At 73.6% G+C, this 53,786-nt stretch carries 59 protein-coding genes, 1 tRNA gene and 3 pseudogenes (2 of these 63 running past the window's edge); 31 read left to right on the forward strand and 32 right to left on the reverse strand.

What is annotated here, in order from left to right; genetic code table 11:
* Window positions 1-648, reverse strand: the 5' portion of a protein-coding gene (gene cobC, locus TPA0908_RS11820) for an Rv2231c family pyridoxal phosphate-dependent protein CobC (RefSeq protein WP_281937380.1). 429 nt of this gene lie to the left of the window's left edge; 648 of the gene's 1,077 nt are visible here — the first part of the coding sequence; it begins with the start codon at window positions 646-648; the stop codon falls past the left edge of the window.
* Window positions 649-769: 121 nt separating this feature from the next.
* Between cobC and TPA0908_RS11825 the strand changes: the two genes are divergently transcribed.
* Window positions 770-2,902 (forward strand): transglycosylase domain-containing protein, encoded by a 2,133-nt coding sequence (locus tag TPA0908_RS11825; protein WP_281937389.1) that lies wholly within the window; start codon window positions 770-772, stop codon window positions 2,900-2,902.
* Between the two features lie 148 nt (window positions 2,903-3,050).
* Here TPA0908_RS11825 and TPA0908_RS11830 read toward each other — a convergent pair whose 3' ends face one another.
* The gene (locus tag TPA0908_RS11830; RefSeq protein WP_281937391.1) at window positions 3,051-3,620 is read right to left on the reverse strand and encodes a GNAT family N-acetyltransferase; all 570 of its coding nucleotides are present in this window, start codon (window positions 3,618-3,620) and stop codon (window positions 3,051-3,053) included.
* Entirely contained in the window at window positions 3,617-4,987 is a 1,371-nt protein-coding gene (locus tag TPA0908_RS11835) for a cobyrinate a,c-diamide synthase (RefSeq protein ID WP_281937392.1), read from the reverse strand. The genes TPA0908_RS11830 and TPA0908_RS11835 overlap by 4 nt, the downstream gene beginning before the upstream one ends.
* 138 nt (window positions 4,988-5,125) lie before the next feature.
* Between TPA0908_RS11835 and TPA0908_RS11840 the strand changes: the two genes are divergently transcribed.
* On the forward strand, window positions 5,126-5,956 hold the full coding sequence (locus TPA0908_RS11840) for an SURF1 family cytochrome oxidase biogenesis protein (protein WP_281937395.1): 831 nt from the start codon (window positions 5,126-5,128) through the stop codon (window positions 5,954-5,956).
* A 16-nt stretch (window positions 5,957-5,972) separates the two neighbouring features.
* Here TPA0908_RS11840 and TPA0908_RS11845 read toward each other — a convergent pair whose 3' ends face one another.
* The 4 genes from TPA0908_RS11845 to TPA0908_RS11860 form a co-directional block, all read right to left on the reverse strand.
* On the reverse strand, window positions 5,973-7,556 hold the full coding sequence (locus TPA0908_RS11845; protein ID WP_281937397.1) for an ATP-dependent DNA ligase: 1,584 nt from the start codon (window positions 7,554-7,556) through the stop codon (window positions 5,973-5,975).
* Window positions 7,557-7,798: 242 nt separating this feature from the next.
* Complete coding sequence (locus TPA0908_RS11850; RefSeq protein ID WP_174530387.1) at window positions 7,799-8,005, reverse strand: hypothetical protein; 207 nt, start codon at window positions 8,003-8,005, stop codon at window positions 7,799-7,801.
* 324 nt (window positions 8,006-8,329) lie between these two features.
* Window positions 8,330-9,691 carry a dipeptidase gene (locus TPA0908_RS11855; RefSeq protein WP_281937399.1) on the reverse strand — a complete coding sequence of 454 codons (1,362 nt, stop codon included), beginning with the start codon at window positions 9,689-9,691 and terminating at the stop codon, window positions 8,330-8,332.
* 21 nt (window positions 9,692-9,712) lie between these two features.
* Window positions 9,713-10,366: a uridine kinase family protein gene (locus TPA0908_RS11860; protein WP_281937401.1), complete on the reverse strand. Its 654-nt coding sequence runs from the start codon at window positions 10,364-10,366 to the stop codon at window positions 9,713-9,715.
* 110 nt (window positions 10,367-10,476) lie between these two features.
* Between TPA0908_RS11860 and TPA0908_RS11865 the strand changes: the two genes are divergently transcribed.
* Entirely contained in the window at window positions 10,477-10,878 is a 402-nt protein-coding gene (locus TPA0908_RS11865) for a rhodanese-like domain-containing protein (protein WP_281938558.1), read from the forward strand.
* On the opposite strand, the pseudogene TPA0908_RS11870 reads toward TPA0908_RS11865, so the two are convergent.
* The 3 genes and pseudogenes from TPA0908_RS11870 to ssb form a co-directional block, all read right to left on the reverse strand.
* Window positions 10,777-12,509: pseudogene (locus TPA0908_RS11870) on the reverse strand (cobyric acid synthase); the annotation flags it as partial. The gene TPA0908_RS11865 and the pseudogene TPA0908_RS11870 sit on opposite strands and share 102 nt — an antisense overlap.
* Window positions 12,506-13,576, reverse strand: coding sequence for a cobalamin biosynthesis protein (locus TPA0908_RS11875; RefSeq protein WP_374709202.1), 1,071 nt, complete (start codon window positions 13,574-13,576; stop codon window positions 12,506-12,508). The gene TPA0908_RS11875 and the pseudogene TPA0908_RS11870, both read right to left, overlap by 4 nt.
* Before the next feature lie 153 nt (window positions 13,577-13,729).
* Entirely contained in the window at window positions 13,730-14,596 is an 867-nt protein-coding gene (gene ssb / locus TPA0908_RS11880; protein WP_281937405.1) for a single-stranded DNA-binding protein, read from the reverse strand.
* 285 nt (window positions 14,597-14,881) lie between these two features.
* Here ssb and TPA0908_RS11885 point away from each other — a divergent pair, with 285 nt between their 5' ends.
* The gene (locus TPA0908_RS11885; RefSeq protein WP_107162685.1) at window positions 14,882-15,292 is read left to right on the forward strand and encodes an HPF/RaiA family ribosome-associated protein; all 411 of its coding nucleotides are present in this window, start codon (window positions 14,882-14,884) and stop codon (window positions 15,290-15,292) included.
* A gap of 178 nt (window positions 15,293-15,470) precedes the next feature.
* Window positions 15,471-16,496: an alpha/beta hydrolase gene (locus TPA0908_RS11890; RefSeq protein WP_281937409.1), complete on the forward strand. Its 1,026-nt coding sequence runs from the start codon at window positions 15,471-15,473 to the stop codon at window positions 16,494-16,496.
* A gap of 53 nt (window positions 16,497-16,549) precedes the next feature.
* On the opposite strand, the gene TPA0908_RS11895 is transcribed toward TPA0908_RS11890, so the two are convergent.
* On the reverse strand, window positions 16,550-17,284 hold the full coding sequence (locus TPA0908_RS11895) for a hypothetical protein (protein WP_281937411.1): 735 nt from the start codon (window positions 17,282-17,284) through the stop codon (window positions 16,550-16,552).
* 169 nt (window positions 17,285-17,453) lie between these two features.
* On the opposite strand from TPA0908_RS11895, the gene TPA0908_RS11900 reads away from it, so the two are divergent.
* The 4 genes from TPA0908_RS11900 to TPA0908_RS11915 all read left to right on the forward strand — a co-directional run bounded on the left by TPA0908_RS11900 (window position 17,454) and on the right by TPA0908_RS11915 (window position 20,451).
* Window positions 17,454-17,526 (forward strand) — tRNA-Arg (locus TPA0908_RS11900).
* Between the two features lie 80 nt (window positions 17,527-17,606).
* Window positions 17,607-18,194, forward strand: a complete 588-nt coding sequence (locus TPA0908_RS11905; protein ID WP_281937412.1) for a hypothetical protein — start codon at window positions 17,607-17,609, stop codon at window positions 18,192-18,194.
* Between the two features lie 196 nt (window positions 18,195-18,390).
* On the forward strand, window positions 18,391-19,119 hold the full coding sequence (locus TPA0908_RS11910) for a response regulator transcription factor (RefSeq protein WP_308447832.1): 729 nt from the start codon (window positions 18,391-18,393) through the stop codon (window positions 19,117-19,119).
* Window positions 19,120-19,530: 411 nt separating this feature from the next.
* The gene (locus tag TPA0908_RS11915; protein ID WP_281937416.1) at window positions 19,531-20,451 is read left to right on the forward strand and encodes an NHL repeat-containing protein; all 921 of its coding nucleotides are present in this window, start codon (window positions 19,531-19,533) and stop codon (window positions 20,449-20,451) included.
* Window positions 20,452-20,591: 140 nt separating this feature from the next.
* On the opposite strand, the gene TPA0908_RS11920 is transcribed toward TPA0908_RS11915, so the two are convergent.
* Entirely contained in the window at window positions 20,592-20,864 is a 273-nt protein-coding gene (locus TPA0908_RS11920) for a hypothetical protein (RefSeq protein ID WP_281937418.1), read from the reverse strand.
* Window positions 20,865-20,915: 51 nt separating this feature from the next.
* On the opposite strand from TPA0908_RS11920, the gene TPA0908_RS11925 reads away from it, so the two are divergent.
* Window positions 20,916-21,380, forward strand: coding sequence for a hypothetical protein (locus TPA0908_RS11925; RefSeq protein WP_281937420.1), 465 nt, complete (start codon window positions 20,916-20,918; stop codon window positions 21,378-21,380).
* A gap of 28 nt (window positions 21,381-21,408) precedes the next feature.
* Here TPA0908_RS11925 and TPA0908_RS11930 read toward each other — a convergent pair whose 3' ends face one another.
* Window positions 21,409-21,993, reverse strand: a complete 585-nt coding sequence (locus TPA0908_RS11930) for a hypothetical protein (RefSeq protein ID WP_281937422.1) — start codon at window positions 21,991-21,993, stop codon at window positions 21,409-21,411.
* A gap of 78 nt (window positions 21,994-22,071) precedes the next feature.
* Window positions 22,072-22,479 carry a TIGR03618 family F420-dependent PPOX class oxidoreductase gene (locus tag TPA0908_RS11935; protein WP_281937424.1) on the reverse strand — a complete coding sequence of 136 codons (408 nt, stop codon included), beginning with the start codon at window positions 22,477-22,479 and terminating at the stop codon, window positions 22,072-22,074.
* A gap of 67 nt (window positions 22,480-22,546) precedes the next feature.
* On the opposite strand from TPA0908_RS11935, the gene TPA0908_RS11940 reads away from it, so the two are divergent.
* The 5 genes from TPA0908_RS11940 (at window position 22,547) to TPA0908_RS11960 (ending at window position 27,426) form a co-directional block, all read left to right on the forward strand.
* Window positions 22,547-23,380 carry an alpha/beta fold hydrolase gene (locus TPA0908_RS11940; protein WP_281937426.1) on the forward strand — a complete coding sequence of 278 codons (834 nt, stop codon included), beginning with the start codon at window positions 22,547-22,549 and terminating at the stop codon, window positions 23,378-23,380.
* A gap of 154 nt (window positions 23,381-23,534) precedes the next feature.
* Window positions 23,535-24,713, forward strand: a complete 1,179-nt coding sequence (locus TPA0908_RS11945) for a sensor histidine kinase (protein WP_281937428.1) — start codon at window positions 23,535-23,537, stop codon at window positions 24,711-24,713.
* The gene (locus TPA0908_RS11950; RefSeq protein ID WP_281937430.1) at window positions 24,703-25,923 is read left to right on the forward strand and encodes a hypothetical protein; all 1,221 of its coding nucleotides are present in this window, start codon (window positions 24,703-24,705) and stop codon (window positions 25,921-25,923) included. The genes TPA0908_RS11945 and TPA0908_RS11950 overlap by 11 nt, the downstream gene beginning before the upstream one ends.
* Entirely contained in the window at window positions 25,893-26,609 is a 717-nt protein-coding gene (locus TPA0908_RS11955; protein WP_107157094.1) for a response regulator transcription factor, read from the forward strand. The genes TPA0908_RS11950 and TPA0908_RS11955 overlap by 31 nt, the downstream gene beginning before the upstream one ends.
* 73 nt (window positions 26,610-26,682) lie before the next feature.
* On the forward strand, window positions 26,683-27,426 hold the full coding sequence (locus TPA0908_RS11960; protein ID WP_281937434.1) for a hypothetical protein: 744 nt from the start codon (window positions 26,683-26,685) through the stop codon (window positions 27,424-27,426).
* Between the two features lie 545 nt (window positions 27,427-27,971).
* On the opposite strand, the gene TPA0908_RS11965 is transcribed toward TPA0908_RS11960, so the two are convergent.
* Window positions 27,972-28,724: a lysophospholipid acyltransferase family protein gene (locus TPA0908_RS11965; protein WP_281937436.1), complete on the reverse strand. Its 753-nt coding sequence runs from the start codon at window positions 28,722-28,724 to the stop codon at window positions 27,972-27,974.
* A gap of 44 nt (window positions 28,725-28,768) precedes the next feature.
* On the opposite strand from TPA0908_RS11965, the gene TPA0908_RS11970 reads away from it, so the two are divergent.
* Together TPA0908_RS11970 and TPA0908_RS11975 are read left to right on the forward strand one after the other, a co-directional pair.
* Entirely contained in the window at window positions 28,769-29,368 is a 600-nt protein-coding gene (locus TPA0908_RS11970) for an alpha/beta hydrolase (RefSeq protein WP_281938560.1), read from the forward strand.
* Between the two features lie 10 nt (window positions 29,369-29,378).
* Window positions 29,379-29,771, forward strand: coding sequence for a VOC family protein (locus TPA0908_RS11975; RefSeq protein WP_281937437.1), 393 nt, complete (start codon window positions 29,379-29,381; stop codon window positions 29,769-29,771).
* Between the two features lie 25 nt (window positions 29,772-29,796).
* Here TPA0908_RS11975 and TPA0908_RS11980 read toward each other — a convergent pair whose 3' ends face one another.
* From TPA0908_RS11980 to TPA0908_RS12010, 7 genes are all read right to left on the reverse strand, one after another.
* Complete coding sequence (locus TPA0908_RS11980; RefSeq protein WP_281937439.1) at window positions 29,797-31,857, reverse strand: amylo-alpha-1,6-glucosidase; 2,061 nt, start codon at window positions 31,855-31,857, stop codon at window positions 29,797-29,799.
* Window positions 31,857-32,228: an SCP2 sterol-binding domain-containing protein gene (locus tag TPA0908_RS11985; RefSeq protein ID WP_281937441.1), complete on the reverse strand. Its 372-nt coding sequence runs from the start codon at window positions 32,226-32,228 to the stop codon at window positions 31,857-31,859. The genes TPA0908_RS11980 and TPA0908_RS11985 overlap by 1 nt, the downstream gene beginning before the upstream one ends.
* A 156-nt stretch (window positions 32,229-32,384) precedes the next feature.
* Window positions 32,385-32,801, reverse strand: coding sequence for a CBS domain-containing protein (locus tag TPA0908_RS11990; protein WP_281937443.1), 417 nt, complete (start codon window positions 32,799-32,801; stop codon window positions 32,385-32,387).
* Window positions 32,802-32,867: 66 nt separating this feature from the next.
* A complete protein-coding gene (locus TPA0908_RS11995) occupies window positions 32,868-33,551 on the reverse strand; it encodes a TMEM175 family protein (protein WP_281937444.1) in 684 nt (227 codons plus the stop codon).
* A gap of 108 nt (window positions 33,552-33,659) precedes the next feature.
* The gene (locus TPA0908_RS12000) at window positions 33,660-34,682 is read right to left on the reverse strand and encodes an aspartate-semialdehyde dehydrogenase (protein ID WP_281937445.1); all 1,023 of its coding nucleotides are present in this window, start codon (window positions 34,680-34,682) and stop codon (window positions 33,660-33,662) included.
* 96 nt (window positions 34,683-34,778) lie between these two features.
* Window positions 34,779-36,122 carry a M16 family metallopeptidase gene (locus TPA0908_RS12005; RefSeq protein ID WP_281937447.1) on the reverse strand — a complete coding sequence of 448 codons (1,344 nt, stop codon included), beginning with the start codon at window positions 36,120-36,122 and terminating at the stop codon, window positions 34,779-34,781.
* Window positions 36,119-37,411, reverse strand: coding sequence for a M16 family metallopeptidase (locus TPA0908_RS12010; RefSeq protein WP_281937449.1), 1,293 nt, complete (start codon window positions 37,409-37,411; stop codon window positions 36,119-36,121). Before TPA0908_RS12010 ends, TPA0908_RS12005 begins: the two co-directional genes overlap by 4 nt.
* Window positions 37,412-37,491: 80 nt before the next feature.
* On the opposite strand from TPA0908_RS12010, the gene TPA0908_RS12015 reads away from it, so the two are divergent.
* The gene (locus TPA0908_RS12015; RefSeq protein WP_281937452.1) at window positions 37,492-38,202 is read left to right on the forward strand and encodes a phosphodiesterase; all 711 of its coding nucleotides are present in this window, start codon (window positions 37,492-37,494) and stop codon (window positions 38,200-38,202) included.
* Here the strand turns inward: TPA0908_RS12015 and TPA0908_RS12020 are convergent.
* Window positions 38,177-38,392 (reverse strand): hypothetical protein, encoded by a 216-nt coding sequence (locus TPA0908_RS12020; RefSeq protein WP_281937453.1) that lies wholly within the window; start codon window positions 38,390-38,392, stop codon window positions 38,177-38,179. The two genes, TPA0908_RS12015 and TPA0908_RS12020, sit on opposite strands and share 26 nt — an antisense overlap.
* A 252-nt stretch (window positions 38,393-38,644) precedes the next feature.
* Here TPA0908_RS12020 and TPA0908_RS12025 point away from each other — a divergent pair, with 252 nt between their 5' ends.
* Genes TPA0908_RS12025 through TPA0908_RS12035 form a run of 3 tightly spaced genes read left to right on the forward strand, consistent with a single transcriptional unit; the run spans window position 38,645 to window position 40,245 of the window.
* Window positions 38,645-39,742 carry a 3-deoxy-7-phosphoheptulonate synthase gene (locus tag TPA0908_RS12025; RefSeq protein WP_281938562.1) on the forward strand — a complete coding sequence of 366 codons (1,098 nt, stop codon included), beginning with the start codon at window positions 38,645-38,647 and terminating at the stop codon, window positions 39,740-39,742.
* A 40-nt stretch (window positions 39,743-39,782) separates the two neighbouring features.
* Window positions 39,783-40,016 carry a hypothetical protein gene (locus TPA0908_RS12030; protein ID WP_374709203.1) on the forward strand — a complete coding sequence of 78 codons (234 nt, stop codon included), beginning with the start codon at window positions 39,783-39,785 and terminating at the stop codon, window positions 40,014-40,016.
* Window positions 40,017-40,041: 25 nt separating this feature from the next.
* Window positions 40,042-40,245, forward strand: coding sequence for a hypothetical protein (locus tag TPA0908_RS12035; RefSeq protein WP_107157081.1), 204 nt, complete (start codon window positions 40,042-40,044; stop codon window positions 40,243-40,245).
* A 55-nt stretch (window positions 40,246-40,300) separates the two neighbouring features.
* Here the strand turns inward: TPA0908_RS12035 and TPA0908_RS12040 are convergent, their stop codons facing one another.
* The 3 genes from TPA0908_RS12040 to TPA0908_RS12050 are packed head-to-tail and all read right to left on the reverse strand — an operon-like array spanning window position 40,301 to window position 41,489.
* Window positions 40,301-40,861, reverse strand: coding sequence for a DUF1360 domain-containing protein (locus TPA0908_RS12040; protein WP_281937455.1), 561 nt, complete (start codon window positions 40,859-40,861; stop codon window positions 40,301-40,303).
* Window positions 40,862-40,872: 11 nt separating this feature from the next.
* A complete protein-coding gene (locus TPA0908_RS12045; RefSeq protein WP_281937457.1) occupies window positions 40,873-41,190 on the reverse strand; it encodes an SRPBCC family protein in 318 nt (105 codons plus the stop codon).
* Complete coding sequence (locus TPA0908_RS12050; protein WP_281937459.1) at window positions 41,190-41,489, reverse strand: DUF6158 family protein; 300 nt, start codon at window positions 41,487-41,489, stop codon at window positions 41,190-41,192. Before TPA0908_RS12050 ends, TPA0908_RS12045 begins: the two co-directional genes overlap by 1 nt.
* A gap of 122 nt (window positions 41,490-41,611) precedes the next feature.
* Between TPA0908_RS12050 and TPA0908_RS12055 the strand changes: the two genes are divergently transcribed.
* Both TPA0908_RS12055 and TPA0908_RS12060 read left to right on the forward strand, forming a co-directional pair.
* Window positions 41,612-42,031 carry a hypothetical protein gene (locus tag TPA0908_RS12055; protein WP_281937461.1) on the forward strand — a complete coding sequence of 140 codons (420 nt, stop codon included), beginning with the start codon at window positions 41,612-41,614 and terminating at the stop codon, window positions 42,029-42,031.
* A gap of 25 nt (window positions 42,032-42,056) precedes the next feature.
* The gene (locus TPA0908_RS12060; RefSeq protein ID WP_281937463.1) at window positions 42,057-42,386 is read left to right on the forward strand and encodes a DUF3817 domain-containing protein; all 330 of its coding nucleotides are present in this window, start codon (window positions 42,057-42,059) and stop codon (window positions 42,384-42,386) included.
* A gap of 7 nt (window positions 42,387-42,393) precedes the next feature.
* Here TPA0908_RS12060 and TPA0908_RS12065 read toward each other — a convergent pair whose 3' ends face one another.
* Window positions 42,394-42,903 carry a DUF6232 family protein gene (locus TPA0908_RS12065; protein WP_281937464.1) on the reverse strand — a complete coding sequence of 170 codons (510 nt, stop codon included), beginning with the start codon at window positions 42,901-42,903 and terminating at the stop codon, window positions 42,394-42,396.
* A 285-nt stretch (window positions 42,904-43,188) separates the two neighbouring features.
* On the opposite strand from TPA0908_RS12065, the gene TPA0908_RS12070 reads away from it, so the two are divergent.
* Window positions 43,189-44,154 (forward strand): C40 family peptidase, encoded by a 966-nt coding sequence (locus tag TPA0908_RS12070; RefSeq protein ID WP_281937466.1) that lies wholly within the window; start codon window positions 43,189-43,191, stop codon window positions 44,152-44,154.
* A 69-nt stretch (window positions 44,155-44,223) separates the two neighbouring features.
* On the opposite strand, the gene TPA0908_RS12075 is transcribed toward TPA0908_RS12070, so the two are convergent.
* From TPA0908_RS12075 to TPA0908_RS12085, 3 genes are all read right to left on the reverse strand, one after another.
* Window positions 44,224-45,213 (reverse strand): sigma-70 family RNA polymerase sigma factor, encoded by a 990-nt coding sequence (locus TPA0908_RS12075; protein WP_281938564.1) that lies wholly within the window; start codon window positions 45,211-45,213, stop codon window positions 44,224-44,226.
* A 452-nt stretch (window positions 45,214-45,665) separates the two neighbouring features.
* A complete protein-coding gene (locus tag TPA0908_RS12080) occupies window positions 45,666-46,613 on the reverse strand; it encodes an N-acetylmuramic acid 6-phosphate etherase (protein ID WP_281937467.1) in 948 nt (315 codons plus the stop codon).
* Entirely contained in the window at window positions 46,610-47,524 is a 915-nt protein-coding gene (locus TPA0908_RS12085; protein ID WP_107157071.1) for a MurR/RpiR family transcriptional regulator, read from the reverse strand. The genes TPA0908_RS12080 and TPA0908_RS12085 overlap by 4 nt, the downstream gene beginning before the upstream one ends.
* A 259-nt stretch (window positions 47,525-47,783) precedes the next feature.
* Between TPA0908_RS12085 and TPA0908_RS12090 the strand changes: the two genes are divergently transcribed.
* On the forward strand, window positions 47,784-48,473 hold the full coding sequence (locus tag TPA0908_RS12090; RefSeq protein WP_281937470.1) for an SDR family NAD(P)-dependent oxidoreductase: 690 nt from the start codon (window positions 47,784-47,786) through the stop codon (window positions 48,471-48,473).
* Here the strand turns inward: TPA0908_RS12090 and TPA0908_RS12095 are convergent.
* A complete protein-coding gene (locus TPA0908_RS12095) occupies window positions 48,458-49,186 on the reverse strand; it encodes a dTMP kinase (RefSeq protein WP_281937472.1) in 729 nt (242 codons plus the stop codon). The two genes, TPA0908_RS12090 and TPA0908_RS12095, sit on opposite strands and share 16 nt — an antisense overlap.
* A gap of 136 nt (window positions 49,187-49,322) precedes the next feature.
* On the opposite strand from TPA0908_RS12095, the pseudogene TPA0908_RS12100 reads away from it, so the two are divergent.
* The 5 genes and pseudogenes from TPA0908_RS12100 to TPA0908_RS12120 form a co-directional block, all read left to right on the forward strand.
* A pseudogene (locus TPA0908_RS12100) lies at window positions 49,323-49,907 on the forward strand (nucleotidyltransferase); the annotation flags it as partial.
* Window positions 49,908-49,963: 56 nt separating this feature from the next.
* Complete coding sequence (locus TPA0908_RS12105) at window positions 49,964-50,173, forward strand: hypothetical protein (protein WP_281938565.1); 210 nt, start codon at window positions 49,964-49,966, stop codon at window positions 50,171-50,173.
* Window positions 50,174-50,183: 10 nt separating this feature from the next.
* Window positions 50,184-50,961: pseudogene (locus TPA0908_RS12110) on the forward strand (metallophosphoesterase family protein).
* On the forward strand, window positions 50,952-51,098 hold the full coding sequence (locus TPA0908_RS12115) for a GPGG-motif small membrane protein (protein ID WP_013288160.1): 147 nt from the start codon (window positions 50,952-50,954) through the stop codon (window positions 51,096-51,098). Before TPA0908_RS12110 ends, TPA0908_RS12115 begins: the two are co-directional and overlap by 10 nt.
* 146 nt (window positions 51,099-51,244) lie before the next feature.
* Window positions 51,245-51,742, forward strand: a complete 498-nt coding sequence (locus TPA0908_RS12120; RefSeq protein ID WP_281937479.1) for a TspO/MBR family protein — start codon at window positions 51,245-51,247, stop codon at window positions 51,740-51,742.
* Between the two features lie 42 nt (window positions 51,743-51,784).
* On the opposite strand, the gene TPA0908_RS12125 is transcribed toward TPA0908_RS12120, so the two are convergent.
* Window positions 51,785-52,561 (reverse strand): peptidoglycan DD-metalloendopeptidase family protein, encoded by a 777-nt coding sequence (locus TPA0908_RS12125; protein WP_281937481.1) that lies wholly within the window; start codon window positions 52,559-52,561, stop codon window positions 51,785-51,787.
* A gap of 237 nt (window positions 52,562-52,798) precedes the next feature.
* On the opposite strand from TPA0908_RS12125, the gene TPA0908_RS12130 reads away from it, so the two are divergent.
* Window positions 52,799-53,786: the 5' portion of an ABC transporter substrate-binding protein gene (locus TPA0908_RS12130; RefSeq protein ID WP_281937483.1), read on the forward strand. It continues 353 nt past the right edge of the window; 988 of the gene's 1,341 nt are visible here — the first part of the coding sequence; the start codon lies at window positions 52,799-52,801; its stop codon lies beyond the right edge, outside the window.

Raw genomic sequence — 53,786 nt, forward strand, 5'->3', positions numbered from 1 at the left:
CCAGGTCTTGGTGAGGCTGCGGACCACCACGAGGCCGGGCAGGTCGCGGCGGGCGGCGAGGGATTCCGGCTCGCCGTCGACGCCGGGCGAGACGGTGGTGTCGGCGAACGCCTCGTCGACCACCAGCACCCGGCCGGGGCGGGCCAGCGCGGCGATCGTGTCCGCCGGGTGCAGCACCGAGGTCGGGTTGGTGGGGTTGCCGACCATGACCAGGTCGGCGTCGGCCGGCACCCGGGCCGGGTCGAGCCGGAAGCCGTCGGCCGGGTCGAGCAGCACCCGGTCCACCCGGTGACCGGCGGCGCGCAGCGCGGCCTCCGGCTCGGTGAACTGCGGGTGCACCACCACCGGGTGGCGGGTGTCGCGCAGCGCGCGGGCGATCAGCACGAAGCCTTCGGCGGCGCCGGCGGTGAGGAGTACCTCGTCCGGGGGTCGCCCGTGCCGGTGACCGACGGCGGCGCGGGCGGGGGCCGGGTCCGGGTACGCGGCCAGCTCGCCCAGCGCGGCGGTGACCGGGTCGGCCAGCCAGTCGGGCATCGGGGCGCGGCGCACGTTGACCGCCAGGTCCACCAGGCCGGGCGTGGCCTCGGCGTCCCCGTGGTGTGCCAGGTCGGGTTCGACGGGCGCGGCGGCGGGCGGAGGTGCGGGCATGACCGCGATCCTGCCGGGAAGCCGCGTCCCGGGACAGCGCATCCCGGCGTGGGTCGCGTCACGGCTCGCCCGTTTATGAATTCTTCTCATTTCCGAATCGGAAATGTCATAGCTTGACCCCGTGAGCAACCGACCCCTTGCGTCCGCCGGTCGTGCCGTGCCCCTTCTCCGTGCCGGGCTGATCGCCGGCATCGTCGTCGCCGCCGCGTTGTACCCGATGGCCGCCGTCACCGGCATCGGCGCGAAGGCCACCGCGCACGCCGTGGAGCAGAAGACGAACATCCTCAAGACCGCGCTGCCGGCCGAGACCTCGTACCTCTACGCGCCCGACGGCAAGACCGTGCTGACCATGTTCTACGAGGAGTACCGGCAGTACACCAAGATCGAGAACATGTCGCCGAACATCCAGCAGGCGATCGTCGCCGCCGAGGACAACCGCTTCTACCAGCACCACGGCGTCGACCCGAAGGGCGTGGCGCGCGCCTTCGTCTCCAACGCCCGCTCCGGCGGCGTCTCCCAGGGCGCCTCGACGCTCACCATGCAATACGTCCGGATGGCGCTGCGGGACAGCGCGAGCACGCCGAAGGAGGTCCAGGAGGCCACCCAGCAGACCAGCCTGCGCAAGGTCAAGGAGATGCGCATGGCGCTCGACATCGAGAAGCACCTGAGCAAGGAGCAGATCCTCGAGCGCTACCTCAACTCGGCCTACTTCGGCCACCGGGCGTACGGCATCTACGCCGCCTCGCAGATCTTCTTCTCCAAGACGCCGGCCACGCTCACCCCGGTCGAGGCGGCCACGCTCGCGGGGCTGGTGAAGTCCCCCTCCGAGTACGACCCGATCACCTCCGACCAGAAGGACGCCACCGGCCGACGCAACTACGTGCTGGACAACATGGCCCGCCTCGGCTACCTGTCACCGGACGCCGCCGCCACGGCCAAGGCCCAGCCGATCAAGCTGAAGCTGACCGACCCGCCGAACGACTGCGCCGCGATCGACGGTGCGCACCGCGCCTGGGGCTTCTACTGCGACTACCTGAAGAACTGGTGGAGCGCCCAGCCCGCGTTCGGCGAGAACCGCCTCGAACGGATGGACAAGCTGCGTCGGGGCGGCTACCGGATCGTGCTCGCGCTCGACCCGAAGACGCAGGCGGCGGCCGAGAAGAACGTCGGCGCCAAGGACAACACCGGCAGCCCGTTCGCCAACGGCATCGTGGTCGCCGAGCCCGGCACCGGGCGGATCAAGGCGATGGCGGTGAACCGGAACTACTCGCTCGACCTGGCCGAGAACCCGAACAGCTCGAACCCGGAGGCCGGCCCGAAGGTCAAGGCGAACTACCCGAACACGGTGGCGCCGCTGCTCGGCGGCGGGACGCTCCCCGGCTACCAGGCCGGCTCCACGTTCAAGATGTTCCCGATGCTCGCCGCGCTCAACGCCGGGATGCCGCTGTCCACCGCGTACGACTCGCCCTACCGGTACCAGTCGGCGATCTACGACGGCTGGGCGCCGTCCAACGCCAGCGGCGCGATGACCGGCCGGCAGACCATGTGGTCCGGCTTCGGCAAGTCGGTGAACACCTACTTCGTGCAGTTGGAGGAGAAGGTCGGCGCGGACGCCGGGGTGCGCCTGGCCGAACAGCTCGGGCTGCGCTGGCGTACCGACGTGGACAAGGAGCAGGCGTCACCGGTCAAGGCGAGGAAGTGGGGCGCGTTCACGCTCGGCGTCTCCGACGCCACCCCGCTGGAGATGGCGAACGCGTACGCGGCCGTCGCCGCCGACGGACGCTACTGCGAGGCGATCCCGGTCAACGCGATCATGAATCGGGACGGCACGCCGGCCACCTGGTCCACGCCGGGCGGGGTGCGGCGGGAGGTGGCCAAGCCCCGGTGCCGCCAGGTGGTCAACGCGGACGCGGCCCGGGCCGCCACCGACGCGGCCCGCTGCCCGACCGGCGACACCCCGGCCAAGGGGAGCTGCGGCGGCTGGTCGACGGCGGACAGCGTACGGAAGACGGTCGGTCGGCCGGTCGCCGGCAAGACGGGCACCACGGACAGCACCCGGTCGGCGTGGTTCGTCGGCTACACCCCGGAGCTGGCCGCGGCGAGCTTCATCGCCGATCCGGACAACCCGTTCAACGCGGTGGGTGACGGGCAGTCCCAGATCCCGGTGAACGCGGTCGCCGAGACGCTGCGCGACGCCCTGAAGGGCCAACCGACGCGCCAGTTCACCCCGCCCTCCGACCAGATCGTCGGCTGACCGCCCCACCGACCGCCCGGGGGTGCGCCCGGGTTAGTTGATCAAGGAGTTTGCGCCCCGGGATCGCCCGATCCCCGACGCGAACTCCTTGATCGACATCGGGCGGGCGGGGCGGGACGCGGAAGGCGGGCCGGGGGCGGGTGGGGGCTCAGTGGAGGTCGGCGGCTACGAAGGACCACAGTTCCAGGTCGACGCGGGCGCCCCGGACGAAACCCGCGTTGCGGAGCAGGCCCTCGTAGCTGAAGCCGGCCTTCTCGGCAACCCGCCGGGAGGCGACGTTGCCCGGCGCCACCCGCAGCTCCACCCGCTGGAAGCCGTGCTCCAGGATCAACGCGATCGCCACCGCGTCCACCGCCTCCACCGCCAGGCCGAAGCCCCGGGCGTGCGGCGCGAGCGCGTACGACACCTCGGTGAGCCGGGCGCCCCAGTCGGTGCGCCGGGTCCAGAGGCAGCCGACCACCCGCTGGTCCTCCCGCCGCACCACCGCCCAGTGGTCACCGTCGCCGCTGTCCCGCCGCTGCCGGGCCAGCTCGGTGCACCAGGCCCGCCCGTCGATCTGCCCGGCCGCCTCGGCCAGCGGCAGCCAACGCTGGGTCTGCCGGTCGGCGAACACCTCGTCCACCGCCTCCGCGTCCACCGCGACCAGCCGGCGCACCTCGATCCGCGGAGTGGAGACGGTCAGCGCCGGGAACCGGCGTACCGCCACCTGACCGATCACGCCGGAGCCGCCACGGACGCCCGGGCGGCGGCCACCAGCCGCTCGGCGACACCGGGAAGCGCGGCCCAGTGCGGCACGAGCTGCGAGGCGTGCACCCCGTGGCGGACGAAGCCCTCCGGCGTGCCCCCGCCCCACTGCCAGGCCGGCCGGTCACCGGCCCGCGGCGTGAGCACCGCCGCGTGTTGCTTGTGCCCGGTCACCGTCACGCCGGCCGGGGCCACCACGCTGCCGGTGACCGCGGTGGCCTCCCGGTAGCCGACCACCAGGCCGTCCCGGACCGTGCCGACCGCGTCGAGCACCCCGCACATGGGCAGACCGTCCAGCTCACGGGCCAGCCACAGCAGGCCGGCCCCCTCGGCGACCACCGGCCGTCCGGAGCGGGCCAGCTCGGCCACCGCGATGCAGAGCCGGCGATTGGCGGAGAGTTGCTCCGCGTACGTCTCCGGGAGCGCGCCGCCGACGACCAGCGCGCGGGCCCCGGCGGGCAGCGCCTCGTCGCGCAGCGGATCGAGCGTGACCACCTCGGCGCCGGCGGCGCGCAGCAGCTCGACGGTCTCCGGATGGCTGTAGCTGCCGGCCGGGCCACCGGCCAGCGCGACCACCGGCCGCTCCGCGGCGTCCGACGGCCCGTCCGCCGGGTCGGGCGACCAGGGCTCGACGGTGAGCGCGGGGGCGGAGCGGGCCAGCGTGAGCAGCCGGTCGAGGTCGACGGTGGCGGCCACCGCCTCACCGAGCCGACGCACCCCGCGCTCGGCCTCGGCGTCGCCGCGCACCACCGGCGCGGCGCCGTGCCGGCGGGCGGGCAGCACCGGGGGCAGCTCGTGCCGGCGCAGCGCGCCGTAGACCGGCACCCCCACGTCGTCCAGCGCCTCCCGCAGCAGCGTCTCGTGCCGGGGCGAGGCCACCCGGTTGAGGATCACGCCGCCCAACCAGAGCTGCTCGTCGTACGCCCGGAAGCCGTGCACGAGCGCGGCCACCGACTGGCCCATCGCGGCCACGTCCACCACCAGCACCACCGGGCTGCGCAGCGCGGTGGCGACCGCGGCGGTGGACTCGCTCTCCGGCCGGCCGGCCACCGAGTCGTACAGCCCCATGGTGCCCTGCACCAGCGCGAGCCCGGCCCCGGCCGCACCGTGTGCGAAGAGCGGGCCGACCCGCTCCGGACCGACCAGCCGCGGGTCCAGCGTGCGCCCCGGCCGGCCGGCGGCCAGCCCGAGGTACGCCGCGTCCACCTGGTCCGGGCCGACCTTGAACCCGGCCACCGCAAGCCCCCGGTCGGCGAGGGCCGCGAGCAGGCCGAGGGAGAGGGCACCGGTGCCGTGCCCCGAGGAGGGCGCGCTCAGCACGACCCGCGGCACGTCGGTCATTCTCGACTCCTGGATCCTCCGGGTGATTTCCGCCCGCGTGACCATACCCGTCCGGTCCGCTCCACGACGGCCGCCCGCCGCCCCGATCACCGCCGGCAACCGCGAGTGGCCCCGCTCATACGGGTAGCCTTGACCACCGTGTACCGGTTCCTGCTGACCCCGCGCTGGCTGGGCTACCTGGCGCTGACCCTGGTGGCCGCCGCGGTGATGGTGTTCCTGGGCAACTGGCAGCTGGACCGTTACCACGGGCGGACGGCGGTCAACGAGCGGATCGACGCCGGCGCCACCATGACGCCCGCGCCGCTGCGGAACGCGCTGCCCGCGCCGACCGGTGGCCCGGGCAGCGTGGGCCCGGCCCCGGCGGAGCGCCTCACCTGGAGCCGGGTCACCGCCACCGGCCGCTACGACAACACCAACGTCGTCCTGATCCGCGGCCGGACCGTCGACAACACGGTCGGCTTCGAGGTGCTCACCCCGCTGGTGCTCGCCGACGGCACCGCGGTGCTCGTCGACCGCGGCTGGATCCCGCCCGTCCCGGGCGCCGGCGCGACCGTCCAGCCCTCCGTGCCGGTGGCGCCGGCCGGCGAGGTGACCGTCACCGGCCGGGTGGTCGGCAGCGAGAGCGGCGGCGGTGGGGTGGCCCGCCGCGACGGCAAGCTGGAGGCCCGCCGCATCGACATCTCCCGCCTGGCGAAGCAACTGCCCTACCCGGTGACCGGCGGATACGTGCTGCTGGACGGCCAGACGCCGGCCGCCGACCCGGCGTTCCAGGCGGTGCCGATCGGGCACACCAACAACTGGCAGAACTTCGGCTACGTGTGGCAGTGGTGGATCTTCGCGGTGATGAGCCTGGTCGGCTACGGCTGGGTGGCGCGCCGGGAGGCCCGCCGGCGGGCCGGCCTGGACGGCCCGCGTGTGCCGGTGGACCGGGCCGCCGAACCGGCAGCCGCCGGGCCCGCCGCCCCCTGAGCCCGGGCCGGCCGGCTCAGCCGGTGACCCGGCCGGCGTGGATCGCCCGGACCGCGTCGATCGTGTCCGCCTCGGCGGCGGTCTTGTCGTCCCGGTAGCGCACCACGCGCGCGAAGCGCAGCGCCATCCCGCCCGGGTAGCGGCTGCTGGTCTGCACCCCGTCGAAGGCGATCTCGACCACCTGCTCCGGCCACACCCGGACCACCCAGTCACCCTTCTCCACGGCCAGCGCCAGGAACCGCTCGGTCTGCCAACGCAGCAGCTCGTCGGTCAACCCCTTGAACGTCTTGCCGAGCATGACGAACTCGCCGGTGCCCGGGTCGCGGGCGCCGAGGTGCAGGTTGGACAGCCAGCCCTGGCGCCGGCCGCTGCCCCACTCCACCGCCAGCACCACCAGGTCGAGCGTGTGCCGGGGCTTGACCTTGACCCAGGCCGCGCCGCGCCGCCCGGCGTCGTAGGGCGCGGCCGGGTCCTTGACGACCACCCCCTCCTGGCCGGCGTCGACCGCCGCGGCGAACGCCGCCGCGGCCTGCGCCGCGTCGTCCACCTCCACCCGGCCGACCAGCAGCGCCGGGTCGACCGCGCGGGCCAGCGTCGCCCACCGCTCCCGCCCGGGCAGGTCGATCAGGTCGGCGCCGTCGAGGTGCAGCAGGTCGAAGAAGTACGGCGTGAGCACCGGCTCGCCGGCACGCTCGGCAGCGGCGAGCACGGCCGGCGCGACCGGGGTGCGGCCGGTGGTGCTGGGCGTGGTGCGCCGGGCCGCGTGGCTCGACGTCTGCTGGAACGGCAGCGGCCGGCCGGCGGCGTCCAGCCCGATCGCCTCGCCGTCGAGCACCAGCTCCCGGGCGGGCAACGCGCGGACGGCGGCCACCACCTCGGGCAGCCGGCCGGTGATCTCATCGAGGCTGCGGGTGAACACCGCGATGTCCTGCCCGGAACGGTGCACCTGGATGCGGATGCCGTCGAGCTTGACGTCGACCACCGCCGGCGTGCCGGTGGCGGTCAGCGCCTCGTCGACCGAGGGCGCACTCTGGGCCAGCATCGGCGCGAGCGGGCGGCCCACCTGGAGCCCGAACCCGGCCAGCGCGGCGGCGCCGCCGGTGAGCGCCGCGACCGCCACCGCCCGCAGGTCGCCGGCGAGCAGCAGGGCCCGCCGGACGACCGTGACCGGCACCTCGGCGGCCCGGGCCACCGCCTCGGCGAGCAGACCGGCCTGGGCGCCCTGACGCAGCTCCCCCCGGAACAGCCCGACCAGCAGGCGTTGCTCGTCGGCGGTCGCGGCGGCGAAGAGCCGGCCGACCAGCTCCCGCCGGCGGGCCTGGGAGCCGGTGCCGCCGACCCGGGAGATCTCCTCGATCGCCGCGTCGACGCCGGACACGGTCAGCGTCGGCGCGGCGGCCGGTGGCGGCAGGTCACGCAGCCCCGCCCAACCGACGCCGGTCTGTCGTTGGCGCAGCTCACCGGCGAGATAGCCGGCGCCGGCCGCGATCTCGGCCGGGTCGAGCCCGCGCAGTGCGGCGGCCAGCAGCTCCACCTTGGCCCGCCGACCACCGGTGGCACCGACCGCGGCCGAGGTGGCCGCCAGCTCCGCGAAACGCACGCCCACATCCTGCCAGTCACCTGTGACAGCGGGGCGCTTCCGGCGGCCCGGCCCACCGCATCGGGTGCGCCGGGCCGGCCGAATCGCCCCGCCGAGCCGATCGCGCGGCCGGTCGGCTCGCGCGGATCGCGCGGTCGGCCGGATCGCGCGGATCGCGCGGTCGGCCGGATCGCGCGGATCTTCCGGTCGGCCGGATCGCGCGGGTTGCGCAGCCGGGCGGATCGCGCGGCCGGGCGGGAGGGTCAGGCCGAGACCGGCTCCTCCACGCGCAGGCCGCGCCCGCGCACGCCGTCGGCGACCCGGGTGAGCAGCGCGTCGAGCGTGACCAGCGTGGCAGAGAGCTCACCGAGCTGTTCCTTGAGCGTGGCCTCGGGCCACGCGGAGACGTCGACGTCCCCCAGAGCACGGACGGCGGCCTGGAGCCGCACCATCTCGTCGTTCGTACGCATGTTCGAAAGGCTATAACACCCAGCTCGCCGACACACCGCAAACTCCGACATCCATCCCGAAGTTACGGTTTCGACACCGGGCGCGGCGCGACCGGGCGATGAGGTGGGTCGAAGGCGATATACCGCAGAGGCATAATTATGACCGTCAGGCATATCGCTTCCGACCGCATCGCCTCGCCCTTTCATCACCCACCGTGACGGCCGGCACCGTGACGCAGAGCCGGCCACCGTGACGCAGAGCCCGGCGCCGTGACGCAGCCGGGCATCGTGACGGCGCCGGCCGCCCTGACCACACCGGCCACCGTGCCTGCCGACGTCCGCCGGTCAGACGCGGCCCGCCTCGGCCACCTTGGCCAGCAGCAGCGCCTCGGCCAGGCAGACCCGGGCGAACTCCCCCAGGTGGAGGCTCTCGTTCGGGCCGTGCGCCCGGGCGTGCGGGTCCTCCACGCCGGTCACCAGGATCGCCGCCCGCGGGAACATCTCCTGGAACGTGGCGATGAACGGGATCGAGCCACCCACCCCGATGTCGACCGGGTCGGTGCCGTCCCAGGCACCCCGGAACGCGGCCCGCGCCGCGTCGAACATCGGCCCGCTGGCGTCGATCACGCACGGCGCGCCGTCGTGCTCGAACGTCACCGTCACCTGCGCGCCCCACGGCGCGTTCCGCTCCAGGTGCGCGGTCAGCGCGGCGTACGCCTTCTTCGGGTCGTCGCCCGGCGCCAGCCGTACGCTCAGCTTCGCCTTCGCGGCCGGGACCAGCGCGTTCGGTGCCTCGCCGGTGGCCGGCGCGTCGATGCCGAGGATCGCCAGCGCCGGCTTCGTCCAGAGCCGGTCGGTGATCCGGCCGGTGCCGAACAACCGCGCGCCGTCGACCAGGCCGACCTCCGCGCGGAACCGGTCCTCCGGGTAGTCGACGACGGCGCCCTCGCGGCCGGCCAGGCCGTCCACCGCGACGTCGCCGGCGTCGTCGTGCAGCGTGCCGAGCAGCCTCACCAGCGCGGTCAGCGCGTCCGGCACGGCGCCGCCGAACATGCCGCTGTGCACCGCGTGGTCGAGCGTGCGCACCTCCACGAAGCAGTTGACGATGCCGCGCAGCGAGGTGGTCAGCGCCGGCACACCGACGTCCCAGTTGGTGGAGTCGGCGATCACGATGACGTCCGAGGCGAGGTCGTCCCGGTGCTCGGCGAGCAGCCGCTCCAACGAGTCCGAGCCGTACTCCTCCTCGCCCTCGACGAACAGCACCACGCCCACCGGGAGCCGGTCGCCGAACGCGCGCAGCGCGGCCACGTGCGCCATGATCCCGGCCTTGTCGTCGGCGGCGCCCCGACCGTAGAGGCGGCCGTCGCGCTCCACCGGCTCGAACGGGTCGGACTCCCACAGCGACAGGTCCCCGACCGGTTGCACGTCGTGATGGGCGTAGAGCAGCACGGTGGGCGCGCCGGGCGGGGCCGCCTTCGTCCCGATCACCGCCGGCTGGCCGCCGGAACGGACGATCCGGGTGTCGAGGCCGCAGCCGCGCAGCAGCTCCGCCACCGCCTCGGCGGAGCGCTCCACGTGCGAGTGGTCGAAGCCCTCGAAGGCGATGCCCGGAATGCGGACGAGTCGTTCCAGGTCGGCACGGACACCGGGCAGTTCCCGCTCGACGGCGGCCCGCACGTCGGACTCGGAGATGATCGGAGTGGTCATGACCGGAATCGTATGCCGGCCTTACCCGGCCACGCCCTCCCAGCCCGGTCGCCGGCCGAGGCGCACGAAGTAGCGGTCCGCGTCGTGCGGCAGGTCGGGCGCACCGTTCACCACCAGGTCCACCGCCGCCGCGGTGCCGTCCGCGGTGAAGTGCGCCCGCTCCCCGGCGTGCCAGCGACGCAGCTCCGGCAGCACCTGGACCCCGTCGCGGGCCAGCGCCCGGGCCAGCCGCAGCTCGGCCGGCGCGGTCACCAGCACCGACAGCGTCAGCTCGGGGCGCACCGCGGCACGCGCCGCGCTCACCCCCTCGACGATCAGCACCGGCCCGGCCGGCACCGGCACCACCCGGTCCAGGAAGCGACGGCGGACCCAGCTGTACCGGCGGTGGCCGCCCGCCCGCCCGGCCCGTACCGGGCCGAGCACCCACTCCTCCAGGCGGGTCCAGAACGTGAGCTGGTCGTCCCATCCGTCGAGCAGGTCGTCGGTGCGGACCAAGGGCGGCCGGACGCCGCCCGGAACCGCCGCGAACGCGTCCGCGAGGCGCGTCGCGAACACGCTCTTGCCCGCGCCGCTCGGCCCGTCGACCGCCACCAGCCGGGTACGCCCCAACCGCGCCGGCCCGGCCAGCACCCGGCGGACCAACCCGGCGTACGCCTCGACCACCTCGACGGTCACCCGACCGACGCTAACGTTCCCCCGTCCGCTGGATCCTGCGACCCGGCGGGCCGTTTCACCGGGCGGCGCGGCGGCCCGGTGGGCATGATCTGGGGGTGCTCCATGACGTGATGTGTCCGGGCGTCGACGCCCTCCTGGAACAGGCCCGCGCCGGCCTCCGCCGGCTCACCCCGCACGAGACCGTCGAGGCGGTCCGCAACGGGGCGCTGCTGATCGACACCCGCACCGAGACGCAGCGTCGCGAGGAGGGCGAGCTGCCCGGCGCGATCGTCATCGACCGCACGGTGCTGGAATGGCGGCTCGACCCGGCCAGCGCGTGGCGTATCCCGGAGGCCATCGGGTACGACCGCGAGATCGTGGTCGTGTGCCGCCAGGGCTACAGCTCCAGCCTGGCCGCCGCCAGCCTCCAGACGCTCGGGCTGCGTCAGGCGACCGACATGATCGGCGGCGTGCAGGGCTGGCGGGAGGCCGGGCTGCCGATGTCCGACCGCCCGGCCGACGTACGCGTCTGAGCCACCCCGCCGCCCGTTCGCGGCAGCCGGCTGCATTCGTGGTCGCCCGTTCGCGGCGACCGGTGCCGGCGGCCCGACGCGGCGGTTCAGTCGGGTGCGCCGGGTGGCACGAACGGCAGGCCCGGCGGCGGGCCGGACTCGATCAACCGCCACAACGCGTCGGTGTCGAGGTGCTCCTCCACCAGGTCGCCGAGCAGGTCCAGGGTCCGTTCCCGGGCCGCCGCGAACGACGTGTCCGGCGCGACCTTGAAGCCGGTCCGGCCGGCCACGCCGGCGACCTCGGCGAGGAACCGGCGACGGAACGCGTCGGATTCGAACGCGCCGTGCCAGTGCGTGCCGTACACCGCGCCGAGCCGGGCGCCCTCGCCGGTGCCGTCGGCGTACCGCAGCAGCGGCGGCAGGCCCGGGTCGGCGGCGGAGACCCGACCGTGGTGGATCTCGTACCCGTCCACCGGCACGTCCGTGTCGCCGGCCGCCGTGCCCTCGGCCCGGCGGACCGTCTTGCGCCTGTCGAACGTGACCTCGACCGGCAGCAGGCCGAGGCCGGGGACGCTGCCCCGACGGCTCTCCACCGGGTCGTGGATCGCCCGGCCGAGCATCTGGAACCCGCCGCAGATGCCGAGCAGCGGACGGCCGGCGGCGGCGTGCCCGAGGACCGCGTCGGCCAGGCCGGTCTCCCGCAGCCAGGCCAGGTCGGCGACCGTCGACTTCGAGCCGGGCAGCACCACCAGGTCCGCGGCGGCCAGCTCGGCCGGTTCGACGGTCAGCCGCACCCGGACCCCGGGCTCGGTGGCGAGCGCCTCCACGTCGGTGGCGTTGCTGACCCGGGGCAGCCGGACGACTGCCACGTCGAGCCAGTCGGTGCCGCGCGGCGCCGCCGGCCGCCCGAGCACCCGCCCGTACGCGAGCGAGTCCTCCGCGTCCAGCCACAGGTCCAACGCCCAGGGCAGCACCCCATACGTGGGGCGGCCGGTGACCCGGTGCAGCATGTCCAGCCCGGGGCGGAGCAACCCGAGATCGCCCCGGAACTTGTTGATCACGAAGCCGGCGACGAGCGCCTGGTCGGCGGCGTCGAGCAGCGCCACGGTGCCGAACATCGAGGCGAACACGCCGCCCCGGTCGATGTCGCCGACCACGATCGCCGGCAGGCCGGCCTGCCGGGCCAGCCCCATGTTGACGTAGTCGCCGGCCCGCAGGTTGATCTCCGCCGGGCTGCCCGCGCCCTCGCAGATCACCACGTCGTACTCGGCGCGCAGCTCGGCCAGCGCCGCGTACGCGGCGGCGGCGAGCCGGGGGCGCAACGCGTGGTAGTTGCCGGCGGTGACCGTGTCGACCGCCTCACCGAGCAGCACCACCTGGCTGGCGAGGTCGCTTCCCGGCTTGAGCAGCACCGGGTTGAAGCGCAGGTCGGGGGCGAGCCCGGCGGCGGCGGCCTGCATCGCCTGCGCCCGGCCCAGCTCGCCGCCCCGGCCGTCCGGGCCGACCACCACCGCCGAGTTGTTGGACATGTTCTGCGCCTTGAACGGGGCGACCCGGACACCCCGGCGGCGCAGCCAGCGACAGATGCCGGCGGTGAGCACGCTCTTGCCGGCGTCGGAGGTGGTGCCGGCGACCAGCAGCCCGCCGCTCACCGCCCGCTCCCCCGGTTGGCGACCGATCCCGCCGGCGAAGCCCCGGCCACCGCCCGGGAGCCGGCCACCGCCGACCAGCCGGCCACCGTGCGCAGCGCGGCCCGGCCGGCGGCACCGGCGAGCCGACCCACCGTCACCGGGTAGAGCGCGGCCAGGCCGAGCGCGGCCAACCCCACCGCGCCGGAGACCCGGGCGGCCCGCTGCAGGTGCCGCGCCTCCGGTCGAGGCCCGTCACCGAGGAACGGCCGCGTCTCCGAGCGACCGAAATACACGTTGCGCCCGCCCAGCCGGACGCCGAGCGCACCGGCCATCGCCGCCTCGCACTGCCCGGCGTTCGGGCTCGGATGGTCGGCCCGGTCCCGTCGCCACACGTGCCACGCGGCGGCGCGGTTCCCGTGCGCCACCGGCGCGACGGCCACGGTGAGCAGCCCGGTCAGCCGGGACGGCACCAGGTTGAGCAGATCGTCCAGCCGGGCGGCCGGGGTGCCGAAGCGGGCGTACCGGCGCGAGCGGTGACCGACCATCGCGTCGAGCGTGTTCGCCGCCCGGTAGCCGAGCAGGCCGGGAAGCCCCGCGACCGCGCCCCAGACCAGCGGCGCGACCACCGCGTCGGAGGTGTTCTCGGCGACCGACTCGACGGTGGCCCGGGCCAGCTCCGGTTCGTCGAGCGTCGACGGGTCCCGTCCGCAGAGATGACCGAGGCGGGCCCGCGCGGCGGGCAGGTCGGCCCGGCGCAGTGCCCGCGCCATCACCCGGGACTCGTGCCGCAGCGTCCGCCCGCCGAGCACCGTCCAGGTGCCGGCGGCCACCAGCGCGGCCCGTGCCACCGGATGCCGTCGGGTGACGCGCCCGGCGGCGGCCCCGAGCAGCACCGGCGCGCCGACCGCGAGCGCGGTGAACACGACGCCGGCCGCGCGGTCCGGACGGTAGACCCGCCGCTCCAGCGTACCGGCGGCGCGGCCGAAGCCGGCCACCGGATGCAACCGGCGCGGGTCGCCGAACAGCGCGTCGAGCGCGTATCCCGCCACCAGCCCGGTCGCGTTCGCCATCGCGGTCGCCTGCCGCACCCGTCACCACCTCCGGCCGGCCAGCCTAGCCGTACCGGCGGTCCGGAGCGGGCCGTGCCGCGGGGTGGCAGCGCCGACGCCGCCACCCCGCACCCCCGTTGCCCGTTGCCCGGCCGGCCGCTCAGGCAGGCACCGGCGTACGCCGCCGGCCGCTCACGCAGGCACCGGCGTACGCCGCCGGCCGCGACGGCCCGAGGCAGCCCCGCCGGCGGACGCCGCACCGGCCGACCCCGCACCGCCCGACCCGTCCTCGGTCGGCAGCTCGGCCTCGGCCGGCAGCTCGATCTCGGCCAACTCGTCGTCCTCGGCCAGCGCCGGCCCGTCCCCCTCCTCGGCGGCCAGCTCGTCGTCCTCGCCCACCCCCGGTCCACCGAGCCGGGTGTCCCGGCCGGCGGTCGGGCCGCCGCCCGGCCGCGTCCCGCCGCCGGTCCCCGGGCCGGCGGGCCGGTCGTCGAACGGGTCGAGTTCGATCACCCGGTCCAGCGTGCCGGTGAGGCCGACCCGTGCCGGCCCGAACTCCGGCGGCGGAAAGTCGTCGTCGAGCGGCCGGTCGTCGAACCGGGCCGGCACCTGCTCGTCGGGCACCGGCTCGGTCGCCTCGCCGTGCACCCGCTGCTCCGCCTCGGCGTCCTCGACCGAGCTGGTGGCCGCGCGTGGCTGGTTGCGCAGGAAGCGCGACCGGCCCCGGGACAGGTCGTGCCCGACCGCGACCGCCTCCAGCTCGTAGAGCGTGCGGTGGTTACCGGCCTCGTCGGTCCAGTCCCGGGTGTAGAGGCGGCCGGCGACGATCACCGGATCGCCCACCGCCACCGAGGCGGCCACGCCCTCGGCCAGGCGTCGCCAGCAGTTGACGCGGACCCGCAGGCTGTTGCCGTCGACCCAGCGGCCGCTGTCCCGGTCGAGCCGGCGGGCGGTCGAGGCGACCTTGAAGTTGGCCACCAGCGTTCCGCTCTGCGTGGTCCGCCGCCACTCCGGCGCGGTCAGCACGTTGCCGACGATCGTGACGTAGGTATCGAACATCGCCCCTCCCAGGGATCGGCTTGTCCGGGAGAGCGTGGGCCGGGACGACCCGCCCGGGCCACCCGCCGGCTCCCGCCTGTGGATGACGGACCGCCTTGTGGACAACCGCCTGATCAAGGTCCCGATCTGCTAGGCCGATGGCCCCTACGGCGTCGAACTGCGGGGACACATGATCGGAAAGTGACCGGCGCGGGGCGTTCCGGAAACCCGCCGGCTGGGTAAGTAATGATCAACCGAGAGAAAGGGAGCGCCGATGCTTCTCCGAGACGTCCGCGAGGCAGCGCGATGAGCGCCGTGGCGAACCCCGCGACCGTGGCCGAGTGCCTGCGGGTCGGCGCCGGGTTCTCCCAGGGTGACCGCAACTGGATCGCCGAGCAGTTCGGGACGCTTGACGCCCGACTCGCCAGCTTCCACGCCGACGCCACCGAGCTGGAGGTGTCGGTCAAGGACCGCGAGGCCCGGGGTCAGAAGGTGACGCTGGAGTGCTGGGTCGCCGGCCGGCAGAAGATCGTGACCACCTCGACCGAGGAGGACCTGCACGCCGCGCTCAACGACGTCCGGGACGATCTGCGCCGCAAGCTCAACGACGCGAAGACCCGGCAGGAGCCGCGCAGCAACAAGCACCTGCGCCCGACGGAGCAGCCCGCGGCCGTCCCGCTCCAGGTGGGCGAGCGCGAGGACGCCGAAACCGCCTGATTCCGGTACGCCCGCCCGCACGGTGCCGGCGGGCGGGCCACCACCGTTTCCGGTCAGGCGGGGGCCCCGCTCGACAGGTCGCTGTCAAGCGGGGCCCCCGCCTCTACCGAATGCGTTAAGCCGGGCCCCCTCCTTACACCCCTACCGCCGGGTAGCTCGGCGGCGTACCGTCGCGGTCGTGGAACCGGACGTGCTGGGGGCGCCCTACGAGCGGCGCACCATCGAGTTGGGCACCGACGACGAGGGGCCGGTGGTCGCGACCCTGGTCCGCCGGCGGGCCGACCGGCCGACCGGCCGCGCCGTGCTCTACGTGCACGGCTTCGTCGACTACTTCTTCCAGACCCACGTGGCCGACTTCTTCGCCGAGCGCGGCTGGGACTTCTACGCCCTCGACCTGCGGAAGTACGGCCGCAGCCTGCTGCCGCACCAGACCCCGAACTTCTGCCGTGACCTGAGCGACTACTTCCCCGAGCTGGACGCCGCCGCGGAGATCATCCGCGCCGAGGAGGGGCACGAGACCCTGCTCGCCATGGGCCACTCCACCGGCGGGCTGATCATCTCGCTCTGGGCGGACGCCCGCCGCGACGCCGGCCTGGTCGACGGCATCGTGCTGAACAGTCCCTTCTTCGACATCAACGCCCCCTGGGTGGTCCGTCGACCCCTCGCGGCCGCCGTCTCCCGCCTGGGCCGCCGGGCGCCGCAGCGCATCCTGCCGTTCGGGCTCGGCACCGTGTACGGCGAGAGCCTGCACGCCGACCACCGTGGCGAGTGGCGCTACGACCTGGAGTGGAAGCCGCTCGCCGGGTTCCCGGTCCGGGCCGGCTGGCTCAACGCGATCCGCACCGGCCAGCGCCGGCTACGCGCCGGCCTGGACATTCCCGTGCCGGTGCTGCTGGCCTGCTCCACCCGCACCTTCCGGGGCACGAAGTGGCACGACAGCGCCACCGGGGCCGACGCGGTGCTCGACGTGGAGCACATGGTCCGCTGGGCGCCCCGGCTCGGCCGGCACGTCACCCTGGCCCGCTTCGACGGCGGGTTGCACGACCTCACGCTGTCCAGTCCCGCCGTACGCGAAAAGGTCTTCGCGGAGGTCGGGCGCTGGGCGGAGGGTTTCCTCCGGGTGGGCCCGACCGAGCCGGAGACCGCGCCACCGGCCCCGCGCCGGCCGGCCGACGAACCGGCCGGCGCCACCGCCGAAGGCTGAACCGGCGGCCGACCCGACAATCCCGTCGCCGGCGCGGGCCCGGCCCGTACCGGTCAGCCGTCGACGACCTCGACGAGCGCGGACCGGATCCGGTCGAACGTGGCGACCGGGTGCCCACCGTCGCGGGACGGCAGCAGCACACCCAGGCAGTGCGGCACCGGCCCGCCGTCCGGCCCGGCCTCGACCGCGAAGACGGGCGCGCCCACGTAACCGGTGGGCAGCTCGGTGGTCACCCGCACCGAGTCGCCGTGCCGGGCGACCCGCTCGGCCACCGCCTCCAACGGCCGTGACCCGTCCTCGGCGACGCCCAGGGCCAGCACGAACGCCGAGTTGGGCGTCGCACCGATCCGGGCCACCGCGTCGGCCGGCGCGGCGACCGCCTCGGTCACCTGCTGGGTACGCCAGCGCCAGCCCCGGTCGTCGGCGTAGCCGTGCAGCCCACCGGTGGGCATCGCGGCCAGCCCCAGCTCCGGCAGGTGCAGCCAGTGGTCGGCGAAGCCGGCCAGCTCGATCGGCTCGTCCGCACCCTCGGCCGGCTCGGTGACGCTGGGCCGCAGCCCGATCTCCCCGTACGCCCGGTCGGTGAGCGCGTCGGCGGTGAGCAGCCACTCGTGCGCGATCTCCCCGTCGTCTGTCGCGCCGACCAGCTCGCTGTAGAAGAACGCGGTACCGACCGTGCCGGCCGGAGCCCCCGGTCCTGTCGCCCCGGAGACGGGCAGGATGGCCCGTCCGAGGTGCTGGCACAGCGCGAAGATGATCTCGTTTTCGGTGTCCTGGTCGAGCAGCATCCGCCGAGGGTACGGATCGAGATACGGTCGCCGGGCCGGGACCCGCCGGAACGGGGATGCCGGTCCGGGCACCGGCGTGGCACGCTGGGCGGCGACGTGGACGCGCCGACCCGTACCCCCGGCCGGGCCGGGGCCGGCGGTACCCTCTTGGCGCGACGATCGTCGACGCGCGCCCGTAGCTCAGCGGATAGAGCAGGGGACTTCTAATCCCAAGGCCGCAGGTTCGAATCCTGCCGGGCGCACACCTTCTTAGCTGCGGAAACGTTGGCCGGCACTGTTGGGTGACGGGGGCCCGCCCCACTCGGAGCCCACCGCGTCACCCGTGCCCAGCCGCAGCACTTCCACGGTGATGGCTGTTTGCCGGGTGCCTGGAACATCTCTCCTGAAGGCAAGTCAGCGAAGCCGGCACGGCAGCGATCGCCATGCCACGACGGTCGCCGACCACCCGCACGATCGTTGCGGCAGCCACGGCCCCCTCGTGGGATATCAGTCCATCGCCTATGGCAGTAGCATCTATCTCCAAACCTCAACAGCCCGGGACGAGATGGTGAATACCTGGTTGCAGGCCGGTATGGCGGTCGTGGTCGGTTTGATGACTGCGGCCGGTGCCTTGATCGGAGTCCGACTGTCCGTGCACGGGTCTGATCGGGCGACCGAACAGCGGGAGCTGGCAGGGCGTCGTGAGGAATGGTGGAGGCGCTTCACCTGGGCGGCAGAACTCGCACTAGATGATGCTCCGGTAAAGCGGGTCACAGGACTCAAGCTGCTGACCAAGCTCGCCCAGTCCGACTTGGCGAAGCGCGATGAGTGCCTGCTGATCGATGTGTTCCAAGGTCGTGTGCTCGACGAACTCTTGAGCGATCTCTCGGGTAACAGTGAGGGCGGCCATCGCTATGACCCAGCAGCGTGACATAACCGCAGAGCATGTGGCAGCCGCCCGACTGCGCCTCGTACTGGATCAAAAGCTCGGCCGAGAAACGCCCGAACCGGTCAGGTTCATTGCAAACTATCGCAACAAGTCGGCTACGCATACGCTGGCATCGTCGCAGCGCACAAAACCGACCGATCCTCAACGGGAGACAACCGGACCGACCGACCAGTCAACAGTGCCGCCCGACGATGAGGAAGCACCGCCACAATCCCGCATCAGCGTGGCAATCGTTGATCAGCATCCGATGGTAATCGAAGGCGCTCGCTCGTGGCTTGCCGCCGAACCTCGGCTGGCGCTGCGCTCGACCGGCGCGGACCTAGAGACTTTGCTCGCCGATGAACAGTCACCAGTCGACGTGATCCTGCTCGACTTGCGGTCGGGCGGTCGATTGGTGATCGACAAAATCGCCGAACTTAGTAGGGCAGGTAGGCGAGTGGTGGTCTACTCAGAAGACACGAGCCCTGATACTGCCATGTCGCTGCTGGAGGCAGGCGCAATCACCTTTCTTGGCAAGCATGAGTCGCGCGAGCACTTTGTCCAGGCACTACTTGCAGCGGCCAGCGATCAGCCCTACGTGCCACCCGTCCTGGCTGGAGCGATCGCTGCCGACCAGAGTGCCGACCGGCCGGTTCTATCTCCCAAGGAACGCGAGGCCCTGTTGCTCTGGTTTCAGTCAATGTCGAAGGCATCGGTGGCACGCCGAATGAGAATCAGCGAACACACCGTCAAGCAATATATCGATCGAGCCCGGATCAAGTACGCCCGGACCGGCCGACCCGCTGCGACCAAGGCAGCACTGTTGGCACGAGCCATTGAGGATGGCCTCGTTCACTCCGACGAGATCGGTCCCCATGCGCGCCACTCCGAACCGATCGAGCAGTCCGGCTACGGAGAAACGGCCTGACGTTCTGACCACGCATGCCACGGTGCCGGCCGCGTTCGTGCGGCAATGATGCTGGTAGCTCAACAGACGGAGCACTCTTGCGCAAGGGGCAAGGGTGCGGGGTTCGATCCCGCCTGCACGCTCGGGTGATGCTTACCCCACCGCTCCTGCGGTGCCACCGACACCAGCAGGTAAATGAGCCAGGTTGAGAATGCCGCAGGCGATCGTCGACCCGATGGCATTCCCGTTTCTGGGAAAGAATGGAAAGCCGCCAGCATGCGCGAATCTCTGCGCAGATGCTTCGCGGCCGATCGGCGAGTTCGACATGCGAGGCTCCGTGCGGCCGCCTGCCGAGCAATGACGAGGTAGCTCCGGCATTTGATCCACAGGTATCCATATATGTGTTCGCTCGCCTAGCGAAGGAGCACGACAGTGCACAGACGAACGCTCTTGGCCGCGGCCGTTGCCGCGCCCGTCGGGGTCGCCATCGGCGCGGCGCCGGCATCGGCCCACCACCGGAACGGCCGATATCCCTCGGTGATCAACCTGCCGAACGGGTTCTGCCCGGAGGGCATCGCCCGCGGCACCGGCACGAAGATCTACGTCAGCTCGATGGCCGACGGTTGTATCTGGTGCGCCGACCTGCGCACCGGCCACGGAATGCTGCTCGTGCCGCCGGTGGCCGGCACCCAGGCGACGGGATTGGCCGTCGAACGGGGCCGGATCTGGGCGGCCTGCGGCAACATGGGCGGCGCGGCCGTCTACCGTGAGTCGACAGGCGAGTGCCTGGCGACGTACGACTTCGGCGGCGGGTTCATCGACGGCGTGGCCGCCACGGACAAGGCCGTGTTCTTCACCGACTCGGAGAAGGCCAAGGTCTACTGCGTCGAGTTCGGCCGCCACGGGTCGCTGCCCGGGCAGTCGGGCGTACGCGCGCTGCCGTTGCCGGCCGGGCTCGGTGACCCCGACGCCTGCAACACGGGCATCGTCGCCGCCTGGGCGGGCAAGCTCATCGTGGTGCAGGCCAGGACCGGCCGGCTCTACTGCTTCGATCCCCGCGCGGGCATGGCCGCCCGGATCAGCACGGGCGGTGTGTCGGTCGCCAACGGCGACGGTCTCCTGCTCCGGGGGCGCACGCTGTACGTGGTGCGCAACCGGAACAGCGTGATCGCCAAGTTCCGTCTCAACGAGCAGCTCACCCGGGCCACGCCGATCGACGTGATCCGGGACTGCGACCTCGACGAGCCGTCGGCTGTGGTCTCCTTCGGCTCAAGCCTGTACGCGGTCAACGCGCGGTTGTCCGTACCGGCGACTCCCGACACCACGTACTGCGTCGTACGGGTGCGCGACTAATCATTCCTTTGGACATCCGGCCGGGTTATCCCCGGCCGGATTAAAGGTGCGCATCCAGCTGGCCGCCGCCCTGAGGTGACCCCGCGACACGTCGAGCAAACCGCCTGGCTCGTCCACGCCCAGCGCAGGACGCACGACCGCTACTCCCGCAGGTAGCCGGTGACCGGGTCGATGTCCCGGAGGAAGGCGCGGATGGCCTCCTCCATCTCCGCCCGGGTCATCGCCGGACCGGAACTGGTGAAGCCGTAGTCGTGCGGCCCACTCAACCAGTCGAAGTCGTAGACGGCGGGCCGCCCGAGCCGCCTTCTGACCCGAAACTCCTGCCCGTCGACCGTCATCATGATCGGCTCGTCCTTGGTATGGCGGGGTCCCACGTGTTCGGGCGCGAGGCCCGGCTCCGGTTCGGTCGACATACAGGATCCTCGGGGTCCGCGGGCGCGATCGTCTCGACCTATCATCGCCGCATGCGGAGCCGCATACAGAGCCGCACGCGCAGACACCTGCGAACGGTGCTGGGACTCGCGGTGGCCGGCGTGCTCGCCGTAGCACTCACCGTCGTCCTCGGCGTCCACGTCGCCCATCCTCGGGACGAGGACGGATACCTGGCCTACCTCCGGCAGTATGGCGACCGGCAGAGCGACGAGCCGCTTCCAACGCTGCCGCCGACCGCGGATCTGATCGCCGAGGGCGATGCGGCCTGCGGGTGGCTGCGCGAGCAGCCGTACGCGCTCTGGCGGCACGACCGACGGTACCGCGAGATGGTGGTCCACCAGCGCTACCTCGATCACCTCAGCGACCGCGCGCCGAGGTGGGGCAGCGCGCTGCCGGATCTGGCCTCGGTGGCGGGCGCCGCCTGGAGCCACCTCTGCGCGGCGGACCGGGAGCTGCGGCAACCCCGTCGCAATCCGTTCGCCCCCAGGCCGGACTGACCGACGGTCGGTCTCGTTTCAGGACGGGTCAGGCACCCTTCGCCGGCACGCCGGCCTCCAGTTGACCGATCACCGGGCCAAGCAGTTCGTTGAGTTCCCGCGTCAGCACGACGACCGCCCGCCGGGCCGCGGAGGCCACCGAATCCTCCGGACCGTCGGGAGCGGGCGGCAGGTCCCCGAGCGGGATCGGCGCCTCCACCTGAAGCGTGGCGCGCAGGTGCGGACTGCGCGTCAGGTCCTGGTCGGTCGGCGTCGTGTACTGGCCGAACAACTGCGGCCAGTCCCGCCATCCCCGGTCGCGTTGCCACTGCCGGGTCCAGGTGAGTTCGGCCGGCCATCGGGAGACCACCGACACGGCACCGATCAGGCTGCCGTCCCACGGGCTCGGCGCGCAGGTCGCCGACACGATCCGCCGGTGCCAGCGGACGTAGCCGGGTGTCAGCCCGGTGGCGAGCCGCCAGGCCGTCGCGGCGAAGGCGACCGGCGCGATGTCACCCCACGTGGCGGCGAATTCATCGGTACGCCGGAGCACCTCGTTCTCGAAGCGACCGCGCCCGGCGGCACCGCGCTCCCGATCGACGTTCTCGTCGAGCCAGAAGGCACGCTGTTCCACTGTCGTCCTCCCCGTCCGGACTCTCGTACCGGTCTACCACGACCGGCGCGCACATGAGATGCCCGCAGGTCCGAGGCGCTAGCGTGCCGTGCCGGCGAGCAGCCACCGCCGGACCGGGATCTCCAGCAGGACCCGTGCCCCGTCCGGCGTGACGGGTTTCCGGATGTCCCAACCCGCGTACTTGTCGGCGAAGGCGGCGACGACGGCGGGTGGGAAGTCGCCGTGGTGCAGCCGGGCGGCGCCCTCCGCGACGACCGGGTGGTCGCCACCCTCCAGCGCCAGGGAGACGCGCGGGTCCGCCGCCACGTTCCGGGCCTTGACGCTGCCGGCCTCGCAGCCGACCCACCAGACGTCGTCGGCGTGGACGAACCAGACCGGCGTCAGGTGCGGGGAGCCGTCCGGGCGCAGCGTGCACAGCCAGGCGTTGCGCTCGTGGGCGAGTCGCGCGTCGACGTCGGGCGGAAGAGGTGCCGGCGGTGGGGCCATCCGGAAAGTGCACCACATCCGCATCCGCGCGGGTGGGAGTGTCGGCGGTCGCCGCTAGGGTCCGTCCATGGTGACCGAGACGGATCTCCGCCGGCCCGACGGCCGCGTCCTGCACGTCTACGACACCGGCGGGGCGGGCCGGCTGCCCGTGTTCTGGCACCACGGCACGCCGAACGTCGGCGCCCCGCCGGCCCCGCTGTTCGCCGCCGCCGACCGCCTCGGGCTGCGCTGGGTGTCGCACGACCGGCCCGGTTACGGCGGCTCCACCCCGCTGCCGGATCGCGACGTCGCGTCGGCGGCGTCCGACGTGGCCGCGGTGGCCGACGCGTTGGGCCTCGACCGGTTCGCCGTGATGGGTCACTCCGGCGGCGGCCCGCACGCGCTGGCCTGCGGCGCGCTGCTGCCGGAGCGGGTGGTCGCGGTGGTGGTCGGCGCCGGGCTGGCGCCGTACGGCGCGGCCGGGCTGGACTGGTTCGCCGGCATGGCGCCGTCCGGGGCGGCGTCGCTGCGGGCCGCCGCCGCGGGACGGGCCGCCAAGGAGGCGCACGAGGCCGCCGACGAGTCGTACGATTTCGGGTTCACCGACACCGACCTGGCCGCGCTGCGCGCCGAGTGGTCCTGGTTCGACAGTGTGGTCGGCCCGGCGGTCGCGTCCGGTAAAGGTGGGCTGATCGACGACGATCTGGCGTACGTGCGGCCGTGGGGTTTCGATCCGGCCGACGTGGCGCGCCCGGTGCTGCTGCTGCACGGCGACCGCGACGGCATCGCGCCGGTGGCGCACGCCGAGTGGCTGGCCGGCCGTTGCCCGTCGGCCGAGTTGCGCCGTTTCCCCGAGGACGGGCACATCTCCGTGCTCCGGCACGCCGGGTCGGCCCTGGAGTGGCTGCGCCGGCACGACTGACCCGAAAACCGGACGGTCCAGCTCCGCTTTCGCCGGCCGGGTAGCGACGCGCCGCGTACCGAGGGTGACGGGTTCTGACAAAGCGTGTTATTCTCCGGCGTCAATCTTTGCCGTGCGGACCCGGACGGGTCGCTGCCGGAAGGACACCTCTCCGATGCCGGTGGCTGCCGCCACGACCCTGCCACGGTCCCCGTTGGACCGTCCGGCCGGCAGCGCGTTCACGCTGGTCTTCACCACGCTGCCGGCGCTGCTCCGGCTCACCTGCGGGCTGGTCGGCGCGGTGGTCGCCCTGTCGGTGCGGACGGCGCCGGTGCGGGTGGCGCTGCTGGTCCCGGCCGTCGTCGCGCTCACCGCGTGGTCCGGCTGGTACGCGGTCCGCGCGTTCCGGCACGGCGTCGGCGGCGCGTTGGTGGCCGGCGACGTGGCGCTGACCACCGCCGCCGCGCTGGCCGTGCCGTGGCTCGTCGCGCCGGAGGTGCTGCCCGGCGAGGCGAGCTGGGTGGCGGTGCTGGCCAGCACCACCGTGATCAACGCGCAGGCCACCGCGCCGGCCCGCTGGTCGGTGCCGGCCGGCCTGCTCGTCACCGCCGCCTACGCGACCGGCGCCACGCTGGCCGGGAACCCGGTCGAGGCCCGCGCGCACACCGGCACGCTGCTGGTGCAGACCGGCTGCGCGGCGGTGATGACCGCGGTGATGCGCGGCTGGCTCGGCCGGGCCGACGCCGCGTTCGCCGGCTACCAGCGGCTGTCCCGCGAGGCGGTGGTGGCGCGCGCCGCCCGCGAGGCGGAGCGGCGGCACAACCGGGACCTGCACGACACCGTGCTCGGCACGCTGACCATGGTCGGGCTGGGCGCGGTCGGAGGCAGTTCCGTGGCGCTGCGCGAGCGGTGCGCGGCGGATCTACGTACGCTCAGCGCCCTGGCCGGGGCGCGGACCGGGACCGCACCCGGCGAGGTGAACCTCGACGAGCGGCTGCGCACGGTGCTGGCCGGGCTGCCGGAGCTGACGGTGACCGCGACGCTGCCGCCGTGCCGGCTGCCGGCGGAGGTCGCCGCGGCGCTCGCCGACAGCGCCGCCGCCGCGCTGGCCAACGTGGCCCGGCACGCGCCGGGCGCGGCCACCACGCTGCGCCTGGTCCGCGTCGGCGGCGCCGTGGCGGTCGAGGTGGCCGACGACGGTCCCGGCTTCGACCCGAGCACGGTCCCGGCCCACCGGTACGGGCTGCGCGAGTCGATCCACGGGCGGATGGCCACCGTGGACGGCCGGGCGGTGGTGACTTCCGCCCCTGGCGCCGGCACCCGGGTCCGGCTGGAGTGGTCCGATGGCGGCTGAGTCGGGTACGACGCTGACGGGCGGGACCGCGGTGCACACCGGCCCGGCGGTGGGCGCGGCGCCCCGGTTCCGGCCGGTGGCACGCGCCGGGACGGCCGGGGCGGCGCCCCAGGCGCACGCCGTGGCGGACGCGTCGGACCGGGGCGCCCGGCTCGTGGCGGTCGGCATCGCGTTGGCCTGGCACCTGGCGGTCAGCCTGCCGGCGGTGCTGGCGGCGGGGCCGGGCATGGCCGCCCCGGCGGTGGTGGCGGCCGGCTGGCTGGTGACCGCGCTGGTCGGCGTCGCCACCGGCGTACGCCTGCTGGGTGGTGGTCTGCCCCCGTCCCGGCGGCTGGCCGCGGTGCTGCTGGCGGTCGACGCGGCGGTCTTCGCGGCGGCCGGTGAGCGGTTCCTGTTCACCACGGCCAACTGGGTCTGGGGCGGGTTGGCCTGGTTCTTCCTGCTGGTGCTCTGGCAGCGGCCGGTGCGCTGGCTGCTGGCGCTGCTCGCCGCGCACGCGACGATCGCGCTGGTGGCGGTGGTGCTGCACGGCACGACCGCGCCGGCCGACCTGAGCCGGTACGCGATGTACGTCTACGGCACCTCCACGTTGCCGGTGGCGGTCTTCGCCGGCGCGGCGGCGCTCACCGCGCTGGCCCGGGACCGGGCCGGAACCGCCGCGGCGACGCTGGCCGTGGCCGCCGAACGGGAGGCCGCCGAGCGGGCCCGGAGCGAACGGCAGGCCCGGCTCGCCCTGGTCAGCGGCACCGCCGAGGAGGTGCTGGCGGCGCTGGCGGCCGGCGACGCCGACCCGGCCGACCCGGCGGTACGCCGCCGCGCGGTGCTGGCCGCGGCCCGGCTGCGCCGGCTGATCGCCGAGTCCGACGACGTGCCCGACCCGCTACTGCACGAGTTGCGGGCCGCCGCCGACCTGGCCGAGCGGAACGGTCTGCCGATCGAGCTGGTGGCGGTCGGCACGCCGCCGGAACTGCCGGTCGACGTGCGGCGGGCCCTGGCCGACCCGCTCACGGCGGCGCTCGCCGGCGCCCGCGGCGGGGCGCGGCTGACGGTGGTCGCCGGCCCGGACGAGGTGGTGGTCAGCCTGGTGACACCGGATCACGACGGCTCGGACGATCCGCTGCCGCCGCCCGAGGGGAACGGGCCGGTAACGTACCTGCACGAGCGGGACGGGGAGATCAGATGGACGCAGACCCGCTGGCGGCAGGCGTGAACGCCGGGCAGCCGGTCGGGGTGGCGATCGTCGACGACCATCCCGTGGTGATCGACGGGGTGCGCGCCTGGCTCTCCTCCGAGCCGCGGTTGCGGGTGCTGGCGACCGGCGACGATCCCGACACGGTGCTGCGGGCCGCGCCGGGGGCCGAGGTGGTGCTGCTCGACCTGCGGCTGCACGGGCGGATGGTGCTCGACAAGCTGGCCGAGTTGAGCGCCGCCGGGCGGCGGGTGGTGGTCTACTCCGAACACACCGACCCGCAGACCATGCTGGCCGCGCTGGACGCGGGCGCGGTCGCGTTCCTCGCCAAGCACGAGGGGCGGGAACACTGCGTGGCCACCGTGCTGGCGGCGGCGAGCGACCGCCCGTACGTGCCGCCGGCACTGGCCGGCGCGATGGTCGGCGACGCCCGGCCGGACCGGCCGTCCCTGTCGGACAAGGAGCGTGAGGCGCTGCTGCTGTGGTTCCAGTCGATGTCGAAGGCGTCGGTGGCGCGCCGGATGCAGATCAGCGAGCACACCGTGAAGCAGTACGTGGACCGGGCCCGGATCAAGTACACCCGGGCCGGGCGTCCGGCGGCCACCAAGGCGGCGCTGCTCGCCCGCGCGATCGAGGACGGCCTCGTCCGACCGGAAGAGATCGGCATCTACCGGTCACAGGCGTCGGCCGACCGGCCGACCCCCTAACGGGTGTCATGACAGCCGCCCCGGTGATCGGTCAGGCTCACCGGTACCGCCAACCGTCCCGGGAGGTCGTACCGTGCCGGAGGACGCCGCACCCTTCTTCATCGGGCCACACCGCTTCGACGCCGACAACGACCCCAGCCGTCCCCTGCTCGACCGGCGCTACGCGCTGGTGCTCGACCCCGGTGAGCGGCTGCTCGCCCAGCACCGGCTGCCGGTCACCGGTCACCTGCTCGGCCCCACCGAGGACGTCCGTTGCTGGGCGTTGCCCGACGCGGCGTCGGTCACCGTGACCGACCGGCGGCTGGCGTACCTCTGCACCGGCTCCGAGCTGTCCCTGGTCCCCGGGCGGGGCGGCCCGACCGGCGCCCGGCACCGGCGCCAGGTCCGGCTGTCCCGCCTGGTCAGCGGTCAGATCCGCTGGCAGTGGCCGTCCCGGCTGGAGCTGGTCGAGATCGACGACGACACGGCGGAGCTGCGGGTGGTCTGCGACGCGCTGCGCACCATCCGGCAGCCGGCGCTGGCGCTCACCGGCCCGGTCGCCCTGGTCACCGCGCTGGCCCGGCAGGTACGCCGCGCGGTGGCCGGGTTCCGGCTGGCCCACTCCGATCTGGTCGACCTGTCCCCGCCGGAGCGGGACGCGCTCGCCACCCGGGTCGCGGCCTCCCCCGGTCCGACGGTGGGGGTGGTGACCCTGCCCGGTTCGCTACCGGTGGAGTTCCTGTCCCGCGACGACTACTACCGTCAGCCGGTGGCGGAGGAGTCGCCCTGGCCGCGGTTCGACTTCCTGGCCCGCGACCGACCCGGCTCCGCCTGCTGACCCTCGCCGGCCGTCGTCCCCCGATGCGGCCCGGGGCCGCGCAGGGCCGCCCGACCGCAGGGCCGCCCGACCGCAGGGCCGCCCGACCGCAGCCGCCCGCCTGGTCCTGCCGATCGGCGCCCGGGTAGACCCGACGTGGTCCAGTCCACGTGTCCGGGCGGCCTACGAACTTGATGGCATGGATGACTCATGAGCCTCGCGCCGCGAAGCCGGGGCCGGGGCCGGGGCCGGGGCCGGGGCCGGGGCCGGAAGGCAGGTCCACGCGCGAAGCCCTGACCGGAGTCGACGCGAAAGCCCGGGCCGGGAAGCGAACCGGGCTCGGCGCGGCCTCGTCCGGTCCGGCCCGCCGTGCTTTCGCCCCACCGCACTCCGCGGGCCGTGACCCATTCTCGCCATCAAGTTCGTAGGCTGCCGGGATTGCTCTCCCCGCCCGCGCGGCAAGGCGTGGTGCCGCCCGCGCGGCAAGGCGTGGTGCCGCCCGCGCGGCAAGGCGTGGTGCCGCCCGCGCGGCAAGGCAGGCCACCTGCCCTGCGCGGGCGGCACGGTCAGGAAGCGCTGCGGGAGCGGCGGTCGGAGCGGTCCAGCTCGACGGCCTGCTCGGGGGTGGGCGCGCCGCCGCCCAGGTGGGCCGGCTGCCACCAGGCGTCGTCCGGGCCGGCCGGCTGGTCCGGGTAGTCCCGCTGGGCGCGGTCGACGAGCGCCGACAGCCGGGTGCGCAGGTCGGCGGTGAGGGCGGTGGCGTCCGGGTAGGCGGCCGGGTCCATCGGCTCCCCCACCAGGATGGTGATCGGGGTGTGCCGGCGGGTCAGGGTGCGCGGGCGCCCCTTGGTCCAGAGCCGCTGGGTGCCCCAGAGCGCCACCGGCAGCAGCGGCACGCCGGCCTCCTGCGCCATCCGGGCCGCACCGTTCTTGAGGTCCTTGACGGTGAAGGACCGGCTGATCGTCGCCTCCGGGAAGACGCCGACCACCTCGCCCCGGCGCAGCGCGCCGACCGCGGCGGCGTACGACCCGGCGCCGGCGGCGCGGTTGACCGGGATGTGCTTCATGCCGCGCATCAGCGGGCCGGAGACCCGGTGCCGGAAGACGCTCTCCTTGGCCATGAAGCGGACCAGCCGGCGGGACTCGTGCGCGCCGTAGCCGCAGAAGATGAAGTCGAGGTAGCTCACGTGGTTGGACGCGAGCACCGCCCCGCCGGTGCGCGGCACGTGGTGGCTGCCGATCACGTCCAGGCGCAGGTCGAGAGCGCGGAACATCGTCTTGGCGGCGGTGATCACGGGCGGGTACACGAGTTCCGGCATCCGGCAACTTTACCGCGCGTAGGTTACCCGACCGTAGCGCCACTCTGCCCTGGGCAGAGCCGGCGTCGCTCGGCCTTCGGGTGGTCGCCGCCGACTACCGGCTCTCGCACGAGGCCCGCTGGCCGGCCCAGCTCGACGACGTACGCGCCGCCGCGCGGGCGGCCCGGGCCTCCGCGGACGGCCGGCCGCTGCTGGTCGGCGGCGACTCGGCCGGCGGGACGCTCGCCCTGCACCTGGCCCTGCGCGGGGTGGACCGGCCGGGCGACGTGACGGCCACGCTGGCGTACTGGGCGCCTGTCGACCCGCTCGACGACGAGCAGCGGCGCCGCCGGCCCCCGGGCGACGACCCGTGGGCCGACCTGCTCGGGCACCCGCCGGCCGCCGGTGATCCGGCCACCGCCGACGCCACCGCCGCCAGTCATCTCGGCGCCGGCGTGCCGGTGCTCCTGGTGCAGGGCCGGGACGACGTGCCGGTGCCGGCCGCGCAGGCGGTGGAGCTGGCCGGCCGGCTGCTCGCCGCCGGCCACCCGACGCACCTCTGGCTCACCCACGGCGGTCACGCGCTCGATCTGGCCCGTCCCGACCTGCGCGCGGTCACCGCCGCGTTCCTGGACAACGTCCTGCCGGCGGCCCGGGCCGACTAGGTTCGGTGGTATGCCCGATCTAGCCGCGATAGTCATCCACTGCCACGATCCGTACCTGCTCGTCCCGTTCTGGAGCGCGGTCAGCGGGCTGCCCGTGGCGGAGGCGGACCGGGCGAAGCTCGCCGGCCGTACGCTCGGGCCGGCCGAGGCGGTGCTGCTGCGCGACCCGCACGGGCGGCGGCCGGACCTGTGGATCAGCCCGGCCGGTGAGCTGCCCGCGCCCGGCCGGATCCACCTGGACCTGGTCGGCGACGCCGAGGAACGCGCCGCCGTGCTGGAGGCGGGCGCGACGGTGGTCCGCGAGCTGCCCCGGTGGACCGTGCTGGCCGACCCGGAGGGCAACGAGTTCTGCCTGCTGCCGCCGAACGAGGCGCACGCCGACGGGCCACCCGCCGGCCACTGAGCCGGCCAGGGTCAGCCGGCCGGGGTCAGCCGGCCGGGTTGTGCAGGTCGAGCCGGCCCCGGGCGAACGCGTCCACCCGGCCCCACCGGCCCGGAATGTCCAGCACCTCGATCCGCCCCATGCCGATCGGCAGCTGCGGGTCCACCGCCAGGTGCCCCTCGTGCGGCTCCAACCCCAGCATCGTCCGGATCAGCAGCAGCGGCGCCCCGGTCGACCAGGCCTGCGGGCTGCACGCGGTCGGGTACTCCACCGGGAACTTGGTCAGCTCCCGCTGGTAGCCGCCGAACGCCTCCGGCAGCCGGCCGTCGAAGTAGGTGGCCGCGTCCAGGATGCCGCTGGCGACCGTGGCCGCCTCGTCGGCGAAGCCGTACCGACGCAGGCCCCAGGCGACGAACGAGTTGTCGAACGGCCAGATCGTGCCGTTGTGGTAGCCGATCGGGTTGTAGCGGACCTCGCCCTCGGCCAGCGTCCGCACCCCCCAGCCGGACCAGAGCCGCGGCCCGACCAGATGCGCGGCGATCTGCGGCGCCCGCTCGTCGTCGACGATGCCGCTCCACAGCAGATGGCCGATGTTGGAGCTGAGCACGTCGCACTGCCGCCCCTCCGGGTCCAGGGCGAGCGCGTAGAAGCCGCCGTCGGCGACCCACCAGTCGCGGTTGAACCGCGCCTTCAGCTCCGCCGCCTCGCGTTCCAACTGATCGGCGTACGCGGGGTCGCCCCAGAACTCCCGGGCCAGGCGGGCGGCGCGCATCTTCGCGTCGTACGCGTACCCCTGCACCTCGCAGCTCGCCCGCGGGAACGGCGGCAGCGTGCCGTCGGCGTACGAGACGGAGTCCCAGGAGTCCTTCCAGCACTGGTTCTCCAGGCCGGTGTCGGTGTTGCGCCGCTCGTACCAGACGTAGCCGTTGCCGACCAGGTCGGCGTAGTCGTCGATCCACTTCAGCGCGGCGCGGCACTCCCGTTCCAGCTCCTTGACCAGCGCCACGTCCCCGCTCCACCGCTCGTACTCATCGAGCAGCACCACGAACAGCGGGGTCGCGTCCACCGAGCCGTAGTAGGGCGAGTGCGGCTGCTCCTCGAACGCGGCGGTCTCGCCGTACCGCATCTCGTGCAGGATCCGGCCCGGGTCCTCGTCCCGGAAGTCGTCGAACCGGGTGCCCTGGAGCGCGCCCAGGATGCGCAGCGTGGTCTTCGACATCTCGGGTGCGAACGGCAGCACCTGGAGGCAGGTGAGGATGCTGTCCCGGCCGAACATGGTCATGAACCAGGGCAGGCCGGCGGCGGGCAGCGTCTGCCCGCCCAGCGACAGCGGGGAGAAGCGCAGCGCGGCGAGATCGACCAGGCTCCGCCGGTAGGTCGCGGCGACCCGGTCGTGCTCGCTGTTGACCTTGGGGGCCCGGTCGATCCACTCCTCCAGGTCGTGCTGGAGCGCGAGCCGCTCGGTGCCGTGTGCGCGTAGTCCCATCCGCAGGTCCCGGCCACCCGGGCCGATGGCGAACGTCTGCACGTCGATGAGGACGTCCCACTGTTCGTTGGGCTCCAGGTGGATGCTCCAGGCGAAGCCCCGGTTGTCGTAGCGGGCCGGCTGGTTCGCGGAGAGGACCGTCTCCCGCTTGAAGTTGCCCCGCCGGTAGCCCAGCCGCAGCCGGTCCGACTCCGCCTCGGCGTACAGTTCGCCCTTCTTGTTGAGGATCTCGTCCTTGACCTGGAAGAGGTCGGCGAAGTCCGCGCCGGCGTCCATCCGGATCTCCAGGTCCACCGCGTTCTCGTCGTGGTTGAGCACGGTCAGCGTCTCCCGGAAGCTGCCGCCCACCGCCCGTTCCCGGATGACCGACAGCTTCGCGTCGACGTAGTGCGTGGCCATGCCGGGCACCAGGAAGAAGCGCGCCTCGTAGTACTGGAGGTCGTCGTAGGAGAGCGCGTTGAGCCGCTCGCCGTTGACCGTGAGCACCCACTTCGACAGGTACCGCGTGTCGAGGGAGAACAGCCCGGTCGGTTCCGTCGGCGTGGCCTCGATGTCCCCGGTGTCCTCGGAGACCACGAACGTGTTGCCGTCCAGGATCCGGACGGTGTTGTTCCCGGCCATCAGGCGGCCCTCCTGGCGAATGCGTGGCGCGGCCCGCGGGAGTCCGGCGGGCCCGGAAAGACGCGCTCGATCTGCAACACGAGCCGGAGGTCGCCGACGACCGTCATGTCGCCGCGCAGCAACGCCGCGATGGCGTTCTCCTCACCGTCGACGAGCGCCCGGAAGAGCCGGGGCTCGGTCCCGACCACGGTGTCCGCCTCGCCGTCCTCCTGCCGGACCCGCAGGTTGCCCCGGTCGATCTCCAGCAGCCAGTGCGTGGTCCGCGCGCCTTCGTGCAGGTCGAACCGGAGCGTCCCGGACGTCTTGACCAGCAGCGGCTCGAACCCGCGCCGGTCCAGGTCCTCGAAGAATCTCGTGGTCGTGTCCACCATCGAAGGTGACTCCTCCCGCGCTCGGCGGTCTCCTCGTCGACCGGACGGGTCCCCGCAGCGCCCCCGGGTCAACCTCGCCCGGATCGGGTGAGGCGACCGGACCGGAGACGCGGAACGCCGCCCCCGAACCGGGGGCGGCGTCACCGCGTCGGCAGGTCAGTTGTTGGGGTCGTCGGCGCTGATGTCGGCGAGCACCGACTGGGGTTCCCGCTCCACCGCCAGGTCACCCATCGACACCAGGCCGACCAGCTTCCCGTCCTCGATGACCGGGAGCCGGCGGACCGCGTACGTGCGCATCAGGTCGGCGGCGGCCACCGCGTCGTCGTACTGGCTCACCGTCACCACGTCCTTGCTGGTGATCTCGTTGAGCCGGGTGGTGGCGGGGTTACGGTCCTCGGCGACGCCCCGGACCGTGATGTCCCGGTCCGTGACGATGCCGACCACGTCGTCGCCGTCGGTCACCACCACGTCGCCGATGGCGCTGTCGCGCATCTCCTGCGCCGCCGCGGTGAGCGTGTCGTTGCCGTCCATCGTCACCAACCGGGTCGTCATGAACTCTCCGACCGTTGTCATGGTGCTCCCCTCTCGGTGTCGGCACCGCGGTCTACCCGCCGTCGCAGGCGGGGTAACTCGGGCGGTTCACCCCCGGCGCCGGATCCGCCGGCGGATCTCGTAGGAGCCGTTGCTGGACAGCCCGTAGAAGAGCGGCAGCAGCAGGAACACCACCAGCGCCACCGGCACGCTCACCCACCACCCCACCAGACCGGCGATCGCGTACGCGGCCACGCCGAACAGCGCGCGGAGCCGCTCGGCGGCGAAGAACCGGCGTGGCACACCGGCCTGGCGAAGCTCCGGGCGCCGGTGCAGGTAGTGGTACAGCCACAACCAGGTGGCCGAGAGGAGGACGCCGAGCAGCGCGTAGGCGCCGATCGCGACCCGCTCGTCGGACACGTCGCCCTTCTCCACCGCGCGGGAGACCAGCGCGGTCACGAACGGCAGCAGGGCCACGCCGAACAGCACCCCGAGGTTGGCCCAGTCCAGCCCACGGTCGGCGCACCGGACCCGGAGGAACGTGCCCTTGTGGTTCAGCCAGTTGACCGCCACGTAGAGGAAGGACGTGCCGAAGGCGAGGTAGACCGGCCACTGTTCGAGCAGGGCGTGCGGCATCCTGCCCGGCGTCACCTCGGGCACGCTCAGGTCGAGCACCAGCAGCGTGATGACGATGGCGAAGACCGCGTCGCTGAATCCGATCACCCGGGCCGTGTCCGAGCGCAGCCCGGCCTCGACCTCCTCGACGTCCCCGGTGTCGCGTCCGGCCGCCATCGGTGCCTCCGCCCGCCGGCGCGGGTCGCCGGCAACCGGCCCCGCATACCCGCTGCGGAGGCGTCCGTGCCGGCACGGACGCCTCCCGCGGTGCGGTCCCGGGCGGGGTCAGCGCTCGGCGGCGACCAGCTCGGCGAGCTGTACGGCGTTGAGCGCCGCGCCCTTGCGCAGGTTGTCGTTCGAGCAGAACAGCGCCAGCCCGTGCTCGACCGTCTCGTCCACCCGGATCCGTCCGACGAACGTCGGGTCCTGGCCGGCCGCCACCAGCGGGGTGGGCACGTCGCGCAGCGCCACCCCGGGCGCGCCGTCGAGCAGCTCGCGGGCGCGGGCCGGGTCGATCGGCCGGGCGAACCGGGCGTTGATCTGCAACGAGTGACCGGTGAACACGGGCACCCGTACGCAGGTGCCGGAGACCTTCAACCCGGGGATCTCCAGGATCTTGCGGCTCTCGTTGCGCAGCTTCTGCTCCTCGTCGGTCTCGTCGGAGCCGTCGTCGACGATCGAGCCGGCCAGCGGCAGCACGTTGAACGCGATCGGCGCGGCGAACGAGCGCGGCGCGGGGAACTCGACGGCGGTGCCGTCGAAGGCGAGCGCGCTCGCGCCCTCGGCCACCTTGCGGACCTGGTCGTCCAGCTCGGCCACACCGGCCAGGCCGGCGCCGGAGACCGCCTGGTAGGTGGCGACGACCAGGCTGACCAGCCCGGCCTCGGCGTGCAGCGGGCGCAGCACCGGCATGGCGGCCATCGTGGTGCAGTTCGGGTTGGCCACGATGCCCTTGGGCCGGTCGGCGAGGGCGTGCGGGTTGACCTCGGCGACCACCAGCGGCACCGCCGGATCCATCCGGTACGCCGACGAGTTGTCGATCACCACGGCGCCGGCCTCGGCGACCCGGGGCGCCAGCTCCTTCGCGGTGCTCTTGCCGGCCGAGAAGAGCACGATGTCCAGGCCGCGGTAGTCCGCGGTGGCCGCGTCCTCGACCGTGACCTCGCCGTCGCGCCACGGCAGCGCGCGCCCGGCCGACCGCGCCGAGGCGAACAACCGCACCTGCTCCGCCGGGAACTCGCGTTCCGCCAGCACCTGCCGCATCACGCCACCGACCTGGCCGGTGGCACCCACAATGCCGATCCTCATGCCCGCGAGGCTACCCAGCCGGGCCGGGCGGGCGGGAAGCGTTTCCCAGCGCGCGGGCCGGGGCGACGGGAATCACACACCCCGCCGCCCCACCGGTCACGCGTGGTCGACCACCTCGCCGAGGTCGGCGGCCACCAGCTCGTCCCGGATCACCGCCGCGTCGCCCTCGACCACAAGCGTCAGCGCCTCCGGGTGCAGGTGCGTCGCGGCGGCCGCGGAGACCTCCTCGACGGTGGCCGCGAGCAGCGCCTCGCGCAGCGTGGCGTGGTAGTCGTCCGGCAGGTCGTGCACCACCAGCGTGGTGAGCGCCGACGCGATCGCCCGCGGGCTCTGCAACTCGACCGAGAGCTGCCCGGCCCGCCAGGAGCGGGCCACCTCCAGCTCCTCCTCGGTCACCCCGGTCTCCCGGGTACGCGAGACCTCCCCCACGGACTCGACGAGCGCCGGCGCGGTCGCCGCGGTCTGCACGCCGGAGCTGACCGCGAACCGGCCGAACCGCCGCGACGAGGCGAAGTCGCCCCGGATCCCGTACGTGTAGCCGCGCACCTCACGGATCAGGTGGTTGAGGCGGGAGGTGAACGCGCCGCCGAGCACGGTGCCGGCGAGCGTCATCGGCACGTGGTCGGGGTGGCCGCGGTGCGGGGACGGGTGGCCCAGCCGCAGCGTCGACTGCACCGAGCCGGGCCGGTCGACCAGGATGACCCGCCGCCGGTCGGCGAGCGGCACGTCGATCGGGCCGCCCCGGTCGACCGGGCCGCCACCGGTGCCGACGAACGCCGCCGCGCCGAGTGCCTCCAGGTCGATCCGTTCCAGGTCGCCGGCGACGATCAGCGTGCCGGGGCGGATGAACCACTCCGAGTGGAAGACCGTGACGTCGTCCGCCTCCAGCGCGGCCACGCTGCCCGGGTCGCCGTAGAGCGGGCGGCCCCACCGGTGTGCCACGCCGAACAGGTCAGCGCGCAGCACCGCGTCGGCGCGCGGGCCCGGGTTGGCCCAGTCCATCCGCAGCGCGGTCGCCTCGTCGTCGCGGACCCGCAACACGTCGGCCGGATCGAGCCGCGGCGTGCGGACCGCCTCGGCCATCAGCTCCACCGCGGCGCTCAGCCGCTCCACCGGGACCTGCACGCTGACCTGGAACGAGTCCCAGTCGAGCCCGGTCACCAGCTCGGTGCCGAGCGCCTCGACGGCCAGCGCGTACGCGGTGGCGTCCCGGTGCGCGGTGCCCTCCTCCAGCGCCTTGGCCAGCACCGCGCCGAGGCCCTCCTTGCCGACCGGCTCCCGGCCGGCGCCGCCGTCGAGCAGCAGCAACGCGACGGCGAGGTTCTGCCCGGGCAGGTGCGCGGCGACCACCTGACCACCGGCCACCGTCCGCCGGACCACCTGGGGGAACCGGTAGGCGCGGGCGGCGCCCGGGCCGGGACGGGTGGCGATCAGCGTCATGAGGTCTCCTCGGGCAGGTAGGTCAGGATCGCCCGGTCGGCGGCGCCGAGCAGCTCGGTGGCCTGCTCGGCGATCTGCTCGGCGGTGACGGCGAGCCAGCCGGGCAGCCGGTCGGCGGCCCGGGCCGGGTCGCCGAACTGGGTGGCGTAGCGGCCGAGCGTGTCGGCGCGGCCGTCCACGGTGGACATCTGCCGCCACCACGAGGTGCTCAGCAGCGCCTTGGCCCGGTCCAGCTCGGCGGCGGTCACCGGCACGGTGGCCAGTTCGTCGACCACCTCGGCCAGCCCGTCGCGCAGCCGCTCGGCGGTCACCCCGGGGCGGGCGGTGGCGGTGGCGATCAGCGGGGCCGGCGCGTGCGCCAGGTCGACCCCGTACGCCCCGATCAGGTCCGGCTGGGCGATCCGTTCCCCGTCGGCGAGCCGCTGGTAGAGCCGGCTGCCCCGGCCGCTGCCCAGCACGGTGGCGAGGACCGTGGTCACGTCGTACCCGGTGGCGCCGAACGGGTGGGTGCGGTGCGCGAGGTAGACGCGGGGGGCGGGCACGTCGGCGGTGACCGTCTCCACCGCCGGACGGCCGGTCGCCGGCACGGTGCGGCCGTCCGGGGCGGGCGGGATGTCCGGGCGCGGCGCGAGGCCGCCGAAGTACTTGTCGGCCAGCGCGAACACCTCCGCGGCGGGGGCGTCGCCGACCACGGTGAGCACCGCGTTGTTCGGCGCGTAGTAGGTGGTGTGGAACGTCTGGAAGGTGGCCAAGTCGGCGGCGTTCAGGTCGGCCATCGACCCGATCGTGGCGTGGTGGTAGGGGTGGCCGGGCGGGTAGAGCAGCGGCAGCAGCCGCAGCCAGGCGTCGCCGTAGGGGACGTTCTCGTAGCGCTGCCGCCGTTCGTTCTTCACCACGTCGCGCTGGTTGTCGAGCGTCTCCTGGGTGAGCGCCGGCACCAGGCCGCCCATCCGGTCGGCCTCCAGCCAGAGCGCCAGCTCCAGGTGTTCGGCCGGAACGGTCTCGAAGTAGTTGGTCCGGTCCGGGTTGGTGGTCGCGTTGAGTGAGCCGCCGGCGCCCTGGATCAGCTTCATGTGCTCGGTCTTCGCCACGTTCACCGAGCCCTCGAACATCAGGTGCTCGAAGAGGTGGGCGAAGCCGGTCTGGCCCGCCGGTTCGTGGCGGGACCCCACGTCGTACCAGAGGTTGACCGCCACGGCCGGGGCGGTGCGGTCCTCGCTCACCACCACACGCAGGCCGTTGTCCAGTCGGGTCGTCTCGATCGGCCAGGGGAAACCGCTGTCGGGCATGGCACGACGCTATCCGATCCGGTGGGCGGAAAGGGGAGCCGCGCCCGCGTCGTCGCCGCGCGACGGGGTATCAGCTCGGCATGACCCCCGCACCGTCCGCCGTCGAGCGGGCCGCCGCCGCGCTGGCCCGGCTCCGGCACGCCCGGCTGCTGCATCCCGCCGGTCGCGTGTTCGCCGCCGAGGCGATGATCTGGGGTACGCCGGGACCGCCGACCGGGGTGCCGCTGCTGGACCTGCCCGGCCGGTGGCCGGCCACGGTCCGGCTCTCCAAGGGCACGCCGACGCCGCCCGGCTGGCCGGACGTGCTGGGCGTGGCGGTCCGGCTGCACCGGGACCCGGAACCGCCGATCGATCTGCTGGTCAGTTCCAGCGGCGCCGCGCCGGTGCTGCGCAACCTGCCGCTGCCCCGGCGGCGCTTCACCGGGACGTACACCTCGATCATGTCGTTCCGGGCCGGGGCCCGGCGGCTGTTCCTGGCCGTGCTGGCCGACCCGGACTCACCCGACCTGGGTCGCACGCTGGCCGAGGCCGACGCGGCGGTGGCCGGCGACGAGCCCCGGCTGGTGCTCGCGGTGGCCTCGGCGGTGGGTCCGTGGCGGCCGTTCGGCGAGGTACGCCTGAGCGGCCGGCACGGCGGCCCGGAGGACGCCGTGCCGGCCTTCGACCCGATCGGCAACGTGCCGCCGGGGCTGCGGCTGGCCGGCCCGCTGGCCCGGTTGCGGGACGCCAGTTACCGGGGGTCCCGCCGCGGCCGGGGCGCGCCGCTCAGTCGGGAGGCTCGACGGGGGTGACGGTCTCGGCGGACGTGCGGTGCTCCAGCACCGTGTCCGGGGCGGCGTTCTGGTCCTCCTCCCGGAGATCCGACTCGGCGAGGATCGCGTCGGCCTGGGCCTGCGCGTCGTCGCTGCCCGCCGCCGCCTCCTCGGGCAGCAGGTGCGCACGGGATTCGATCCGGTCCTGGTCGCTCTGATGGTGGCTCATGGCTTCTCCCATACCCCGCGTCCCGCTTGGCGGAACGGCACGGGCATTCCCGGGCGCGTCGGGTACGCTGGCTGACGTGACGCGGTCGTATCGATGGTTTAGGCAGCCGGCTGGAGGAGCCGGTGACTCGACCGTGAGCTGACGTCACCTCCTCTTCGAGCCGGCCGGGCAGGGATGATTCCCTGCCCTTTCGCATGCGAGCAGCCGGCTCGACACCCTGGGCGCCGGCCCCGGGGCGCGGTCGGCGGAAGGATTCCCACCGTGACCACGTCTCCGGACGCCCGCCGGGTCATCGACCAGCGGATCGACCGCGTCGTGCCGTTGACCACCCCGGCCCTGCTCCACCATCACCTGCCGCTCGACGCGCCGCTCGCCGAGGCCGTCATCGCCGGCCGGCGCGCGGTCGCCCGGGTGCTGGACCGCGCCGACGACCGGCTGCTGGTGGTGGTCGGCCCGTGCTCGGTGCACGACCCGGCCGCCGCGCTGGAGTACGCCGGACGGCTGCGTGAGGCGGCCGACCGGGTCGCCGACGACCTGCTCGTGGTGATGCGGGTCTACTTCGAGAAGCCGCGCTCGACCGTGGGCTGGAAGGGTCTGATCAACGACCCGGCGCTTGACGGTTCGGGCGACGTGAACACCGGTCTGCGGACCGCGCGGGCGCTCCTGCTCGACGTGCTGCGGTTGGGCCTTCCGGTGGGCTGCGAGTTCCTCGACCCGATCACCCCGCAGTACATCGCCGACACGGTGGCCTGGGGCGCGATCGGCGCCCGGACCGTGGAGAGCCAGGTGCACCGGCAGCTCGCCTCCGGCCTGTCCATGCCGATCGGCATGAAGAACCGCCCCGACGGCAGCATCGGCACGGCTGTCGACGCGATCCGGGCGGCCGGCGTACCGCACGTCTTCCCCGGCATCGACGTCTCCGGCATCCCGGCGATCATGCACACCCGGGGCAACGCCGACGGGCACCTGGTGCTGCGCGGCGGTGGTGGCCGGCCCAACTACGACGCGGAGTCGGTGGCCGGGGCGCTGGACCTGCTGCGCGCCGCCGGACTGCCCGAACGCGTGGTGATCGACGCCAGTCACGCGAACAGCGGCAAGGACCACCGCAACCAGCCAGTGGTCGCCGCGGACGTGGCCGGGCAGCTCGCCGCCGGGCAGCGCGGCATCGTGGGGATCATGTTGGAGAGCTTCCTGCACGCCGGCCGGCAGGACCTGGACCCGACCCGGGAGCTGGAGTACGGCCGGTCGATCACCGACGCCTGCATCGGCTGGGACACCACCGACGAGGTGCTCGACCACCTGGCCCAGGCGGTCCGCGCCCGCCGCGCCGCGCTGCCCACCCCCGCCTGAGCTCCGTTGGGCGGCGTTTGACCGGTTCGGGGCCGGGTAGGTGGTCGGCGTGACCGATGACGCGCCCGTGACCGAGCAGCCGGACACCAGGCCGCTCGACGACCTGCTCGACGACCTCTACCACGGCCAGGAGCGGATCAGTCAGACCGACATCTACCGCCGCGCGGTGGCCGCCGAGCTTCCGGCGGAGCTGCTCACCCGGATCGCCGCGCTCCCCCAGGGCGAGTACGCGGTGGACGAGGTGGCGGACCTGCTGGGCGGCACGGTCGCCTGAGCCCCCGCCGACGAGAGGACCCGACATGACCGACCGCGAACCCGAGCACGAGCACCTGGCGGCGCTCGGCCAGCCCCCGGAGGGCGTGGACACGCTGCCGGAGCCGGACTTCGCCAACGAGCACGACCGCACCGCGGTGGACCGGGACATCGTCACCGGGGAGGACGAGCGGGAGCCGGAGACGTCACGCGGCTGGGCCGGCGAGGACCACGGCACCACCCCTACCTGATCGAGCGGTACGACGGAGGGGCCGGCGCGTACGCGCCGGCCCCTCCGTCGTACGGTCACTCCCCGTGGTGTCCGCCCTTGGCGGCCCGCTGGGCCACCGCGTACCCCATCTGGAGGAAGTCGGACGCGGCGACCGCGGTCAGCGCGGTGGCCACCAGCCGGGTCAGCCGGGGGGCCAGCACCAGGCCGCCGGTGAGCCCGGTGGCCACCCACACCGCCAGGCAGAACGGGCAGCTCACCAACTCGCCGAGCGCGTGCCGGGTGGGGCTGCCCTCGTCCCGGACCTGCTCCATCACCTCGCCGCTGCCGATCGGGTGGTCGTAGCGGGTGAACGGCGCCCGCAGCGGACTGGTGATGGCGTCCTTGGACAGCAGCCGGCTCAGCTTGTGCGTGGCGATCGAGAGCAGCACCACGTCAGCGGGCGAGGGCCGCTCCGGCACCGGTCGGCCGGTGGCCCGGACCAGCCCGACCAGCGCGCCGGTCACGCCGGCGTAGGTGCCCATCGCCTTCAGGTATCCCTCCAGCGGCCGGTGCTCGTGCGGCGCGTACGCCTGGCGCAGACGCGCCACCTTCTGCTTCAGGCCACTCCCGGTCAACCCGGTCTCCCTCGTCGTCATGACGGCCGGGCTCAGCCGGCGGTCAGGTTGTCGCCGACCTCGCGGTCGAGGTTGGCCAGGATCTCGTCGGCCAGGCCGTGATCGGGGCCGGCCAGGTCCAGCCGGACGCGGGCGCCACCGGCGTCGGCCGGTTCCACGTCGATCTCCGCGGACCAGTCGGCGCTGCTCCACCGCGCCCGCATGTCGTCGGCGTCGAGCACCTCCACCCGGCAGGCGCCGGAGCCGCGCAGCTCCTCGGGCAGCCAGGCGGCGGACCGGTCCGGGTCGGTGGCGGTGTTGAACACCACCTCGGGCGGCGCGGACATGCCGCGCTCGGCGTGGCTGGCCATCAGGCGTCCCGCAGCCGGTGCGGGTCGATCTCCCGGCCGGGGTGCCGGGCCAGGTACTCGGTCTCCAGCTCCGCGGTGCGGCGCAGGTGGTTGGCGAGCGCGGAGTCGGTGGCGTGCCGCAGCGTGTCCAGCCGGGTCCGGTGCAGGCTCTGCACCTCCCGGATCAGGTCCTCGTCGCTCAGCTCGGCGGGATCCACGCCGGGCAGGTCGCCGTCGGTGGCCCCGGCGCGGGCGTGGTCACCGTCCCACTCGGTGACGCGCTGCTCCGGGCTGGTGTCCCGGCGTACCGATTCGGTCATCGTCGCCCCCTCGTCTCGTTCGGGCTGGCGACTAGACGGATGCCCACCCGCTGTGCCACCAAACCCACGCCACCTACGACGCCGCGTCGGAGACGACCGCCGGCCCCGGTACCCTCGATGGCATGCAGCGGCTCCGGACACCGGCGTGGATCGCCCGCCACGTGGCCATGGTCGTGCTGGTGGTGGGTTTCCTCGGGCTGGGCTGGTGGCAGGTCACCCGCGCCGCCGGGGGCAACGCGCTGAGCTTCGGGTACGCGATCGAGTGGCCGGTCTTCGCCGGCTTCGTGGTCTTCGTCTGGTGGCGCGAGGTGCGGCACGCGCTGCGGGCCGCGCCCGGTCCGTCGGCGGAGGACGCGCCGCCGGCGACCGCCGGCGACGAGCCGGTCGCGCCGACCCCGGCGGTACGCCGGCCGGTGCGCGTCGCCCGGGTGCCGTCGACGCCGACCGAGGGCGCGGACGACGGCGAGCTGGCCGCGTACAACCGCTACCTTTCCTGGTTGAACGCCAATCCGGGCGCCCGGCCCGGCGACTATCCCGGCTGAGGCCGGTGCGGAAGGACGGACGACGGTGGGCGGAGCCCTTACCCGGTACCGCGTGATCGCCTGGATCGTGGGCGTGGCGCTGGTGGTGCTGGTCCTGATCGGCATGCCGCTGAAGTACGGCTTCGACAACCCGAGCGTGGTGGCCGTGGTGGGTGTCGCGCACGGCTGGCTCTACATGCTCTATCTGGCGCTGACGTTCGACCTGTCCCGCCGGGCGGACTGGCCGCTGAAGCGGATGCTGCTGGTGATGCTGGCCGGCACCGTGCCGTTCGTCTCGTTCTACGCGGAGCGGCGGGTGAGCCACTGGGTGGCCGCCGAGCGCCGGTCGCGCACCCCGGAGCCGGTGGCCGGCTGACCGGGGCTCAGCGCGTCGGGCGCCACGGGCCGGTGCCCGGCGGGTCGGTCCGGCCGTCGCGGCGGGCCCGCTCCCGGGCCTGGCGCAGCGCGTCGGCGACCTGACCGAACTGCCGTTCGTCGTCGCTGCTGAACAGCAGTTCCTCGGTGCCCCGGAGCCGGCCCCACAGTTCGTACGCGGGGGGCCGCCAGCGGTCGCCGACGAGCACGAGCAGCAGCGGCAGCAGCCCGACCGCGCCGAGCGTGAGGTACGCCCCGGCGGTGAGCCGTTGCAGGCCGCCGGTGAAGCCGAGCAGCAGCCCGGCCGACGCGATGAGCGCGGCGGTGGCGGCGACCGCCCGGACGGCGAGCCGGTCGTGCGGGCCGCGGGCGGCCCGGAGCTGGGTGATCTCGGCGACCGGCCAGCTGGTGCGGCCGACGGTGAAGCGTTCGGCGGTGACGACGATGCCGGGCCGGGCGTAGAGCAGGCCGGGCGCGGTGCTGCGGGGCGGGTGGGTGGCGGAGCGGTCGGTCTGCACGGTGGCCTCCCGGGGCACGGATCCCGCGATGGGAATCCCGGATCCGGGTCCCATTGTGTGGCGCATTCGCCATGCCGGAAAACGGTCACCGACCGTGAACGTCATCATTGTCACTTTCCGACACTTTGCCAACTTTCGCCCCTGCTTGAACTCCCGTTCACTCCGATCACGGGTTAGGTTGTCCAGGTCGGTCCGGTCGACCGCCATCCGCCTGGATGGCGCCGGCCCGGCGTCGACGGGTCGTCCAGACGCGGCCCGCCGACCGTGGAGAGGAGCTTTCCGCTCTTGTCGTCCTTACGGATGCTGCTCCGCTCGCTGGCGGTGGCCGGCCTGTCGGCCGCGCTGCTCGCCCCGGCGTCGGTGGCTCGGGCCGAGCCCACCCCCGCCGAGCTGACGAAGCAGATCGAGAAGTCCTCGACTGAGCTGGAGCGAATCGTCGAGTCCTACAACAAGCTCAACGAGGACATCAAGGCCAACAAGGCCGAGGCCGCCACGTTGGCGGCCAAGATCGGCCCGTTGCAGGAACAGGCCGAGCGGAGCCGCGCCGACGTGGCCGTGCTGGCCGCCACGGCGTACAAGACCGGCGGCATGCGCACCGCGGCGGCGCTGCTGGAGCCGGGCGGCACCGCCGCGCTGCCGGAACGGTTGGGCACGCTCGACCAGCTCACCCGCCAGCGGCAGCGCACCATCACCGGCTTCACCGCCGACCAGCGCCGGCTGATCGACCAGAAGACCAAGCTGGACGTCACGCTGGCCCGGGAGGCGGCGCAGGCCAAGCAGCTCGCCGCCGGTAAGAAGCGGATCGAGGGGGACCTGTCCCGCCTCTACGAGATGCGCCGCCAGGCGTACGGGCGGGCCACCGAGGCGCCGGCCAAGGCGAGTTCGGCGGGTAAGCCGCCGGCCGTCTCCGGCAAGGCCGGGGTGGCGGTGCGGTACGCCTACGGCGCGGTCGGCAAGCCGTACGGGTGGGGTGCCGAGGGCCCCGGCAGCTACGACTGCTCGGGCCTGACGCTGGCCGCCTGGCGGGCCGCCGGGAAGTCGCTGCCGCACAACGCGGCGGCCCAGTGGAGCGCCACGACCAGGATCAGCCGCAGCGCGCTGCAACCGGGTGACCTGGTGTTCTACTCCGGGCTCGGGCACGTCGCCCTCTACGTCGGCGGCGGTCAGATCATCGACGCGCCCAGCGCGGGCCGCAACGTCAGCAAACGCGGCATGAACATCATGTCGATCGCCGGTTACGGCCGGGTCTGATCCACGGCAGCGAAACGGCCGGCGTCCCCCTGTCGGACGCCGGCCGTTTCGTCGTTCATTACTACCAGGTCAGGCCGCCTGTAGCCCCTCAGCGCGGGCCAGCTCGCGGAGCCGGCCGAGGGCCTGGATCTCGAGCTGGCGGATCCGCTCCCGGGAGAGCGAGAACCGGGAGGCGACCTCGGTCAGCGAGTGCTCCCGCCCGTCCTCCAGGCCGTAGCGGGCCCGCATGATGCCGGCCGACCGGTCGTCGAGGTGGTTGAGCAGCCCCTCGATCCGCTGCCGCTCCAGGCCGGTGAGCACGATCTCCTCCGGCGACGGGGCGTCGCTGTCGGCGACCAGGTCACCGAGGTTGGTGTCGCCGTCGTCGCCCACCGGGGTGTCCAGCGAGACGGTGTCCTGCGACCAGCGGACCAGCTCGTTCACCCGCTCGACGGTGACGCCGAGCGAGGCCGCGATCTGCTCCGGCTCGGGGTCGGCGCCCAGCTCGCGGGTGAGCTGCCGGGCCACGTTGCGCATCCGGTTGACGTCCTCCACCAGGTGCACGGGCAGCCGTACGGTCCGCTCCTGCTGGGCGATCGCCCGGCTGATCGCCTGCCGGATCCACCAGGTCGCGTAGGTGGAGAACTTGAAGCCCCGCTCGTAGTCGAACTTCTCGACCGCCCGGACCAGGCCGGTGTTGCCCTCCTGGATCAGGTCCAGCATGGGCATGCCGGAGCGCACGTAGCGCCGGGCGATGGAGACGACCAGCCGCAGGTTCGCGCGGATGAACAGGTCCTTCGCCCGCTCGCCGTCGGCGACCACGCGCTCCAGCTCCTCCCGGGTGGCCCCGTCGGGGATCCGGTCGGAGTCGATCAGGTGCTCGGCGTAGAGGCCGGCCTCGATCGACTTGGAGAGGTCCACCTCCCGGGCGGCGTCCAGCAGCGGCGTCCGGGAGATCTCGTGCAGGTAGACGCCGACCAGGTCCCGCTCCTCGGCGACCTCGTCGGTACGCATGCCGATGTTCTTGTCCACGATTGCCACGGTCCCCTCGCTCGCGCCGGTTGCCCGGTTCCTTGCCATCCCCACGTTCATCAGCCCTCCCCGTAACCTCCGCTGTGCCCGTAGGTGCTGACACCTACACAACAGATGTGACGTGTCGGGGATTCCATGCCGTGAGTCGAAACTGTCACGAATGCCTGAGTGCTAGCTGAGAGCCCGGTCCATGTTTCCTGTCAGGACCCCTGCTCGGCGGTCTGCGGACCCCCCGGTGGACGCGGCCCGGAGCAGCGGAATCGCCGTCACCCATGGAATGGCACCATTGCGTTTTCCATGAACACAGCGAGCCGCGTCACCGCCGCTCTGGGATCCTGGTCACTGCGTGATACGCGCCCGTGGACCGGTGGGTTCAGCCACGGGAAGGATTACCCTCCGCCTCGTTGAACAATCCGCACGGGGAGAGCCGTCCCCTCCCGCCACGTGATACGCGTCGCACCCGCCGGGCGGATGCGCCCGGCGGGTGGGATCGGGTGGAATCAGGAGGCGAGCAGGGCCAGGGCGCCGCGGACCTGGTCGGCGGCGCGGGCCAGGGCGGCCCGGGCGGCGGGCACCTCGGCGCCGGAGACCAGCGAGACGAGGGCGGTCTTGAGGTCGCCGTCGGCCTCCCGCAACGCGACCGCGCAGACCTCCTCGGCGCAGCCGGTGGCCTCCACCAGGATCGAGATCATCCGGCCGCGCAGCTTGGCGTTGGTGGCCACCATGTCGATCATCAGGTTCGAGTAGACCCGGCCGAGACGCACCATCACGGCCGTGGAGAACGTGTTGAGCACCAGCTTCTGCGCGGTGCCGGCCTTCATCCGGGTCGACCCGGTGACCACCTCGGGTCCGGTGTCCACCCCGATGAACACGTCCACCGACGTGGCGGCCTCGGCCTCCGGATTCGCGCAGAGCAGCACCGTCCCGGCACCCTGGGACCGGGACGCGGCGAGCGCCCCGAGGACGTACGGGGTGCGCCCGCTGGCCGCCAGGCCGACCACCAGGTCCCCGGCGCGGACACACTTGGCGGCCTCGGCGGCGCCGCCACGCTCGTCGTCCTCGGCGTCCTCGACGGCCCGCCACATGGCCTCCGGGCCGCCCGCCAGGTGGGCGCAGAACCAGTGCCGGGGCGAGTTGAACGTGGGGGCCAGCTCGGCCGCGTCCAGCACGCCCAGGCGGCCGGAGGTGCCGGCACCGAAGTAGTGCACCCGGCGTCCGGCGCGCAGCGCGGCCACGGCCAGGTCGACGGTCTCGGCGATCTCGTCCAGCACGGCGGCCACCGCGGCCGGCACCCGCCGGTCGGCCTCGTTGATCACGGCGAGCACGTCCCGGGTCGACATCAGGTCTAGGTCGACGCTGTGCGGGTTGCGCCGTTCGGTCGGCGCGCCGACCCGCACCACCGGACGCACCGTGGTCACCTCGTCCCGCTCCACCCGACCCGCCGTCATGCCCGCCTCCGCCCGGGACCCACCCGACGCGACTGGACCGCCTCGGCGGTGGCTTCGAGGGCCTTCTTGGTGCGGGCCCGGCTCCGGGCGGCCACCCCGACGAAGAGGCAGTCGACCACGGTGAGCTGGGCCAGCCGGCTGGCCGTCGCGCCGGACCGGTAGGTCGTCTCCCGGGCGGCGGTGGTGAGCACGTGGTCCGCGACCTCGGTGATCGGTGAGCGGGGGAAGTTGGTGAGCGCCACCGTGGTGGCGCCGCGCGCCCGGGCCTGCTCCAGCACCTCGATCACGTCGGACGTGGTGCCGGTGTGGGAGATGCCGACCGCGACGTCGCCGCGGCCCAGCAGCGCGGCGGAGGTGAGCGCGGTGTGCACGTCCGGGAAGTAGAACGCGATGCGGCCGATGCGGTGCAGCTTCTGCTGGAAGTCCGAGGCGACGAAGCCGCTGGCGCCCGCGCCGTAGACGTCGATCCGGCCGGCCGCGCCGATCGCCTCGACCACCCGCTCGCAGACCGCCGGGTCGAGCTGCTCGGCGGTTTCCTCGACGGCCCGTGCGTCGTTGAACGCGATGGTGGCGATGATCTGGGCCAGGTCGGCGCCGGGCGGGATGTCGCCGCCGACGACCCGCGCGTCCGGCGGCTCGACCCGACGGGCGGCCTCGGCGGCGAGCCGGATCCGCAGCTGGGGGTAGCCGTTCATGCCGACCGAGCGGCAGAACCGGATCACGGTCGCCTCGGATGTCTCGGCGGCGGTGGCGAGGTCGGTGATCGTGCGCCGGGCCGCGTCCGCCGGATCGGCGACGACCAGCCGGGCCACCCGCTGCTCGGCCGGGGACAGCGAGGGCAGGAGGCCGCTGATGTGGACGATCAGTCCACCGGGCTCGTGACTCGCAGAAATCTTCGGACTCTTCGCCACGGATGAAACTTACTTTCACTGGGCGTAAGCGTCAACCATGACGCCGCGTATCGGGAAATTTACCGCCATCCGCGCCCGATCCCCGTGCCCAGGGTCCCATCACCGCAGCCCGGCCGCCTCCTCCGGTCCGGTCGACTCGCGCCCGCCGGAGGATCGTCCGATCGACCGCACGCCGTCCTTTCGGCCCGGACGGCCGCCGCCGAAGCACCGGTCAGCCGGCCGAACCGCCCCGCACGCGCCCGGCGGCTAACGTGTGGCCATGGCGGATCGGACGGTGCTGGTGACCGGAGGCACGGGTGGGCTCGGCGGCGCGGTCACCGCCGCGTTCCTGCGGGACGGCTGGCGGGTGGTCGTACCCGGTCGGGAGGGCGGCCCGACGACGACCGAGCCGTCCGGTCCGGTCCCCGTGGTGGCGGACCTGCTCACTCCCGAAGGGGCCGCGCGGGCGGTGACGACAGCCACCGCCGAGCCCGCGGCGCCGCTGCGCGCCGTGGTCAACCTCGTCGGCGGGTACGCCAGCGGCGGGCTGGTGCACGAGACGCCGGTCGAGGAGTTCGAGCGGATGCTGCGGATCAACCTGCGCCCCACCTACCTGGTCACCCAGGCGGCGCTGCCGCACCTGGTCGCGGCCGGCGGCGGCGCGGTGGTCTGCGTGTCGGCGCGGGCGGCGGTGGCCCCGTTCCCCGGCGCGGCCGGCTACGCCACCGCCAAGGCCGCCGTGCAGGCGTTCGCGAACGCGATCGCGGTGGAGTACCGACCGCGTGGGGTGCGCTGCAACACGGTGCTGCCCAGCGTCATCGACACCCCGGCCAACCGGGCCGCCCAGCCCGAGGCGGACCACCGGCGGTGGGTGCCGCCGGCCGAGATCGCGGCGGTGATCCGCTTCCTGGCCGGCGCGGAGTCCGCCCCGACGAGCGGCGCGAGCGTCCCGGTCTACGGGCGGGCCTGAGCCGGCACCGGGCCGTCCCGGCCGCCGCCCGACGGGCGCGGGGTGCCGTCCGGCGACGGGCCGGCGAGTGTGGACGGGTCGTCCGGCAGCCACTCGCTCAGGTGCGCCCGGATCCGGCGGGACACCTCCTCCGGCGGGCCGCTGCCGTCCACCACCACGAAGCCGGCGTACTCCGGCAGCGCCCGGTAGGCCGCGTCGGCGGCGGTGAGCCACCGCATGCTCTCGTGGTCGGTGCCGCGCCGCTCGATCCGCCGGTACGCCTCGGCCGGGTCCACGGTCAGCAGGATGGTGACCCGGGGCGGCGGGAAGATCCGGTAGCCGGCCCGGGCCAGCCGCTCCCAGCGCTGCCCACCGTGCGCCCGGATGCTGGCGTACTGGCAGACGGACCACCGGTCCATCACCGCCGTGCGGCCGGTCGCCAGGCAGCTCAGCAGCGCGAGCGCGATGGCCAGCCACCGCAGCACGGACTCGACCGCGAGCAGGCCGTCGCGCCCGACGAGGCGTTGCGCGTCCGGGCGGCCGACCCGTTGGGCGAGCCGGCCGAGCCAGCGTCGACCGCCGGCGTTGCGGTGGTAGGTGGCCCGGTGGCCGGCCGCGGTCAGCGCCTCGGCGAGCAGGTGGGCCTGGGTGGTCTTGCCCGAGCCGTCGATACCGATCAGGGCGACGGTGCGCAGTCGGGCTCCGCCGCGCCGCGTCCGCAGTGAGCTGGCCACCTCCCCGAGGTTATCCGACGGATGCTCGCAAGCGCCCTTTTGTCGTGTTCCTCCCCAGGTGGATGCGGAAGGTGTGACCGGAGCGTCCGCCGGGTAGGCAACTCAATCTCACCGCCCACGACGACGACGGGAGAGCCAGATGGCCGAGCGCGGGGACGAGACCCTGGTCCACACGCTGAAGAAGGTCGCCGCCGTGCTCAAGCAGTCCGAGATCCCGTTCGCCCTGGGCGGCAGCTTCGCCGTGTACGCCCACGGCGGCCACTCCAGCGACCACGACGTCGACTTCCTGCTCCGCGAGGCCGACGTCGACCGGGCGCTGGAGGCGCTGGTCGAGGCCGGCTTCACGGCCGAGCGCCCGCCGGAGGACTGGCTGGTCAAGGTCTACGACGAGGGCCGGATGGTGGACCTGATCCACCGGCCGATCGAGACCCCGGTGACCGAGGAGACCTTCGCCGACACCATCGTGCGGCCGGTCGACGCGATCCACATGCCGGTGCTCTCGGCCAGCCAGCTCATGGTGCACAAGCTGCTCAGCTTCTCCCAGCACTACTGCGACTTCGCCCGCGCCCTGCCGCTCGCCCGCTCGCTGCGGGAACAGATCGACTGGGACCGGGTACGCAAGGAAACGCAGCACTCGCCGTACGCGGAGGCGTTCCTGGTGCTGCTCGACCGGCTGGACGTGCTGCCCGACGGCGTGCCCGGCGGAAGGGAGACCCCGTGACCGGACAGCCCGGCGACGTGCCGCCCGACGAGTACGTCGAGGCGGAGATCCAGAACATGCTGGCGGAGGACCCGTCCGTGGCCGAGCAGGGCATCACGGTGCTGCGCCGCGAGCGCGGGCTGGTGCTCTCCGGCGAGGTGGAGAGCCCGCACCGGCGCGAGGAGATCCTGCGGCGGGTGGCCGAGCGCTTCCCGGACACGCCGGTGACCAGCGACATCGGTGTGATCCGTACGCAGGCGCCCACCCAGGTGGAGGAACTGCCGTGAGGGAGGTTCGATGGTGATCCGGATCGCCGCCGTCGGCGACGTGCACGTGGACGAGGACGTGGTGGGCCGGTTCCGTCCGGCGCTGGAGGAGCTGCCGGACTGCGCCGACGTGCTGCTGCTCGCCGGCGACCTGACCCGGCACGGCACGGAGGCCGAGGCGCGCTGCGTGGCGCGGGAGTTCGGCGATCTCGGCGTGCCGGTGATCAGCGTGCTCGGCAACCACGACCACCAGTGCGACCAGGTGCCGCAGGTGGTCAAGGTGCTCCAGGACGCCGGGATCACCGTGCTGGAGGGCACCGGCACGGTGCTGGAGTGCCCCGGGGGGCGGCTGGGCGTGGCCGGTGTGAAGGGCTTCGGCGGCGGGTTCGCCGGGCGCTGCGCCAGCGACTTCGGCGAGCCGGAGATGAAATCGTTCGTGCGGACCACCCGGGAGAGCGCCGACGCGCTGGCGGCCGCGCTGCTCGCGCTGGAGTGCGACGCGCTGGTCGCGCTCACCCACTACGCCCCCGTGCCGGACACGCTCGCCGGCGAGCCGCTGGAGATCTACCCGTTCCTCGGCTGTTACCAGCTCGGGCAGGCGATCGACTCGGCGCCCACCGCACTGGCCCTGCACGGGCACGCCCACCACGGCACCGAGCGCGGCACCACGCCGGGCGGGGTGCGGGTCCGTAACGTCGCGCACCCCGTGATCAAGCAGGCCTACAGCGTCTTCCACCTCGGGGATCAGGTCGACTGAGAGGGAGGTTTCCGGGATCGGGCCGGCGGGTATCCAGCCGCCATGGAGCTGATTCTCTGGATTCTCGCAGTCGTACTCGTGGTCGCCGGAATTCTTGCCCTCTTCCGCCGACAGATCCTCTGGGGCATCGTCCTCATCGTCGTGGGCCTGCTGGTCGGCCCGGGTGGTGTCAGCATCTTCAACACGTAACCGCCCGTCCGCAGCACCCGAGACCCGCCGGGGTCGTCGGGCCCGGCGCTCTGTCCTCCCAGACCGGAGCGTCCGGACCCGACGATCCCGGCGTTTTCCGTATCCGGCGGGGTTTGCCTCCCCCGGCCAGCGGCAATATCTCGACCATGGAGATGTCGCAACGCGCCGGCCGGCGTACCGGCGGGGCCCGGAAGTGGTGGGCGCTGCTCGGCTTCGGCGCCGCCACGTTCGCCGCCGCCGCCATCGGCGGGCTGGGCGTCCGGGGCACCTCCGCGGAGTACCAGAGCCTGGAACAGCCCGCCTGGGCGCCGCCGTCGTGGCTGTTCGGCCCGGTGTGGACCGTGCTGTACGCGCTGATCGCGATCGCCGGCTGGCTGGTCTGGCGCCGGGTCGGGTTCGGCCCCGCGCTCTGGGCCTGGTGCGTCCAACTGGTGCTCAACGCGGTCTGGACGCCGCTCTTCTTCGGCGCCGGCCGCTACGGGCTGGCGTTCGCCGAGATCGTGCTGATGTGGCTGGCGATCGGCGTGACCGTGGCGTTGTTCCGGCGGGTGTCCCGGCCGGCGACGCTGCTGATGCTGCCGTACTGGGCGTGGGTCACGTTCGCCGCCGCGCTCAACTTCGCCATCTGGCGACTGAACGCCTGACCGGGGCGGGCGCGGGAGCCGACGCCCCCGCGCCCACCGGGGTCAGCAGCGGGGCACGCCGGGGATGTACCCGTCGTAACCGGTGTAGACGTACGCGTCGGAGATGAACCGGCCGGAGCCGATCCGGTCCCAGATGGAGGTGGTGCCGTACGTGCCGGTGACGCTGGTGCCGCTGGTCTGGCAGTAGATCGTCACCTTGGCCCCGTCGGCCACCGTACCCACCGCGCTGTAGCCGGTGCCCGGCCCGGAGCGGACCGTCAGGGCCGTGCCGGCGGTGTTCACCGTGCCGGCCCCGGTGTCCGCGCCGGCGCAGCCGTTGTCACTGGTGTAGGTCTTCGTGCCCCAGTAGAGGGCCTGCGCGCCGTTGAAATTGATCTTCACGGCGCTGCCGTTCGAGCGCTGCTCGTAGTGCAGGTGCGGGCCGGTGGAGCCGCCGGTGGTGCCGACGTACCCGATCACCCGGCCGTAGCCGACGGTCTGCCCGACCGAGACGTTGAACGCGTTGAGGTGCGCGTAGTAGGTCGTCCAGCCGCCGCCGTGGTTGATCCGGACGTACTTGCCGTAGCTCGTGTCACCGAGGTTCGTCACCACGTCGACGGTGCCGGGCGCGCTGGCCACCACCGGGTCGCCGAGGTCGTCGGTGCGGTTGAAGTCGATCGCGTTGGCCGGGCTGTGATTGGTCCGCGTCTGGCCGGACCAGGACTGGTTGCACGGGAACGGAACCTTGAACGTCGGCGCGGCCATCGCCGGCGCCGCCGGGACCAGGGTCGCGGCCAGGACCGCCACACCCGCCGCCAGACTGAGCCACCGCTTGCGCATCCACTACCTCCTATGTTGAAAGTCTTCAATCTGATACGGACAGCGTGGCAGAAAGTTCCGTTCGACGGAAGATCCCTGGGAGCGCGCCCAGTGCCGGTGTCCGAATTTCGGGATTGTTACCGGGCCGTGTCCGGCCGGGGGTGGACCGGACGGGATGCAAGCGCTTACATGTGGGGACGACCATCGGACCGGCGCGCATTCGATTTCCCCCACGCGCCGGCAAGGAAGGAGATCGGCATGGCGTTTGCCAGATCGCGCCAGGCTCTCGCGGTCACCGGCGTGCTGGGGCTGGCGCTCGGCGTCGCCGCCTGCGGGACCGGCAACGACAAGAAGAGCGACAAGGCGGGCTCGGCGGAGTGCGCCGCATACGAGAAGTACCAGGGCCACGACGGCAAGAAGGTCTCGATCTACTCGTCGATCCGGGACATCGAGGACGAGCGCCTCCAGCAGTCCTGGAAGGAGTTCGAGGACTGCACCGGCATCGAGATCGACCACGAGGGCTCCGGCGAGTTCGAGGCCCAGCTCCCCGTCCGGGTGGACGGCGGCAACGCCCCCGACATCGCCTTCATCCCGCAGCCGGGCCTGCTCAAGCGGTTCGTCGACTCCGGCAAGCTCAAGCCGGCCAGCGCCGACACCAAGGCCATGGCCGAGCAGAACTACTCCCCCGACTGGCTGAAGTACAGCACCGTCAACGGGCAGTTCTACGGCGCCCCGCTCGGCTCCAACGTGAAGTCCTTCGTGTGGTACTCGCCGAAGACCTTCAAGGAGAAGGGCTGGTCGGTCCCGACCACCTGGCAGGAGCTGATCGAACTCAGCGACAAGATCGCGGCGAGCGGCACCAAGCCGTGGTGCGCGGGCATCGAGTCCGGTGACGCCACCGGCTGGCCGGCCACCGACTGGATCGAGGACGTCCTGCTGCGCACCGGCGGGCCCGAGGTCTACGACAAGTGGACCACCCACGGCATCCCGTTCAACGACCCGCAGATCGCCACCGCCGTCAACCAGGCGGGCACCATCCTGAAGAACGAGAAGTACGTCAACGGTGGCTTCGGCGGCGTGAAGAGCATCGCCACCACCTCGTTCCAGGAGGCCGGCGCGCCGGTTCTCACCGGCAAGTGCGCGCTGCACCGCCAGGCGTCCTTCTACGCCAACCAGTGGGCGAAGGGCACCAAGGTGGCCGAGGACGGCGACGTCTTCGCGTTCTACTTCCCGGCCATCGACCCGG

Origin of the sequence: Micromonospora sp. AKA38, assembly GCF_027925725.1 — a bacterium.
Lineage (GTDB): Bacteria > Actinomycetota > Actinomycetes > Mycobacteriales > Micromonosporaceae > Micromonospora.

Excerpts from the sequence above, each read along its gene's own strand:
- TPA0908_RS11835 (WP_281937392.1), bottom strand. The coding sequence starts at position 4,987 with ATGACCGACGTGCCGCGGGTCGTGCTGAGCGCGCCCTCCTCGGGGCAC.
- TPA0908_RS11850 (WP_174530387.1), bottom strand. The coding sequence starts at position 8,005 with ATGCGTACGAACGACGAGATGGTGCGGCTCCAGGCCGCCGTCCGTGCT.
- TPA0908_RS11855 (WP_281937399.1), bottom strand. The coding sequence starts at position 9,691 with ATGACCACTCCGATCATCTCCGAGTCCGACGTGCGGGCCGCCGTCGAG.
- TPA0908_RS11865 (WP_281938558.1), top strand. The coding sequence starts at position 10,477 with ATGTGTCCGGGCGTCGACGCCCTCCTGGAACAGGCCCGCGCCGGCCTC.
- ssb (WP_281937405.1), bottom strand. The coding sequence starts at position 14,596 with ATGTTCGATACCTACGTCACGATCGTCGGCAACGTGCTGACCGCGCCG.
- TPA0908_RS11885 (WP_107162685.1), top strand. The coding sequence starts at position 14,882 with ATGAGCGCCGTGGCGAACCCCGCGACCGTGGCCGAGTGCCTGCGGGTC.
- TPA0908_RS11895 (WP_281937411.1), bottom strand. The coding sequence starts at position 17,284 with ATGCTGCTCGACCAGGACACCGAAAACGAGATCATCTTCGCGCTGTGC.
- TPA0908_RS11920 (WP_281937418.1), bottom strand. The coding sequence starts at position 20,864 with ATGTCGACCGAACCGGAGCCGGGCCTCGCGCCCGAACACGTGGGACCC.
- TPA0908_RS11925 (WP_281937420.1), top strand. The coding sequence starts at position 20,916 with ATGCGGAGCCGCATACAGAGCCGCACGCGCAGACACCTGCGAACGGTG.
- TPA0908_RS11935 (WP_281937424.1), bottom strand. The coding sequence starts at position 22,479 with ATGGCCCCACCGCCGGCACCTCTTCCGCCCGACGTCGACGCGCGACTC.
- TPA0908_RS11940 (WP_281937426.1), top strand. The coding sequence starts at position 22,547 with ATGGTGACCGAGACGGATCTCCGCCGGCCCGACGGCCGCGTCCTGCAC.
- TPA0908_RS11945 (WP_281937428.1), top strand. The coding sequence starts at position 23,535 with ATGCCGGTGGCTGCCGCCACGACCCTGCCACGGTCCCCGTTGGACCGT.
- TPA0908_RS11950 (WP_281937430.1), top strand. The coding sequence starts at position 24,703 with ATGGCGGCTGAGTCGGGTACGACGCTGACGGGCGGGACCGCGGTGCAC.
- TPA0908_RS11955 (WP_107157094.1), top strand. The coding sequence starts at position 25,893 with ATGGACGCAGACCCGCTGGCGGCAGGCGTGAACGCCGGGCAGCCGGTC.
- TPA0908_RS11965 (WP_281937436.1), bottom strand. The coding sequence starts at position 28,724 with ATGCCGGAACTCGTGTACCCGCCCGTGATCACCGCCGCCAAGACGATG.
- TPA0908_RS11975 (WP_281937437.1), top strand. The coding sequence starts at position 29,379 with ATGCCCGATCTAGCCGCGATAGTCATCCACTGCCACGATCCGTACCTG.
- TPA0908_RS11980 (WP_281937439.1), bottom strand. The coding sequence starts at position 31,857 with ATGGCCGGGAACAACACCGTCCGGATCCTGGACGGCAACACGTTCGTG.
- TPA0908_RS11985 (WP_281937441.1), bottom strand. The coding sequence starts at position 32,228 with ATGGTGGACACGACCACGAGATTCTTCGAGGACCTGGACCGGCGCGGG.
- TPA0908_RS11990 (WP_281937443.1), bottom strand. The coding sequence starts at position 32,801 with ATGACAACGGTCGGAGAGTTCATGACGACCCGGTTGGTGACGATGGAC.
- TPA0908_RS11995 (WP_281937444.1), bottom strand. The coding sequence starts at position 33,551 with ATGGCGGCCGGACGCGACACCGGGGACGTCGAGGAGGTCGAGGCCGGG.
- TPA0908_RS12000 (WP_281937445.1), bottom strand. The coding sequence starts at position 34,682 with ATGAGGATCGGCATTGTGGGTGCCACCGGCCAGGTCGGTGGCGTGATG.
- TPA0908_RS12005 (WP_281937447.1), bottom strand. The coding sequence starts at position 36,122 with ATGACGCTGATCGCCACCCGTCCCGGCCCGGGCGCCGCCCGCGCCTAC.
- TPA0908_RS12010 (WP_281937449.1), bottom strand. The coding sequence starts at position 37,411 with ATGCCCGACAGCGGTTTCCCCTGGCCGATCGAGACGACCCGACTGGAC.
- TPA0908_RS12015 (WP_281937452.1), top strand. The coding sequence starts at position 37,492 with ATGACCCCCGCACCGTCCGCCGTCGAGCGGGCCGCCGCCGCGCTGGCC.
- TPA0908_RS12020 (WP_281937453.1), bottom strand. The coding sequence starts at position 38,392 with ATGAGCCACCATCAGAGCGACCAGGACCGGATCGAATCCCGTGCGCAC.
- TPA0908_RS12035 (WP_107157081.1), top strand. The coding sequence starts at position 40,042 with ATGACCGACCGCGAACCCGAGCACGAGCACCTGGCGGCGCTCGGCCAG.
- TPA0908_RS12040 (WP_281937455.1), bottom strand. The coding sequence starts at position 40,861 with ATGACGACGAGGGAGACCGGGTTGACCGGGAGTGGCCTGAAGCAGAAG.
- TPA0908_RS12045 (WP_281937457.1), bottom strand. The coding sequence starts at position 41,190 with ATGGCCAGCCACGCCGAGCGCGGCATGTCCGCGCCGCCCGAGGTGGTG.
- TPA0908_RS12050 (WP_281937459.1), bottom strand. The coding sequence starts at position 41,489 with ATGACCGAATCGGTACGCCGGGACACCAGCCCGGAGCAGCGCGTCACC.
- TPA0908_RS12055 (WP_281937461.1), top strand. The coding sequence starts at position 41,612 with ATGCAGCGGCTCCGGACACCGGCGTGGATCGCCCGCCACGTGGCCATG.
- TPA0908_RS12075 (WP_281938564.1), bottom strand. The coding sequence starts at position 45,213 with ATGGCAAGGAACCGGGCAACCGGCGCGAGCGAGGGGACCGTGGCAATC.
- TPA0908_RS12080 (WP_281937467.1), bottom strand. The coding sequence starts at position 46,613 with ATGACGGCGGGTCGGGTGGAGCGGGACGAGGTGACCACGGTGCGTCCG.
- TPA0908_RS12090 (WP_281937470.1), top strand. The coding sequence starts at position 47,784 with ATGGCGGATCGGACGGTGCTGGTGACCGGAGGCACGGGTGGGCTCGGC.
- TPA0908_RS12105 (WP_281938565.1), top strand. The coding sequence starts at position 49,964 with ATGCTGGCGGAGGACCCGTCCGTGGCCGAGCAGGGCATCACGGTGCTG.
- TPA0908_RS12115 (WP_013288160.1), top strand. The coding sequence starts at position 50,952 with ATGGAGCTGATTCTCTGGATTCTCGCAGTCGTACTCGTGGTCGCCGGA.
- TPA0908_RS12120 (WP_281937479.1), top strand. The coding sequence starts at position 51,245 with ATGGAGATGTCGCAACGCGCCGGCCGGCGTACCGGCGGGGCCCGGAAG.
- TPA0908_RS12125 (WP_281937481.1), bottom strand. The coding sequence starts at position 52,561 with ATGCGCAAGCGGTGGCTCAGTCTGGCGGCGGGTGTGGCGGTCCTGGCC.